At 72.3% G+C, this 56,134-nt stretch carries 55 protein-coding genes and 1 other RNA gene (2 of these 56 cut by a window edge); 16 read left to right on the top strand and 40 right to left on the bottom strand.

Annotated features, from left to right (window positions below; genetic code table 11):
* Positions 1-223 carry the 3' end of a methylated-DNA--[protein]-cysteine S-methyltransferase gene (locus BA062_RS07050; RefSeq protein ID WP_210406785.1) on the top strand. It extends 323 nt beyond the left edge of the window, so 223 of the gene's 546 nt are visible here — the last part of the coding sequence; its start codon lies off the left edge, out of view; the stop codon is at positions 221-223.
* Here the strand turns inward: BA062_RS07050 and BA062_RS07045 are convergent.
* Together BA062_RS07045 and BA062_RS07040 are read right to left on the bottom strand one after the other, a co-directional pair.
* Positions 190-768 carry a DinB family protein gene (locus BA062_RS07045; protein WP_110335245.1) on the bottom strand — a complete coding sequence of 193 codons (579 nt, stop codon included), beginning with the start codon at positions 766-768 and terminating at the stop codon, positions 190-192. The two genes, BA062_RS07050 and BA062_RS07045, sit on opposite strands and share 34 nt — an antisense overlap.
* Positions 769-795: 27 nt before the next feature.
* On the bottom strand, positions 796-1,437 hold the full coding sequence (locus BA062_RS07040) for a DUF998 domain-containing protein (protein ID WP_245959705.1): 642 nt from the start codon (positions 1,435-1,437) through the stop codon (positions 796-798).
* A gap of 237 nt (positions 1,438-1,674) precedes the next feature.
* Here BA062_RS07040 and panB point away from each other — a divergent pair, with 237 nt between their 5' ends.
* On the top strand, positions 1,675-2,547 hold the full coding sequence (panB, locus tag BA062_RS07035; protein ID WP_110335244.1) for a 3-methyl-2-oxobutanoate hydroxymethyltransferase: 873 nt from the start codon (positions 1,675-1,677) through the stop codon (positions 2,545-2,547).
* A 54-nt stretch (positions 2,548-2,601) separates the two neighbouring features.
* Positions 2,602-3,561, top strand: coding sequence for a prolyl aminopeptidase (pip, locus tag BA062_RS07030; protein ID WP_110335243.1), 960 nt, complete (start codon positions 2,602-2,604; stop codon positions 3,559-3,561).
* Here the strand turns inward: pip and BA062_RS07025 are convergent, their stop codons facing one another.
* Positions 3,562-5,010 carry a PucR family transcriptional regulator gene (locus BA062_RS07025; RefSeq protein WP_110335242.1) on the bottom strand — a complete coding sequence of 483 codons (1,449 nt, stop codon included), beginning with the start codon at positions 5,008-5,010 and terminating at the stop codon, positions 3,562-3,564.
* A gap of 75 nt (positions 5,011-5,085) precedes the next feature.
* Between BA062_RS07025 and gabT the strand changes: the two genes are divergently transcribed.
* Complete coding sequence (gene gabT, locus BA062_RS07020) at positions 5,086-6,417, top strand: 4-aminobutyrate--2-oxoglutarate transaminase (protein ID WP_110335241.1); 1,332 nt, start codon at positions 5,086-5,088, stop codon at positions 6,415-6,417.
* A complete protein-coding gene (locus tag BA062_RS07015) occupies positions 6,414-7,841 on the top strand; it encodes an aldehyde dehydrogenase family protein (RefSeq protein ID WP_110335240.1) in 1,428 nt (475 codons plus the stop codon). Before gabT ends, BA062_RS07015 begins: the two co-directional genes overlap by 4 nt.
* Here BA062_RS07015 and BA062_RS07010 read toward each other — a convergent pair.
* Genes BA062_RS07010 through BA062_RS07000 form a run of 3 tightly spaced genes read right to left on the bottom strand, consistent with a single transcriptional unit; the run spans position 7,813 to position 10,359 of the window.
* Positions 7,813-8,583 (bottom strand): helical backbone metal receptor, encoded by a 771-nt coding sequence (locus tag BA062_RS07010; protein WP_110335239.1) that lies wholly within the window; start codon positions 8,581-8,583, stop codon positions 7,813-7,815. The genes BA062_RS07015 and BA062_RS07010 overlap by 29 nt on opposite strands.
* Positions 8,580-8,960, bottom strand: a complete 381-nt coding sequence (locus BA062_RS07005) for a DUF4326 domain-containing protein (protein ID WP_110335238.1) — start codon at positions 8,958-8,960, stop codon at positions 8,580-8,582. The genes BA062_RS07010 and BA062_RS07005 overlap by 4 nt, the downstream gene beginning before the upstream one ends.
* Entirely contained in the window at positions 8,947-10,359 is a 1,413-nt protein-coding gene (locus tag BA062_RS07000; RefSeq protein ID WP_110335237.1) for an RNB domain-containing ribonuclease, read from the bottom strand. Before BA062_RS07000 ends, BA062_RS07005 begins: the two co-directional genes overlap by 14 nt.
* Before the next feature lie 112 nt (positions 10,360-10,471).
* Here BA062_RS07000 and BA062_RS06995 point away from each other — a divergent pair, with 112 nt between their 5' ends.
* Positions 10,472-11,419, top strand: coding sequence for an ATP-binding protein (locus BA062_RS06995; RefSeq protein WP_110335236.1), 948 nt, complete (start codon positions 10,472-10,474; stop codon positions 11,417-11,419).
* 377 nt (positions 11,420-11,796) lie between these two features.
* On the opposite strand, the gene BA062_RS06985 is transcribed toward BA062_RS06995, so the two are convergent.
* The 10 genes from BA062_RS06985 to BA062_RS06940 all read right to left on the bottom strand — a co-directional run bounded on the left by BA062_RS06985 (position 11,797) and on the right by BA062_RS06940 (position 23,575).
* Entirely contained in the window at positions 11,797-12,006 is a 210-nt protein-coding gene (locus BA062_RS06985) for a hypothetical protein (RefSeq protein WP_110335235.1), read from the bottom strand.
* Between the two features lie 38 nt (positions 12,007-12,044).
* Positions 12,045-13,115 (bottom strand): hypothetical protein, encoded by a 1,071-nt coding sequence (locus tag BA062_RS06980; RefSeq protein ID WP_110335234.1) that lies wholly within the window; start codon positions 13,113-13,115, stop codon positions 12,045-12,047.
* 21 nt (positions 13,116-13,136) lie between these two features.
* Entirely contained in the window at positions 13,137-14,129 is a 993-nt protein-coding gene (locus tag BA062_RS06975) for a C40 family peptidase (protein ID WP_110335233.1), read from the bottom strand.
* A gap of 1 nt (position 14,130) precedes the next feature.
* Positions 14,131-14,727 carry a hypothetical protein gene (locus BA062_RS06970; protein WP_110335232.1) on the bottom strand — a complete coding sequence of 199 codons (597 nt, stop codon included), beginning with the start codon at positions 14,725-14,727 and terminating at the stop codon, positions 14,131-14,133.
* Between the two features lie 9 nt (positions 14,728-14,736).
* Positions 14,737-16,806, bottom strand: a complete 2,070-nt coding sequence (locus BA062_RS06965; RefSeq protein ID WP_110335231.1) for a magnesium transporter — start codon at positions 16,804-16,806, stop codon at positions 14,737-14,739.
* Positions 16,803-19,685: an ATP-binding protein gene (locus BA062_RS06960; RefSeq protein WP_110335230.1), complete on the bottom strand. Its 2,883-nt coding sequence runs from the start codon at positions 19,683-19,685 to the stop codon at positions 16,803-16,805. The genes BA062_RS06965 and BA062_RS06960 overlap by 4 nt, the downstream gene beginning before the upstream one ends.
* A gap of 3 nt (positions 19,686-19,688) precedes the next feature.
* Complete coding sequence (locus BA062_RS06955) at positions 19,689-20,216, bottom strand: hypothetical protein (protein WP_110335229.1); 528 nt, start codon at positions 20,214-20,216, stop codon at positions 19,689-19,691.
* A gap of 15 nt (positions 20,217-20,231) precedes the next feature.
* The gene (locus BA062_RS06950; protein ID WP_110335228.1) at positions 20,232-20,495 is read right to left on the bottom strand and encodes a hypothetical protein; all 264 of its coding nucleotides are present in this window, start codon (positions 20,493-20,495) and stop codon (positions 20,232-20,234) included.
* Positions 20,496-20,997: 502 nt separating this feature from the next.
* Entirely contained in the window at positions 20,998-21,867 is an 870-nt protein-coding gene (locus BA062_RS06945; RefSeq protein ID WP_110335227.1) for an SCO6745 family protein, read from the bottom strand.
* Between the two features lie 79 nt (positions 21,868-21,946).
* Positions 21,947-23,575, bottom strand: a complete 1,629-nt coding sequence (locus BA062_RS06940) for a serine/threonine-protein kinase (RefSeq protein WP_245959704.1) — start codon at positions 23,573-23,575, stop codon at positions 21,947-21,949.
* 185 nt (positions 23,576-23,760) lie between these two features.
* Here BA062_RS06940 and BA062_RS06935 point away from each other — a divergent pair, with 185 nt between their 5' ends.
* Complete coding sequence (locus BA062_RS06935; RefSeq protein WP_245959703.1) at positions 23,761-24,135, top strand: hypothetical protein; 375 nt, start codon at positions 23,761-23,763, stop codon at positions 24,133-24,135.
* Between the two features lie 11 nt (positions 24,136-24,146).
* Entirely contained in the window at positions 24,147-24,386 is a 240-nt protein-coding gene (locus tag BA062_RS06930) for a hypothetical protein (RefSeq protein ID WP_110335225.1), read from the top strand.
* A gap of 2 nt (positions 24,387-24,388) precedes the next feature.
* Here the strand turns inward: BA062_RS06930 and rnpB are convergent.
* The 4 genes from rnpB to BA062_RS06910 all read right to left on the bottom strand — a co-directional run bounded on the left by rnpB (position 24,389) and on the right by BA062_RS06910 (position 27,577).
* An RNA gene (rnpB, locus tag BA062_RS06925) (RNase P RNA component class A) lies at positions 24,389-24,780 on the bottom strand.
* A gap of 129 nt (positions 24,781-24,909) precedes the next feature.
* A complete protein-coding gene (locus tag BA062_RS06920) occupies positions 24,910-26,025 on the bottom strand; it encodes a bifunctional RNase H/acid phosphatase (RefSeq protein WP_110335224.1) in 1,116 nt (371 codons plus the stop codon).
* Positions 26,022-26,759, bottom strand: coding sequence for a zinc ribbon domain-containing protein (locus tag BA062_RS06915; RefSeq protein WP_110335223.1), 738 nt, complete (start codon positions 26,757-26,759; stop codon positions 26,022-26,024). Before BA062_RS06915 ends, BA062_RS06920 begins: the two co-directional genes overlap by 4 nt.
* Positions 26,756-27,577: a Nif3-like dinuclear metal center hexameric protein gene (locus BA062_RS06910; protein WP_110335222.1), complete on the bottom strand. Its 822-nt coding sequence runs from the start codon at positions 27,575-27,577 to the stop codon at positions 26,756-26,758. The genes BA062_RS06915 and BA062_RS06910 overlap by 4 nt, the downstream gene beginning before the upstream one ends.
* A 127-nt stretch (positions 27,578-27,704) precedes the next feature.
* Here BA062_RS06910 and BA062_RS06905 point away from each other — a divergent pair, with 127 nt between their 5' ends.
* A complete protein-coding gene (locus BA062_RS06905; protein WP_110335221.1) occupies positions 27,705-28,940 on the top strand; it encodes a cytochrome P450 in 1,236 nt (411 codons plus the stop codon).
* On the opposite strand, the gene BA062_RS06900 is transcribed toward BA062_RS06905, so the two are convergent.
* From BA062_RS06900 to BA062_RS06880, 5 genes are all read right to left on the bottom strand, one after another.
* A complete protein-coding gene (locus tag BA062_RS06900) occupies positions 28,906-30,141 on the bottom strand; it encodes a cytochrome P450 (protein ID WP_110335220.1) in 1,236 nt (411 codons plus the stop codon). The genes BA062_RS06905 and BA062_RS06900 overlap by 35 nt on opposite strands.
* Positions 30,138-30,692 (bottom strand): GTP-binding protein, encoded by a 555-nt coding sequence (locus BA062_RS06895; RefSeq protein WP_210406784.1) that lies wholly within the window; start codon positions 30,690-30,692, stop codon positions 30,138-30,140. The genes BA062_RS06900 and BA062_RS06895 overlap by 4 nt, the downstream gene beginning before the upstream one ends.
* 34 nt (positions 30,693-30,726) lie before the next feature.
* Complete coding sequence (locus BA062_RS06890; RefSeq protein WP_110335218.1) at positions 30,727-31,086, bottom strand: DUF742 domain-containing protein; 360 nt, start codon at positions 31,084-31,086, stop codon at positions 30,727-30,729.
* Positions 31,086-31,502 (bottom strand): roadblock/LC7 domain-containing protein, encoded by a 417-nt coding sequence (locus BA062_RS06885; RefSeq protein WP_110335217.1) that lies wholly within the window; start codon positions 31,500-31,502, stop codon positions 31,086-31,088. The genes BA062_RS06890 and BA062_RS06885 overlap by 1 nt, the downstream gene beginning before the upstream one ends.
* A 69-nt stretch (positions 31,503-31,571) precedes the next feature.
* On the bottom strand, positions 31,572-32,939 hold the full coding sequence (locus tag BA062_RS06880; RefSeq protein ID WP_425452870.1) for a sensor histidine kinase: 1,368 nt from the start codon (positions 32,937-32,939) through the stop codon (positions 31,572-31,574).
* Between the two features lie 222 nt (positions 32,940-33,161).
* On the opposite strand from BA062_RS06880, the gene BA062_RS06875 reads away from it, so the two are divergent.
* The 4 genes from BA062_RS06875 to BA062_RS06860 all read left to right on the top strand — a co-directional run bounded on the left by BA062_RS06875 (position 33,162) and on the right by BA062_RS06860 (position 35,968).
* Positions 33,162-33,620, top strand: coding sequence for a low molecular weight protein-tyrosine-phosphatase (locus tag BA062_RS06875; protein ID WP_110335215.1), 459 nt, complete (start codon positions 33,162-33,164; stop codon positions 33,618-33,620).
* Complete coding sequence (locus BA062_RS06870) at positions 33,617-34,492, top strand: fructosamine kinase family protein (RefSeq protein ID WP_110335214.1); 876 nt, start codon at positions 33,617-33,619, stop codon at positions 34,490-34,492. The genes BA062_RS06875 and BA062_RS06870 overlap by 4 nt, the downstream gene beginning before the upstream one ends.
* A 294-nt stretch (positions 34,493-34,786) precedes the next feature.
* On the top strand, positions 34,787-35,113 hold the full coding sequence (locus tag BA062_RS06865; RefSeq protein WP_110335213.1) for a hypothetical protein: 327 nt from the start codon (positions 34,787-34,789) through the stop codon (positions 35,111-35,113).
* Positions 35,114-35,143: 30 nt separating this feature from the next.
* Entirely contained in the window at positions 35,144-35,968 is an 825-nt protein-coding gene (locus BA062_RS06860; RefSeq protein ID WP_110335212.1) for an SURF1 family cytochrome oxidase biogenesis protein, read from the top strand.
* A gap of 115 nt (positions 35,969-36,083) precedes the next feature.
* On the opposite strand, the gene BA062_RS06855 is transcribed toward BA062_RS06860, so the two are convergent.
* From BA062_RS06855 to BA062_RS06840, 4 genes are read right to left on the bottom strand one after another with little or no spacing between them, the layout of a single operon-like run.
* The gene (locus BA062_RS06855; protein ID WP_110335211.1) at positions 36,084-37,031 is read right to left on the bottom strand and encodes a cobalamin biosynthesis protein CobD/CbiB; all 948 of its coding nucleotides are present in this window, start codon (positions 37,029-37,031) and stop codon (positions 36,084-36,086) included.
* A gap of 49 nt (positions 37,032-37,080) precedes the next feature.
* Positions 37,081-38,082: an NAD(+) diphosphatase gene (gene nudC, locus BA062_RS06850; protein WP_110335210.1), complete on the bottom strand. Its 1,002-nt coding sequence runs from the start codon at positions 38,080-38,082 to the stop codon at positions 37,081-37,083.
* Positions 38,079-39,461: a M16 family metallopeptidase gene (locus BA062_RS06845; RefSeq protein WP_110335209.1), complete on the bottom strand. Its 1,383-nt coding sequence runs from the start codon at positions 39,459-39,461 to the stop codon at positions 38,079-38,081. Before BA062_RS06845 ends, nudC begins: the two co-directional genes overlap by 4 nt.
* Positions 39,458-40,744, bottom strand: coding sequence for a M16 family metallopeptidase (locus BA062_RS06840; protein ID WP_110335208.1), 1,287 nt, complete (start codon positions 40,742-40,744; stop codon positions 39,458-39,460). Before BA062_RS06840 ends, BA062_RS06845 begins: the two co-directional genes overlap by 4 nt.
* A gap of 100 nt (positions 40,745-40,844) precedes the next feature.
* Between BA062_RS06840 and BA062_RS06835 the strand changes: the two genes are divergently transcribed.
* The gene (locus BA062_RS06835) at positions 40,845-41,651 is read left to right on the top strand and encodes an SDR family NAD(P)-dependent oxidoreductase (RefSeq protein ID WP_110335277.1); all 807 of its coding nucleotides are present in this window, start codon (positions 40,845-40,847) and stop codon (positions 41,649-41,651) included.
* Here the strand turns inward: BA062_RS06835 and BA062_RS06830 are convergent.
* Positions 41,644-42,492: an RDD family protein gene (locus tag BA062_RS06830; protein WP_110335207.1), complete on the bottom strand. Its 849-nt coding sequence runs from the start codon at positions 42,490-42,492 to the stop codon at positions 41,644-41,646. The genes BA062_RS06835 and BA062_RS06830 overlap by 8 nt on opposite strands.
* A 52-nt stretch (positions 42,493-42,544) precedes the next feature.
* Between BA062_RS06830 and BA062_RS06825 the strand changes: the two genes are divergently transcribed.
* Positions 42,545-43,552: a stage II sporulation protein M gene (locus BA062_RS06825; protein ID WP_110335206.1), complete on the top strand. Its 1,008-nt coding sequence runs from the start codon at positions 42,545-42,547 to the stop codon at positions 43,550-43,552.
* Positions 43,553-43,603: 51 nt separating this feature from the next.
* Here the strand turns inward: BA062_RS06825 and BA062_RS06820 are convergent, their stop codons facing one another.
* The 6 genes from BA062_RS06820 to BA062_RS06795 all read right to left on the bottom strand — a co-directional run bounded on the left by BA062_RS06820 (position 43,604) and on the right by BA062_RS06795 (position 49,421).
* Entirely contained in the window at positions 43,604-44,329 is a 726-nt protein-coding gene (locus tag BA062_RS06820; protein WP_110335205.1) for a flavodoxin family protein, read from the bottom strand.
* A 185-nt stretch (positions 44,330-44,514) separates the two neighbouring features.
* Entirely contained in the window at positions 44,515-45,810 is a 1,296-nt protein-coding gene (locus tag BA062_RS06815) for a DUF58 domain-containing protein (RefSeq protein WP_110335204.1), read from the bottom strand.
* On the bottom strand, positions 45,810-46,769 hold the full coding sequence (locus tag BA062_RS06810) for an AAA family ATPase (protein WP_110335203.1): 960 nt from the start codon (positions 46,767-46,769) through the stop codon (positions 45,810-45,812). The genes BA062_RS06815 and BA062_RS06810 overlap by 1 nt, the downstream gene beginning before the upstream one ends.
* Entirely contained in the window at positions 46,766-47,845 is a 1,080-nt protein-coding gene (locus tag BA062_RS06805; RefSeq protein ID WP_110335202.1) for a DUF4350 domain-containing protein, read from the bottom strand. The genes BA062_RS06810 and BA062_RS06805 overlap by 4 nt, the downstream gene beginning before the upstream one ends.
* Positions 47,842-48,468 carry a DUF4129 domain-containing protein gene (locus tag BA062_RS06800; RefSeq protein WP_110335201.1) on the bottom strand — a complete coding sequence of 209 codons (627 nt, stop codon included), beginning with the start codon at positions 48,466-48,468 and terminating at the stop codon, positions 47,842-47,844. The genes BA062_RS06805 and BA062_RS06800 overlap by 4 nt, the downstream gene beginning before the upstream one ends.
* Positions 48,465-49,421 carry a DUF7847 domain-containing protein gene (locus BA062_RS06795; protein WP_168213890.1) on the bottom strand — a complete coding sequence of 319 codons (957 nt, stop codon included), beginning with the start codon at positions 49,419-49,421 and terminating at the stop codon, positions 48,465-48,467. The genes BA062_RS06800 and BA062_RS06795 overlap by 4 nt, the downstream gene beginning before the upstream one ends.
* A 129-nt stretch (positions 49,422-49,550) precedes the next feature.
* Here BA062_RS06795 and BA062_RS06790 point away from each other — a divergent pair, with 129 nt between their 5' ends.
* A complete protein-coding gene (locus BA062_RS06790) occupies positions 49,551-50,648 on the top strand; it encodes a neutral zinc metallopeptidase (protein WP_110335199.1) in 1,098 nt (365 codons plus the stop codon).
* A 125-nt stretch (positions 50,649-50,773) separates the two neighbouring features.
* Here the strand turns inward: BA062_RS06790 and BA062_RS06785 are convergent, their stop codons facing one another.
* The 4 genes from BA062_RS06785 to BA062_RS06770 form a co-directional block, all read right to left on the bottom strand.
* Positions 50,774-51,214: a hypothetical protein gene (locus tag BA062_RS06785; RefSeq protein WP_110335198.1), complete on the bottom strand. Its 441-nt coding sequence runs from the start codon at positions 51,212-51,214 to the stop codon at positions 50,774-50,776.
* Positions 51,215-51,321: 107 nt separating this feature from the next.
* The gene (locus tag BA062_RS06780) at positions 51,322-52,374 is read right to left on the bottom strand and encodes a potassium channel family protein (RefSeq protein WP_110335276.1); all 1,053 of its coding nucleotides are present in this window, start codon (positions 52,372-52,374) and stop codon (positions 51,322-51,324) included.
* A 30-nt stretch (positions 52,375-52,404) separates the two neighbouring features.
* Entirely contained in the window at positions 52,405-55,611 is a 3,207-nt protein-coding gene (locus BA062_RS06775; protein ID WP_110335197.1) for an ATP-dependent helicase, read from the bottom strand.
* Positions 55,608-56,134, bottom strand: the 3' portion of a protein-coding gene (locus tag BA062_RS06770; RefSeq protein WP_245959702.1) for an ATP-dependent helicase. The gene runs 2,659 nt beyond the window's last position; only the last 527 of its 3,186 coding nucleotides appear in the window; the start codon falls outside the window, past its right edge; it ends in the stop codon at positions 55,608-55,610. The genes BA062_RS06775 and BA062_RS06770 overlap by 4 nt, the downstream gene beginning before the upstream one ends.

The raw sequence follows: 56,134 nt of genomic DNA, 5'->3' as shown, positions 1-56,134 counted from the left end.
CTACGGCGAGATCGCGACCCGGCTCGGCGATCCCGGTTCCGCCCGCGCGGTGGGCCAGGCACTCGGCAGCAACCCGTTCGCGCCCATCGTGCCGTGCCACCGGATCCTCGCGGCCGGCGGCAAGAAGGGCGGCTTCTCCGCGCACGGCGGCACGAGAACGAAGCTACGGATCCTCGAGATCGAGGGCGTTCACGTCGAAGAGCCCACGTTGTTCGACCTGTAGCGCCACGGCTTCAGAAACGGCGTCTCCGGCCAGCCCTCGGCCGCGGCCATGAGGGGGAACGCGGTGGCCCCGTCGATCGACTCCCGCAGGATGTCGGCGTGGCCCGCGTGGCGCGCCGTCTCCTCGATCACCCGCAACAGCACCCAGCGCACCGACCACGCCCCCACGTCGTGGGGAAACCACGGCACGCCCTCCGGCACGGGCACGGGCCTGCCGAGGTCGTCGATCCCGGCGACGATCTCCTCGGTCTCCGTGGCCACGAGCTCGTACTCGGTGATGATGTCGGCGAGTGTCTCCCCCTGCGCCATCCGGAAGTCGGCGCCGTCGTCGGGCGCGCGGCCGAGCACGGTGCCCAGCCAGCCCCGCTCCGTCGCCGCCACGTGCTTGATCAACCCGCCGACGCTCAACGCGCTGACGGTAGGCGTCGCCCTCGCCTGCTCGTCGGTGAGGCCGTAAGCCGCGAGACACAGCACGTAGCGCTGCTGCGCGAGGTACCCGAGGAGCGCCTCGCGCTCATCGGCGACCGGACCGACCAACCCGGGCATGCCGCCTCCTCCCCGTCCGCACGACGCTCACCCGCGCGAATCCTCCCATCGCGTCCGCACGTGCCGCCCCGTGGTGAGCAGGTACGTTCCACCACACACCAGCACCGCGGCCCCGCCGAGCAGCTGCACGCGCATCACCAGGCCGGCGAACTGCCCGGACGCCGCCAGGCTCAGTGCCACGAGCGCAAGCCACGCCGCCGACTCCACCGCCACGATGATCGACGGCACGATCCGCCAGCGCCCCTCCCACCAGAGCAGCAACGTCACCGGGCCGAGCACGTAGACCACGCTCAGCAGCACCGAGATCACGAAGTTGAGCTGGTGGGACACCGAGTGCGCGGACTGCCGGCACACCGCGTCGATCGACGCCGCGCAGTCGAGGGGGAAGGCGGAACGCAGGATCAGCAGCACGCCGAAGGCCCCAACGGCCACGATCGTCGACCGTGCCCGCCACTGCACCGGCGCCAGGCGGGCGAGCGGCGGGCAGGCCAGGAGGAAGGCGATTCCCGCCGTCAGCTCCAACGCGCGGAACAGCTTCCGGTACGGCTGGCCCCGCGCGCTGAGATCGTTGGGCGCGGTGTGCAGCGGGGAGAGCCCGGTGTCCAGGAAGAACTCGGCCAGCCAGCCCAGCTGCGCGGCGGTACCGATGCCGACCAGTCCGACTCCCACCACGCGAACCGCGGCGAGAGTGTGAATCCGGTTCAAGGTCGGCAGCATGGCGATGTACTTATCACGCTGGGCGATCGAACGGGAACCCAAATGGGTTCACCGGCCTGCCTCCCTCCGGTGTGTGAAGCTGGTCGCACGGACTTGGACGGGACCCCTCGCGGTGCCACGCTCGTGTCATCAGCGATCCACGACCCGGGGACCTCGGACGAGGCCTCGAGGGAAGGACGGTCGACAACGATGTCCATGCCTGACAACGCGGGCGAAGTCTCCGCACCCTACGGTTCCGGCCCCTCGGCGCAGGCCACTCCGCCGCGCAAGAAGGTCCGCATCCACCACCTCCGTGAGCTGAAGGAACGCGGCGAGCCGTGGCCCATGCTCACCGCCTACGACATGTACACGGCCGAGCTGTTCGACGAGGCGGGTATTCCGGTGCTGCTCGTCGGCGACTCCGCCGCCAACAACGTGTTCGGCTACGACACCTCGCTCCCGGTGACGGTCGACGAGCTGCTGCCGCTGGTCCGCGCGGTGACCCGCTCGGTCAAGCGGGCGCTCGTGGTGGCCGACCTGCCGTTCGGCTCCTACCAGCTCTCCCCTGAGCAGGCGCTGGAGACGTCCGTGCGGTTCATGAAGGAGGGCCGCGCGCACGCGGTGAAGCTCGAGGGCGGCCGCCGGTTCGCCGCCCATGTCGAGGCGCTGACCTCGGCAGGCATCCCCGTCATGGGGCACATCGGGTTCACGCCGCAGAGCGAGCACAACCTCGGCGGCTACCGGGTGCAGGGCCGCGGCTCCGCGGCCGACGACCTGCTCGCCGACGCGCTGGCGCTGCAGGAGGCGGGTGCCTTCTCGGTCGTGATGGAGATGGTGCCCGCCGAGGCCGCCAAGCGCGTGACCCACGAGCTGAAGATCCCGACCATCGGCATCGGGGCGGGCCCTGACTGCGACGCGCAGGTTCTGGTGTGGCAGGACATGGCGGGCCTGCGCCGGGGCAAGGCGCCGAGGTTCGTCAAGCGGTACGCCGACGTCGCCGGGGTGCTCTCCGGGGCGGCGCAAGCGTTTGCCGACGAGGTCCGGCGCGGCGAGTTCCCCGCCCCGGAGCACGCCTTCCACTGAAGCGGGTGTTATGAACGTCGCCGAAGACGTTCACGGCGGAAGGCGTTGGGCCACATGGACGAGCTGTACCCGGCACTCTCGCCGCACACCTCGGGAATGCTCGACGTCGGTGACGGCAACTCCCTGTACTGGGAGGTCAGCGGCAACCCTGCCGGAAAGCCCGCCGTGGTGCTCCACGGCGGGCCCGGCAGCGGGAGCGCACCACTGAGCCGTCGCCACTTCGACCCGGCGGCGTACCGGATCGTGCTGTTCGACCAGCGCGGCGCGGGACGCAGCACGCCGCACGTCAGCGATCCCGAGGCCGACCTTTCCGTCAACACCACCTGGCACCTCGTCTCGGATCTGGAGAAGCTGCGCGACCACCTCGGCATCGAGCGCTGGCTGGTGTTCGGCGGCTCGTGGGGCGCCACGCTCGCGCTGGCCTACGCCGAGACCCACCCCGAGCGCGTCAGCGAACTGGTGCTGCGTGGTGTGTTCACCGCACGGCGCAGCGAGCTCGACTGGATCTACAACGGCGGCGCGGCGAACCTCTTCCCCGAGGAGTGGGCCGACTATCTCGCGCCGGTGCCCGCGGACCAGCGCGGCGACCTGGTCGGCGCGTACCGGCGGCTGCTCGACGATCCCGACCGGGCCGTCGCCGGGCGGGCGGCGGTGGCGTGGAGCGCGTGGGAAGGCGCGATCGTCTCGGTGGTGCCGCAGCAGAGCTACCGCACGGGCTACAGCGCGCCCTCGTTCGCGGTGCCGTTCGCGCGCATGGCGCTGCACTACTTCACCAACGACGCGTGGCTCGAGGACGGGCAGCTCATCCGCGACGCGGGCAAGCTGGCCGGTATCCCCGGCGTGCTGGTGCAGGGCCGCTATGACGCGGTGTGCCCGCCGACCACGGCGTACGAGCTGCACCGCGCGTGGCCCGATTCGGAGCTGGTGCTGCTCGAAGGCGCCGGGCACGCCATCACCGATCCCGGGATGCTCGCCGCACTGCGCCGGGCGCTGGACTCCTTCGCCCGAACCTGATCACACCTGCAGCGCGAGCCACAGCTCCGCCCGCACGCCTGGCGAGCCGAGGTCGCGGCCGCTCAGCTCGGCGACCTTCGCCATGCGGTTGCGCAGTGTGTGCCGGTGCACGCCAAGCCGGGCCGCGGCCGCGTCCCAGTGCCCGTTGTGCTCCAGCCAGCAGCGCAGCGACTCCAGCAGCTCACTCCGGCCCGTCGCGTCGTGCTCGCGCAACGGACCCAGCAGCTCACGCGCGAACGCCCGGGCCGCGGCCGGATCGATGAGCGCGAGCAACCCTTCCGCGGCGTGGTCTGCGGAGCGCACCGACGACCTGCCCGCCGACCGCGCCGCCTCGGCGGCCTGCTCGGCCTGCCGCCGAGCCAGCTCGACGTCCACTGTCGACGATGAGACTCCGGCGTGCAGCCCGGCGATCCGCTCCGGCAGCTCCAGTACCGCGGGCTCCTCCCCCAGCACCACCACGGTGTCGCCGTGCTCGGCGAAGAACGCGCGCTCGTGCTCGCTCTCCAGGATCTCCAGTGCCGCGGCCCTCGCCCGCGCCGTGCCGACGAGCACCACCACGGGCCCCGGCAGGGCGGGCGCCTCACCGAACACCGTGCGCGCGGTGCCGAGCGCCAGCTCCGTGCTGCCGTCGAGCAACAACCGCAGCAACCCGGCGCGCAGACCCCGGAACATCGCGCCCCGCGCCCGGTCCCGCTCCTGCGCGAGCGACAGCAGCGCCGTCGCCGTGGTGACGATGTGCTGGCCCGCCGCGTCGAGGCGAGCGGGCCCACCCACCGCGAGAAAGCCTCGCGTGCGCGTGCCCAGTGCCTGGATCACCACCTCCTCGCCCGCCACGGTCGCCAGCCGGGAACCGGTGCGCACGCGGTCCAGCTCGGCCCGCAGCGGCCGCGCGAACGACCGGGCCGACGCCGGTGCGGCTTCCCGCACCGAGCCGGCACCGTCGAGCAGCAGCACCCAGCCGTCGACGAGCTGCGCGAGCCTGCGCACCAGCGCACCGGGCCCACTGCGCCGCAGCGCGGTCCTGGTCAGCTCCTGCTGGCCGCGGCCCGTGCGCACGAGCGACTCGTACTGCTCGGCCGCCAGCGCCGCCGACACCGCCTTGGTGATCGCGATGAACGGCGTGGGCACGGGCACCTCCAGCAGCGGCAGCCCCGCCCGCTCGGCCGCCCCCACGAGCTCGGCGGGCACCTCGGCGTGGCTGAGCCCGACCCCGAAGCCGAGGCCGGTCACGTCCGCGCCCACGAGCCTCGCGACGTAGTCGCCTGCCTGCCCGGACCCGAAGGTCAGTCCCGTGGTGAGCAGCAGTTCGCCGCCGTCGAGGTACGGCGAAGGGTCGCCCAGCTCCGTCGGATGCACCCACGTGATCTCGCGGTCCAGCCCGGCCCGTCCTGCGAGCACGCGCAGGCCGAGCGGGCGCTGGGCCACGAGCGCACGCGGAGTGAGTGCCATAGTGGCCAATTCTAGGCGCGAAATTGGACAACCCGGCAGGCTGACGCGGCCAGGACCCGGACTCATCCTGGGGGCATGACCGCCACGACACACCGCCGCTTGCGCACCGAGATCCCCGGCCCCGCCTCGCGGGCACTGCAGGAACGCCGCGCGGCCGCCGTCGCGCACGGGGTCAGCTCGGTACTGCCGGTCTACGTCACCTCCGCCGACGGCGGCCTGCTCACCGACGCCGACGGCAACACCCTCATCGACCTCGGCTCCGGCATCGCGGTGACCAACGTCGGCCACGGCGTGCCCGCCGTGGTGGACCGGATCCGCGAGCAGGCGTCGGCCTTCACGCACACGTGCTTCATGGCCACGCCGTACGAGGGCTACATCGAGGTGTGCGAGGCCCTCGCTGAGCTGACGCCCGGCTCGCACGAGAAGCGTTCAGCGCTGTTCAGCACCGGCGCCGAGGCTGTGGAGAACACCGTGAAGATCGCGCGGGTCGCCACCGGCAGGCAGGCCGTCGTGGTGTTCGACCACGCCTACCACGGACGCACCAACCTGACGATGGCGCTGACGGCGAAATCGATGCCGTACAAACACGGCTTCGGCCCGTTCGCGCCCGAGGTCTACCGGGTGCACGGCTCCTACCCGTTCCGCGATGCGCCGGGACTCACCGGCGAGCAGGCCGCCGCTGCCGCCATCGACCGGATCGAGAAGCAACTCGGCGCCGATTCGGTGGCCGCCGTGGTGATCGAGCCGATCCAGGGCGAGGGCGGGTTCATCGCCCCCGCACCCGGGTTCCTGCCCGCGCTCTCGCGCTGGTGCACCGCGAACGGCGTCGTGTTCGTGGCCGACGAGGTACAGACCGGGTTCTGCCGCACCGGCGACTGGTTCGCATGCGACGACGAGGGCGTGGTGCCCGACCTGGTGGCGACAGCGAAGGGCATCGCGGGCGGGATGCCGCTCGCCGCCGTCACCGGCCGCGCCGAACTGCTCGACGCCGTGCACTACGGCGGTCTCGGCGGCACCTACGGCGGCAACCCGGTCGCCTGCGCGGCCGCGCTCGGCGCGATCGAGACGATGCGCACGCGGAACCTCGCCGCGGCGGCGCGCAAGATCGGCGACGCCGCGCTGCCCCGCCTGCGCGCGCTGGCCGCCGAGACCGGCGTGATCGGCGACGTCCGGGGCCGGGGCGCCATGCTCGCCGCCGAGTTCTGCAAGCCGGGCACCACCGAACCCGACCCGGAGGCGACCAAGCGGGTCGTCGCGGCGTGCCACGCCGAGGGCGTGGTGGTGCTGACCTGCGGCACGTACGGCAACGTGGTGCGCCTGCTGCCCCCGCTGACGCTGCCGGAAGAGCTGCTCGACGAGGGCCTGAGCGTGTTGGAGCGGGCCGTCCGCGAGGAGGCCGCCCGGTGACCGCGCCGTTCTGGGTCGCGGGCAAGCCGGTGAGCGGCGCCGAGACCGTCGTGATCCGCAGCCCCTACGACGGCGCGGAGGCAGGCCTCCACGCCGTACCGTCCACAGCGGACATCGAGAGGGCCGTGGCCGCCGCCGACGCCGTGCGGCACGAGGCCGCGGCGCTGCCCGCACACGTACGGGCCGGTGCACTGGACCACGTCTCGCGCGTGCTCGCGGAGCGAGCCGAGGAGTTCGCGGCCCTCATCACCGCGGAGTCGGGTAAGCCCCTCAAGTGGGCTCGCGCCGAGGCCGGGCGCGCGGCGTCGACGTTCCGCTGGGCGGCCGAAGAAGCGCGCCGCTTCTCGGGTGAGCTGCAACGGCTCGACACCGACCCCGGCGCGACCGGGCGGATCGCGCTCGTGCGCCGCGTGCCGAGGGGGCCGGTGCTCGGCATCACGCCGTTCAACTTCCCGCTGAACCTGGTGGCGCACAAGGTGGCACCCGCCCTCGCGGTCGGCGCGCCGATCGTGCTCAAGCCAGCGCCCGCGACGCCGCTCACCGCGCTGGCGCTCGGTGAGGTGCTCTCCGAGACCGACCTCCCCGAGGGCATGTGGTCGGTACTGCCCGTCGGCAACGACCAGTCGGCCGCGCTGGTGGCCGATCCCCGGCTGCCGGTGGTGTCGTTCACGGGCAGCGTGCCGGTGGGCTGGGGCATCCGCGACGCGGCACCCCGCAAGCACGTCACCCTGGAGCTGGGCGGCAACGCGGCGGTCATCGTCTGTCCCGATTGGACCGACCTCGGCTACGCGGCCGACCGCATCGCCACGTTCGCGATGTACCAGGCCGGTCAGTCGTGCGTGTCCGTGCAGCGCGTCTACGCACACCGTGATGTCGCCGAGCCGCTGACGGAGCGCGTGATCGAGAAGGTCCGCGCGCTCGGCACCGGCGACCCGCGCTCCGCGGGCACCGACGTGGGCCCGCTCATCAACACGGCCGCGGCGGAGCGCGTCGAGTCGTGGGTCTCGGGCGCGGTCGAGGCGGGTGCCCGCTGCCCCGTCGGCGGGCGACGCGACGGCGCCACCGTGGCGCCGACCGTGCTCACCGACGTGCCCGAGGACGCGCGGGTGATGGCCGACGAGGTGTTCGGCCCCGTCGTGGCGATCAACACCGTCGACTCCGTCGAGGAGGCGTTCCGGCACGTCAACGCGTCGCGATTCGGGCTCCAGGCCGGGGTGTTCACGCGCGACCTGCCCACCGCGTTCGCGGCGTCGGCACAGCTGGAGGTCGGCGGCGTCGTGATCGGCGACGTGCCGAGCTTCCGCGCCGACCAGATGCCCTACGGCGGGGTGAAGGACTCCGGCGTCGGCAGGGAGGGCCCCGCCGCCGCGATGGCCGACCTCACCGAGGAGCGGATCACCGTGCTGACCGGAGTGCCGCTGTGAGTTCGCGGTGGGCGTCCACGAGCGACGGCCCGTACCAGGTGAGATAACGGCCCGACACCAGCACGTACGGCACGCCCGGGAACGCCTCGGGGCCGTCGCCCGCGGTGAACTCGTACGGCTCGTCGGGCAGCACGAGCAGATCGGCGTCACCCGCGTCGAACCAGCCGCGCAGCTCGTCGAGCTTCGGGCGCGGGTAGCGGTCGGTGTGGTCGCCGTAGACGGTCGCGACACCGAGGCGATGCAGCACGTCGCCGCCGAAGGTGTCGCGGCCGAGCACCACCCACGGCTTGCGCCACACGGGGACCACGGCGCGCGCTCGTAGCGGCGCGGTCTCGCCCCACAACCCCTCGGACTCGGTCAGCCACCCCGGAGCATCCACGCCGAACCCCTGCGTGAGCAGCGTCCGCAGCGACGCGAGCGCGGCCGGGACGGTCGCGGGCGCCGCCATGACCCACACCGGCACGCCCTCGGCGCGCAGCCGTTCGACATCCTCGGGCCGGTTCTCCTCGGAGTTGGCGAGCACCAGGTCCGGCCGCAGGTCCAACACGCGATCGACCTTCGGGTACTTCGACCCGCCGACGCGCGGCACGGCCAGCTCCGGCGGGTGCGTGCAGTAGTCGGTGGCTCCGGCGAGCACGCCGGGCACCGCGGCCTCGACCGCCTCCGTCAGCGCGGGCACGAGCGACACCACGCGGCCCGGCGTTGCGCGCAGGGGGACGTCGGCTCCGAGGTCGTCCTTCATCGGCAGTACTCCAGCAACACGTCGGCGTGACAGGGCTCGGGCGCGCACCAGCAGCCCAGCGCGCGCCCGGAGAGCTCCCCGTCGCGCAGCCGCTGGATCAGTTCCGGCCTGCCCTTCAGCCACTCACGGTAGTGCCTGACCATCGCCTTCCTGTCGGTCCTGGCCTCCTTGACGAAGGGGTTGGCGAAGTCGGACTGCGGCCACGAGTGACGATTGCCGGAGTGTCCGATGTAGACGATCAGGTCGTGGTCGACGAGCCACGGCACGAGATGCTTGTGTGGTCCGGACTTCCGCACGTTCACCGCGACGCTGCGCCCCGCGAGCACCTCGTCGCGCAGCTTCTCCTCCGCCTCCGTCCACTCGTCACGCGCGCTCAAAGGACACCTTCCGCTTCTCGACGTCCACCGAGGTCAGCCGCACCGCGATCCGGCCGCTGTCCGGGAAGCCGGTGCCGCTGCACTTGCCCAGCACGGGCGGGTTCTCCAGGAACACCTCCGCCTTGTTCTCCTCCGCCCGCAGCACCACCGCGTCGAACGTGCGCCCGACGTGCTCGGCGAGGATCCACGCCTCCACCTGGTCGAGGCAGGCCCGCTCGACCCTGGCCGCGCGGTTGTCCGAGGCGTTCATCAACTCGGGCAGCTCCCCCAGTGCCTCGCGGACCCACTCCGGCACGGGCCTGCCGTGGGTGACGGCGAGGCAGACCTCCGTCGCGAACCGGTCGACCAGCCGCCGGATCGGCGCCGTCACGTGGGCGTAGGGGCCGCCGATCCCGGCGTGGGCCGCGGCCGAAGGCCTGCCGCCGTCGAACGAGGTGTACCCGGCGCCGCGCAGCAGCCGCGTGGTGCCCGCGTAGAGCGCGAGCGACGCCGGGTTGCGGGGATCGAGCCCCGCCAGCAGCTCGGAGACGGTCGCGTCCCGCGGCCAGTCGATGCCCAGCGCGTGAGCGGAACGGCGCAGCCAGTTGACCGTCTCGGCGTCGGCCTCGGGCAGCGTACGCAACACCCCCACCCCGGCCTCGAGCATGATCGACGCCGCGACCATGCCGGTGAGCAGGGAGATCTCGGCATTCCACGCCTCGACGTCCGGACGCGGACGGCGGGTGAGGATCCACCCGCCGTCCGGTCCGGCGACGATCTCCTGCTCGGGCAGTTGCAGCTCGACCGCGCCCCGGTGCACGGCCAGCTCACGACGAAGCCTGCCGAGCACGGGCAACGCCGCGATCGAGGGATGCGCGGTGCCCGCGGCGAGCGCGGCGGCCACCGTCTCGTAGTCGAACCGCTCCGTCGAGCGCACGAGCGCGCGGCGGACATGCACGGACACGGGCTCGCCGCCGGCATCGGTGTCGATCGTCCACAGCACCGAGGGCCGCACCATGCCGGGCAGGAGACTCGCGGCGCCCTCGCTCAGCTCGGGCGGGTGCAGCGGGACGTTGCCGTCGGGCAGGTACAGCGTCTGCCCGCGCCTGCGAGCCTCGCGGTCGACGGGCCCGCCCGGCGGCACGAACGCGGCGATGTCGGCGATGGCGTACTGCACCCGGAAACCGCCCCTAGCCAGCGGTTCGATGAGCACAGCCTGGTCGAGATCCTTCGAACCGGGCGGGTCGACGGTCACGAACGGCAGGTCCGTCGCATCCTCCCTGGACCCGTTCCCCGTGGGGTCGCCGGCGACGGACTCGGCCTCGGCCAGCACGTCCGCGGGGAAGTATTCCGGCAGCTCGAACTCGGCGCGCAGCGAGGCGAAGTCGCCGGCGCCCGGCGTGTGGACCGCGAGAGCCACCCTTGAACCCTAACGCCGTCCCGCCGTGGACATGACCTGATCGGGTCCGCACCTCGCGGGTGTACCTTGCCACCCAGCTAATGAAAACCGGTCTCACTTTCAGGAGTTGCTCGTGAAGGTCGCCTTCGTCGGCAAGGGCGGCAGTGGCAAGACCACGCTGGCCTCGCTGTTCACCTCCTCCCTCGCCGATGCCGGGCTCCCCGTGCTGGCCATCGACGCGGACATCAACCAGCACCTCGCCGTGGCGCTCGGCGCGAGCCAGGAGCAGGCCGACGCGCTGCCGACCCTCGGCGACAACCTGCCGATGATCAAGGAGTACCTGCGCGGCGACAACCCCCGGATCGCGAGCGCGGACGCGATGATCAAGACGACGCCGCCGGGGCGCGGGTCGCGGCTGATGACGCCGAGGGAGCACAACCCGATCACCGACGCCTGCTTCCGCGACGTGGCCGGCGTGCGGCTGGCCGTCACCGGCCGGTTCGCCGAGGACGACCTTGGTGTCGCCTGCTACCACTCGAAGACCGGCGCGGCGGAGCTCCTGCTCAACCACCTCGTCGACGGCCAGGGCGAATACGTGGTGGTGGACATGACCGCGGGCGCCGACGCGTTCGCCTCGGGTCTCTTCACGCGCTTCGACGTGACCTTTCTCGTGTGCGAGCCGACCGTGCGCAGCGTCGGCGTCTACAGGCAGTACACGGAGTACGCGCGGGACTTCGGCGTCCGGCTCGCCGTGGTGGGCAACAAGGTGACCGACGAGGACGACGTGGACTTCCTGCGCGAGTCGGTGGGCGCCGATCTGCTCGGCTGGGTCGGCACGTCGAAGCACGTGCGCGCCGCCGAGCGCGGGCAGGCGCGGCCGATCGGCGAGCTGGAGCCGCACAACCTCGGCACCCTGCGCACCATGCTGTCCACAGTGGATGCGACCGAGCGCGACTGGGAGAGGTACCAGGCGCAGGCGGTGGAGTTCCACCTGCGCAACGCGCGTTCGTGGGCGGGTGCGGACCTGGCCGACCAGGTGGACCCCGATTTCGTCCCGGGCCCCCTGGCGACAGTGGACTGACCCGCGCGAGTCGTGCGCTCCTGCACGCGAGTCGTGCGCTCCTGCACGCGAGTCGTGCACTCCCGCACGCGAGTCGTGCGCTCCCGCACGCGAGTCGTGCACTCCCGCACGCGAGTCGTGCACTCCCGCACGCGAGTCGTGCACTCCCGCACGCGAGTCGTGCACTCCCGCACGCGAGTCGTGCACTCCCGCACGCGAGTCGTGCACTCCCGCACGCGAGTCGTGCGTTCGGGGCGCGCGGCGCGGCGGCCCGAGTGCACGACTCGCGATCCGGAGTGCACGACTCGCGGTCCGGAACGCACGACTCGCGATCCGGAACGTACGACTCGCGGTCTGGAGTGCACGACTCGCTATCGGAACGTACGACTCGCGGGTGGTCAGTCCTCGCTGTCCCAGTCGGCGTCGGCTCGGTCGGCTGCCCTGGTCCGCTCGCGGGCGATCTCGAGTGCACGGCGAGCGGTCGCCTCGTCCGGGTACGGCCCCAGCCGGTCGATCGAACGCGACAGCTCGCCGTGCTCGACCTCACCGGTCCGCGTGTTGTACCACCAGCCTGCGGCCGGGTTCGGGTCCTTGCTCATCGGTGCCATGCTCCGAGCCTGACACGTGGCCGCCCCGGCGGCCACCGTCAGCGGCGGTACCGATACGGGATCTCCGTGGGTTCGTCACCGGTCGGCCCGAACTCGCCGCCCTGGCCCGACGGCTCCGCGCGGCTGGGTTCCGCGCGGACAGGCTCCTCACCGCTTCGCTCCCCCGGCATCTCGTCGAACCAGCCCCGATCCGACCGGGGTTGTGCGGCAGGCGGCTGCGGTGCGCCCACCGCCTTCGGGGAGGGCTCCGCGGGCTGCTGAACGGCGATGCCCCGCGGCGGAGTGTCCACGTCGGCGTCCTCGGCAACGTCCTCGGCGAGCGGCGCCGACGGCGGTTCGGGCACCACGGCGGGTTCCTCCACCGCGGCAGTCGCGGGCGCCACCGCCGCGGGCGGTTCCGGCGCCGGCTCCCCAACCGGTTCGGCTTCCACGGGCGGCACCGGGGTCTGCTCCACCGACTCCACCGGCTCCCTCGGCTGCGGCGAGGACACCGAAGGCGCCGTCGGCGGGGGCGGCAACGGCGGCGCGGACGGCGGCGAGGCCGACGTCGTCCGCCACACCGGCTGCGGGCCGATGTTCATCGGCGCCGGCCTGCCCTGCGCGGGCGCGGGCGCCTGCCGCACGGTCTGCTGAGCGCCCCGCACGATCGGGTCGAGGCACGACACGAGCACCGTCGTGTGCTCGGGGTCCTCCACCTTCCGGCCGCTGCGCTCGCGGTAGACCATCTCGCCATCGGAATCGATCTCCACCAGGTAACCGGCCTCGGCGAGCTGTTCCTCGTCGAGGTCCACGAGCCGCTCCGGCCGGGACGGCACCACCCGGTACGTCGGCCACGCCAGCCGGGCGTGGGTGTCGTGGAACTGGGCGAGCAGCGCGGCCATCTGCTGCTGCCACGGCAGCGGCATCGACTCCGCGATCGAGCGCGGCAGCACGACGTACCCCGCGTCGACCCCCGGCCAGCCCCGGCGCAGGTGGTCGGCGAGCGGCGTGCTGGACGCGGGCGGAGCGTTTCTCGGCGCCTGCGGGAAACCGAACATGTTCCGAGGGTCGGCGTCGAGTCCGGCGGACTGGCCGCCCTGCTTTCCGCGCTTACCCCACTTCTTGGCCACGACACTCACTCCACGTAGTACTCACACGCCAGGCCTGACCGCCTGCGGAACGAGCTCGGCCTCGTCCCACGACACTTCCCTCGTGTGCACCGGCACACCACTCTGCTGCGCTTCCACCATCTTCCCGTCACCGAGATACATCGCCACGTGGTGGATGGTGCTCGGGTTCGACGGGTCGTACGCCCAGAACAGCAGGTCGCCTGGCTGGGCCTGCTCCACCGGCAGCATCGCGCCCGCCTTGTACTGGTCCCTGGACACGCGCGGCAGCGTGATCCCAGCGGCCTCGTACGCCCGGAGCATGAGCCCCGAGCAGTCGTAGGAGCTGGGCCCCGTCGCGCCCCAGACGTACGGCTTGCCCTGCTCCCCCAGCGCGAACTGGATGGCCTGTCCCGCCACCTGGTTCGGCGGCAGCACCGGGCCGACGCTCTCGCCGCAGCCCGACGCGTTCTCGACCTGGCCCATGTTCTCGACGAGGTGGACCGCCATCGGCTCCCAGTTGTGGTAGCGGTCGGGGAACGCGGAGCGCTCGACGGCCTGCGCGACGTCGCCGGGTCGCATCTCCTCCCAGCCGTCGACCTCTTCCAGCACGTCGTAGAACTTGTTGACCTGGTACGGCGGGTTGGTGACCTGCTCGACGGTGCCCCAGCCCATCGACGGCCGCATCTGGAAGATGCCAAGAGAGTCCCGATCGCCGTAGTTGAGGTTGCGCAGCCGTGACTCGGTCATCCCGGCCTGGATGGCGATCTGCCACGCCCGTGGGGAGAGCTCGCGTTCCTTGCCGATCGAGATGATGAGCGAGACGATGCTCCGCTGCTCCTCGTCCAGCTCGCTCGCGTCGGCCTCGCCCTTGCTCGCCAGGCCGGGCTGAGTGGGCCCGATCGCCGCGTCGCAGCTCAGCGGCGTCACGCCCTGGGCCTGTTGCCGCTGGCTGTCGATGATGGTGACCATCCCGACGGCCAGCAGCACGGTGATGACGGCCGCGGTGACACACCCGACCAGTAGCCCCGCCCGCACGTTAACCCGCCTGGTTGTAGTCGGCGACGCGCCAGCCGGCGTTCGTGCTGACCACGGTGATGCTCAGGGTCGGGCCGTCCGTGGGCACCTGGACCTCGACGGAACTGGTGAAGGAGGAGGTGGCGCGCGGCTCGCCGGTGACCTTGGTGGCCGGGATGTTCGCCGGGTTCACGCTCCGCATCACCGGCAGGTACTCCTCCGTGGTGTACGGGCGCAGGCCCTCGAGCCACTGCTCGTTGGTGACGCCCTGCGGATGGTTCACCCAGGCCGACGCCCAGTTGGCCGCGACCCGCAGCGCGGCGGGCGCGGGCGGTGCGGTGGTGGGCTTCGCGAGCGGCTCGGAGAGCCGCGTCGGCAACGGACTGGTGGTGGTCAGCCGGTCGTCGGTGGGCGAGCCGGAGGCACCCTGCGACTGGCCCGCGGGCGGGGTGGCCCCCGCGCCGGAGTCGCCGACCAGCCTCGGCACCACGATCCCCGCCGCGACGAGCACGGCCACGACCACGATGAACGTGCCGATCAGGTGCGTCGGCGAGCGCAGCGGCCAGCCCCACAGGCGGCGGTACACGGCCGCCCTGCCACGGTTGGTACGAATAGGCATCGCGACCCCCTACCGCACCACGTGGTCGGTGTCGCGGGGCTCGTCACCCCGAACCTCGAGTCCCCTGGACGGCCGGTACAGCACGAACACCGGCTTGCCCGCGACCAGTTCGGGTTCGACCCGGCGCGGTTGTGGCGGCACGGCCGCCGGTGGTGGCGGTCCCTGCACCGTCTCGCGGGGCGAGTCGGACGACGCCGACCCGACGCCCACGGACGCCATGCGCGAGGGCACGACCACCGGATCGTCGTCGCCGCGGTCCCAGCCGCGGTCGGTCACGGGCGCGGTGTCCACCCGCCTGCTCGACGCGGGCACCGTGCGCGGCTGGGTGTAGTCGCCCGGTGAGCGGCCCGGCACGTAGTTCGCGAAGGCACCGGCGGGCGCGCCACCACCCGCGGGCAGCGCGGCCCGCCCATCGGCACCGGCCACCGGGGCCGGCCAGTTCGTCGAGGGATGAGCCGCCGCCCCACTGCCGTTGTCGAGGCGCTGGGCGCTGGCGAACACGGTGGCCTCGGGCCGGAACCGGCCGCCGCTGGTCGCACCTGCGTGGCCCCGGGTCGCCGCACCGCCCGCGGCCTCGTCGTCGTCGCGCACGCTGCGCCAGAACTCGTCCTGCGGCGTCGGCTCGTCGCTCTTCTTGCGGAACCGCGAGAAGAGACCGCCTCTCGGGGTCGGAACGGCGGAACCGACCATGCTCACCGACATCTCGACCATCTGCCAGAGCCGCCTCGCCGGCCTGCCGACCAGGAACAGCAGGATCGTCACCAGCCCCGCGAGCACGATCTGCGTCAGCATCGACAGCGAGTTGCCCGCCGCGAAGATCGCCTGCAGCAGCAGCGCGTGCACACCGGCGAGCACCGAGAGCACGATCAGGTTGAACGCCACCGACCCGACGACCTTGCCGACGCGCCGCAGGATGTCGTGGTGCAGGATCGCGACGAGGCCGATCAGCGGTGCGGTGAGCGTGAACAGGCGCACGAGGATCTGCGCCAGCAGCACCGCGGCCTTGGCGAACAGCTGGAACAGGGCATAGACCAAGCTCTGGAGCATGGCGAGGAATCCCGCACCCGTCCGGCTTCCATCCTCGCCGGTGAAGTAGCCGGCGGCCGGACCGAGCTGGGTCGAGATGTCCTTGAACGCCTGCTTCTTCTGGTCGATGATCGCTTGGTTGGCATCGTCGCCGTTGCTGATCTGCTGCACGGTGAACGCCTGAGCGTCCAGCAGCGGCCTGCCGAACTGCTCGGCTTGCGGTGCGTCCGGAGCCCCGAACGTGCCCCGCAGCCAGCTGTCGTAGACAACGTGGGTGTGGAGCTGGGTCGGCAAAATATCGTCGACGTTGCGGGCTGCCGCGTTGTCGACGAATCCCGCCTGGATGTCCGTCGTGGTCTGAACGATCGTGCGGTCGATCTCGTCGTAGTAGCGCAACAGCGCCAACGACGAGGCCGCTAGCCAAACCCCGCCCAAGGCGAACAACGCCCGCTTGCTCACGGTCGCGAGGTCACCGCGCCAGATGTTTCGGAACATGAAGATGGCGAGCAACAGCGCCACGATCCCGAACAACTGGGCGTAGATGTTGCTGTAGACGGCTTCGGCGCCCTTGGAGACGGCGTTGTAGATCGGGTTGAGCAGCCCGCCTTCGAGCACCGTGTAGTGCAGCGAGTTGGTGGCCCCGACGATGTTCTTGCCGATGTTGAAGAGCTGGTTGCCCGCCCACGTGTCGACGGTCGTGTTGGGGTCGGTGAGCCCCAGCGCGCCGCTGTCGCAGTCGTAAACGTTCCAGACCATGCCCGCGTAGCTGTAGTCGCGGTAGGCGCTGTGCTCTTCTCCACGAACGTCAGGCGGGTCGATCGCGCCGACCATGCCCGAGCCGGGGCGTTCCGGGTTGGGGGCCTCACAGCCCTGTGCGTGGGCGGGGGGTGCCGTGACGACGGCCTGCAGGCCGAGGATCGCGATGGTCGCGACCAGTGCCGCGTATCTCTTGCGGCCCCGTGCGGGGCCTTCACCTCGTCGTCGCCTCGTGCGTGCGTCGTGCCAGGCCCAGGCGCACAGGAAAACGACGAGCAGCGTCAGCACGGTGTTCATGCGGCGTCCCGGCCGGTGCCGTTCTTGCCTGCCCTCGCCGGTTGCTTCTCCTCGCCCGGCCGATCCGGCGCACGGTCGGGGTCGGCCTCCTCCAGCACCTGCTCCTCGGTGAGCCCGACCTCCAGCTCGGCCGCCCTCTCGAGGTCCTCCTCGAACTCGTCTTCCGGCAGCGGGGGCTCGGGCACGCGATACTCGGGCTGACTCGGCCGCTCCGCGCCGGGCCTGGCCGGCGTCCGGTCCTGTGTGGAGCCGGGCGTGGTGTCGAGCGAGTTGCGCAGGTGCTCAAGGTGCGGGCCGGAGAAGTCGACGCGGATCCGTTCGACGCCGCCCGCACCGTCGGCGAAGATGAACTGCCTCGGGTCCCGGTCGCGCTCGACCTCGCGCTGCGAACCGGGCCGCCTGCCCAGCGCCGCCACGACCTGCTCGTAGCCGACGCCCACGGGCACCTTCAGCAGGCGCAGCGCGTCGGACTGCGTCTCGTCGTCGTCGAGCCTGCCGACGAACACCGAGTCGAGCAGCGCCACGAACCCCTGGATCTTCAGGAAGTCGGCGGGAATCTGCGACGACAGCAGCACGCGGACGTTCCATTTCCGCGAGTCACGCGCGAAGCGGTTCATCAGCACGCGACCCGTCGGCACCTCGGACAGGAAGAACGCCTCGTCGATCCAGACGCCCTTGCGCTGGTCCTTCGGCTTCTCGTAGACCGAGCGCTGGGTGAGCCACGCGGCGAGGTTCAGCATCTCCACGCCGAGCGCCTCGGCGTCGGTCCAGTGCTCCCGCCCGACGCCCTCCTTCGGCAGTGTCAGCCCGGCCATCGTGAGCACGGTGAGCCGGTCGTCGCGGGTGTCGGAGTACGGGTCGGCTCCGGCCTCCGGGATGAGCAGCGACATGCGTTCGCGCAGCTCGTCGAGGAAGTCGGCGACCACGACGGCGTGCTCGTGGTGCTCGCTGGAGTCGCGCCGCAGCGCGTCGATGACCTGGCCGGGGTCGGCGTCGTAGCGGCCACCGACCGTCCGCACCGCGCGCAGGAGCACGATCCGCGTCTGCGGCATTCTGGCGACGTCGTAGGGCAGCACGCCCGTGAGCACGTCGAGGACGAGACGGCGCCGGGTGGCGCCGGCGAGTGCCCGTTCGCGCCGCCACGCGCGTTCCGGGTCCTCCTCGTCCAGGAAGTGGTCGAGCTGCGGTTCGGCGACCACCCGGTACGGGTTGAGGATGCCGGGCTGGGCGTTGAGCAGGTTGATCGGCCGCGCGTACGGGCGCAGCTCGGGCAGGTCGCACAGCCGCGACAGTGGTCCGGACGGGTCGAGGATCGTCCAGTGCGCCCCCGCCCGCAGTGTCTTGTAGACGATGCCGCCGCCAAGGAAGGACTTACCGCCACCGAGTCCGGCGACCATCGCGGTGAGGCCGGAGCCGTCGCGGATCTCCTGCGCCATCCACGGGTCCCAGGCGACGGGACGCCGGGTGGCAGTGCAGGTCTCGCCGAGCAGGATGCCGCGCCGGTCGCCGACCTCGGCCGTCGCCGTGGGCACCGCCGAGGCGGCCCAGACCACCGAGCCGCGCCGCAGGTAGGCGCCGTTCGACAGCGGCTCGCCGGGGATGAACTCCCTGGCCATCGCGTACTGCGCCTCGGGGTGCTCGATGGCGACCTTGGGCTTGTAGAGGTCCAGCAGCTGCTGGGCCAGTCGCAGTGCCTCACGCTCGGTGGGCCCTGACACCGCGAGCCGCCACCACGACCGCACGCGCGTGGCCAGCGCGGTGAAGCCCGACGTCATCTCGTCGTCGATCTCCAGCACCCGCGACGCCTGCCGCGCCAGCGACTGCGGCGGCTCCAGCTCGTGCTCGTCGGTGTAGTGCTTGACCTGCGAGCGCACCTTGTTCATCTGGCGCTGGAGTTCGCCTGCCACTTCTTCGGGCCTGCGCACGTAGATGCGGGCGGACCACTCGACTGAGGCGGGCAGGCGGTCGGCGTGCTGCACCCACGGGTCGTCGACCTCGGGGATCTGCAGGCCGTGCATCTGCCCCACGGTGAGCACGGCGACGTGGCGCTTGACGCCCGCGTTGGAACCGGTCCGGCCGCGCACCGTGACCGTCGGCGCGTAGGGGTCGCTGTGGAAGTCGGCCGCGTCGGTGAAGCTCGCGAGGTCCTCTGGCTCCCACGCCGCACCGGGCACGGCGGGCAGGTTACGGGGCGCGGGCAGGCCCAGCGAGCACGAGCGGTGCATCAGCCAGGAGATCTCCTCGGCGTGCACCGGCCTGCCCTCGAGCCCGCTCGACCCGATCACCTGGTCGAGGTGCTCCACCTCGGAGTCCAGCGCCGTGAGCTCGGCGTCGACGGCCTCGGGCAGGATCTTGCGCAGCAGCGGCGCGGCCCGCTCGACGGCACGGTCGACGACCCTGCGGGTCTGGACCTGCACGCCGAGGTAGACCTCCTTCTCCGCCATGGAGCGGCCCATCAGCTGCTGCTGCTCGCCCACGAGGTAGTCGTCGAAGGAGAGCGAGCCTGGCACGTCGGCGGGCCGGTCGTGTGCGTTGTGGACGTGCGCCTCGGCCCACATCCGGATCGGGTACGGCCGGGCGGTCACGCGCAGGTGCATCCAGCGGCCCTGCAGCTCCGCGTACTGGCCGGCGATGGCGGCGATCAGGTCCCTGCGCTGGGAGTCCGAGCGGAAGGACCAGCGTTGCGGCGCGAGCCGATACCAGGCGTAGACCTCGTGCCCGGTACGCAGCAGGTGCCCGTCGATCGAGCGCGCCGCGATGGACGGCGTGTAGGTGGGTATGGCCTGCTCACCGGGCAGCCGCCTGCCTTGGCGGCCGCCTTCGGCCTGCTTCGACTGTGCCGGCTGCTGTGCCTTCCGGCTGCGGTCGCGACCGAACAAGGACTACCTCCCCACCGGCGCCGAGGTACGGCGACGGCGTGCTCGTGCTGTGCTTTCTCGGGACGGGTACCGGACTGGGCTCGCTGTGCTCACCGCTCTTCCTGGAACGGGCGGATGGTGGTCGTAGCGCGGGGCGGGGCGCCGCGCCCTGCCCCGCGCGCGCTTCGGCCTCGGCCGTTCGGTGCGCACCTTGATCTTGCTGGCGCTCGCCGCCCCGCCGGTGCCGCTGGTCTTCTCGCGCGGGGCCTGCAGCTCCCTCATCCACATGGCGAACACCGCGCTGAGCGGGCGTTCGTGGCTGATCTTCGCGGTGATCAGCCTGGTGAGGGCGATCGTGATGACGAAGGCCCACGCCGTGGTGAAGAAGCCGAAACCGAAGCCGAGCTGCCGCTCGACGCCGAGTGTGACGAGGAAAAGCGGGATCCCGACGCCCCACGCCACATAGCGGGCGCGCCACGGGAACGTGGCCTTCGGCGGGCCGAGCCAAACCGCGTCGACCCGGTAGACCTCGTCATCGGTTCGAATGCGCACTGCGGCGGCCCCGGATCAGCCTGTGAACAGGCCGGCGATCCATTCGCCGACGTTGACTCCGAGACCGCTGACCGCAAGCCCGATGATCGCCAACGCGATCACCACGCCGGCGAGCCTGCGCATCACGCCGGCGTTGTCGCCCTTGCCGCCGCCCAGCCAGAGCAGCAGCAGTGCGACCGCGAGCAGTACCAGCGGGACAATGTTGTCGAGGAGCCATTGCCGGACGTTGCCGGTGCCGAGCTCACCTTGCGCCAGTGCCGCAAGCGTCATCGTGGTCATCGCGTACTCCCGAGTGCCCGGAGTGTGGTGCGCGACACACTGGTGTGTGCCACACAGAGGTTCCAGCACTTGCCGTGTTCAAACAACATCATGGCGTTACGACACATAGTGGTCAAAGGGCTGCGGGCCATAGTGGACCCCTGCGCCCGGTGGTCTTCGCCATTGCGCTCACTGAAACTCGTCTGCCCTCCATCATCGCCGCAACGGCGTCCAGGATTAACCCTGTCCACCCGGATTTCCTAGTGTGCGCATGGACTCACTCACACGCGTAGATCCTTCTCACTGTGAGTACGGGGTTCCACCGGTTGATGATGGCGAGAACAGTGAACCATGCCCCGATCGGCCGCAGCAGCGGGCTCCGGTCCGTGACTGGGCTTGCGGGCACCGTCGTCGCCGAGCACCAACCGAAAGAGCGAAGGGCACTACGGCGTGCACAGTTCGGCCCCCTGTTTTCGGCACTCTCCGTGACGCTTAGCCCGTTGTGGGGGTTTTCGGCAGGGGCTCACTTACGCCCAGCGAAGATGCCTGGTGGGAACGCGCCCTCGGCGACGGCCTTGCGGCTCAGCTCACGCCCGAGTGCGTGGATGCGCTCCGCCTTGTCCGCACCGACCCACCGGAACGGCGCGACCGCGGCGGCATTGGTCTGCTCCTCGATCCGCTGCCGCATCTCGGTGCCGGGCTCGGTCAGCCGCCCTTCCGCGTCGAGCAGTCCGCGCTCGCGCAGCTCGCCGGAGGCCTCGGCCCACTGTTCCTCCGACCAGCCGCGCATCCTCCTGGCGAAGTCCTCGACGAAGCCCTTGCCCGTCGCGGTGTGCGTGATCAGCGCGGGCAACCCGGCGAGGCCCTCGCTGACGAGCACGGCGATGTGGCCGTCACCCCGGTACTCGCGCAGCAGCGAGGCACCGTGCCACAGGACGAGCACGGGGTCGTCCGGCCAGTCGAGCCCGGCGTGCGCCGCGTAGAGGACACGGCCTTCGGCCACACAGCCCTCGGCCGCCTCGCGCACGAGCGCGGCGAGCTCCGTGAGGGTGTCCGACCCGGCGAGCTCGGAGCCGAGCAGCCTGCGCAGCGCGGCGCCCGCCGCCTCGAATCGGGCGCCGACGATCGTCTCGGGGCTCGCGATCGTCCACGCACGCGGGATGTGCCGGGCGACGAGCTCGGGGTTGAAGTTGTAGAACGTCGCGGCGACCACCTCGGGCCCGACGGGGCCGAGCGGGGCGCCCCTGCCGGCGAAGTACCGCAGCCTGCCCTGGGGCAGGCCGATGGCCGCATACGCCTCGTCGGCTTCGGGCGCGAAATAGACCATCGAGTGCAGGGGTTCGAGAGCACGGTGACAGCGGGCCGCGGCGGCGCGGGCTTCGGCGTGATCCATGAGGGCGAGCGTAGCGGCGCGAGGTGGGTGCGGAACGGGTCGGAATCGGACGGAATGGTCGGCCGGGTGCGTCTCCGGCTCAGTCGCCGCCACCGTCGTGGCCGTTCTTTTCTTCCTCGCCCTTCTTGTCCTCCTCGCCCTTCTTGTCCTCCTCACCCTTGCGGTCCTCGTCCACTTTGTCGTCGTCACCGCGGTTGTCCTCGGCCGGTGGCGGTGGCGGTGTGGGTGCCGTGGTCTGGCTGTGCAGGATGGTGTCGGTGACGAGCCTCGGCGCGCCGTCGATGTCGGCGACGCCGAACTGGTGGAACTCGGTCACCGTTGTGCCGTCGATCCTGGTCAGCGTGACGCCGGTGTGGACTGTGTCCTTGCCGGTGGCGCGGGGTGCCGAGATGATCTCGACGGTCTCGACTCCCGCCCAGTAGGCGTCGAACCGGTCCTTGCCCTGCGCGCGGAGTGCGGGCGCGAGGTGGACCCAGGCGCGGTCGGGGTGCTCGGGCAGCGCGGCGTAGAAGGCAGAGACGACCTTCTGCAGGTCCGCCGCGGTGAGTGCGCGCGTGGTGGGCGCTGGTGGTCCGGTCGTGGTTCCGGTGGCGGCGTCGTTGTCGCCGGCCCAGTTCGCGAGGGCGAGCCCGGCCAGCACGAGCGCGACGAACGCGCCTGCCGCGGCGAGCCACCACCGGCGGCGGGGACGGGGAGGTGGCGCCGGGGTGGCGGGCTGTTCGGGCGTCAGGTCGTCCAACGGCCGCAGGTCCAGCCGGGTGCCGGAGCCGCCGGGCGCCGGCCGCACGGTCATCGTGGGCGCGTTCGTGCCCGCCATCGGATCGGTGGCGGCGTCCGGCGCTCCCGCACCGACGAGCGCAGGCCCTACGGGCGCGGGCACGACTTCCACACCCCCCGCCACGGCGCGCAACGCCTGAGCGGCCTCGGCGCCGGTGGGTCGCGCGGCGGGATCCGTGGCGAGCACGGCGGTCAGCACCGGCGCGAGCGGACCGGCATACCGCGGCGGCGGCAACACCCCGGCGGCGACCCGGTGCAGGACCGCGATCGGGTTGTCCTCGTCCTGACCGAAGGGCAGGACATCCTCCACCGCCGCGTACAACGTGGTGCCGAGGGAGAACACGTCCGAGGCGGCCGTGGCCGGTTTGCCCTGGGCGATCTCGGGCGCGAGGTAGGCGGGCGTGCCGGCCAGGATTCCGGTCTGGGTCACGGTGATGTCGCCGGTGGCGCGGGAGATCCCGAAGTCGGCGATCTTCACGGCGCCGTCGTCGCCGATGAGGATGTTGCCCGGTTTGACGTCGCGATGCACGATCCCGGCCTCGTGCGCCGCGGCCAGTGCCGAGGCGGCCTGCGCGCCGATGTCGGCCACCTCGATCGGGGTCAACGGCCCGTCGGCGAGGACATCGGCGAGGCTGCGACCGGGGAAGTACTCCATGACCAGCAGCGGCGAACCACCGTGCTCGTCGATGTCGTGCACGGCGATCACATGGGGATGCCGGAGCTTGGCGGCGATCCGCGCCTCACGCATGGCCCGCTGCCGCGCCTCCTCGGCCTGCTCGGTGTCGGCGCCGGCCTGGCGGAGCAACTGCTTCACCGCGACCGGGCGGCCGAGCCGCTCGTCAACGGCCTTCCACACCACGCCCATCGCGCCGCTGCCCAGCCGACGCCGCAGCCGGTAGCGGCCGGCGAGCAACTGCCCGACCTCGCTCACACCATGCCTCGTCTGCCGTTCACCCGGACAGGGTAGAACGCGTGAAGCGCAGAATTGCTCCCCTACCCTCTGAAGAATTGTGAAAAGCGTTCGTTTCCGCAGGTTATGACGCCTGACCGAGAGATGGTGGTCCATATCTCAAAGGGGGTTGTTATTCACGAACCGCGTTGTCAGAATCCGCGGCCATGACTTACGACCCCTACCACGGTTCCGACCCGTACCGCGGCGACCCGCGTGCAGCCGGGTACGCCGACCGCGCCCCCGGGACCGAGCGGCGCCGCGACGACGGTGCCAATACCGTTATCGCGCTGGTTCGGGCCGTTGTCAGTGTGGTCGTCGCCGTGTTCGTCCTCCACATCCTGTTCGTGGTGCTGGACGCCAACCAGGGCAACGGGTTCGTCGCGACCATCTACACCGTCGCCAAGGCGCTCGTACTCGGCCTGGGCGACGTCTTCACCCCAGAGGACGCGGTCCTGGGCGTGGTCATGAACTACGGCCTGGCGGCCCTGCTCTACCTCGTCCTCGGCCAGTTCGTGATCAAGGCCCTGCGCCGGCCCTGACCCAACACACCATGAGCAGACATCGGTTCGACGACGACGAGAACCCACACCGCTGGGGAGGGCCCGCACTCACCTCGGCGCCGAGCAAGGCGCCCGGCCACCACGACGCGGACGAAGACACCGAGCCGCTGCCCACGGGCGCGGACCTCGCCACCGACCACACCACGACTCCGTCGCACGACGGGGAACCGACCACGCGAGAACGCCCGTCTCCAGGCCATCACTTTCCGGCGGAGAACGGGGAGGCGTGAGGTGGACGAGTTGGCATGTAAGCCGGATTCTGTTCCCGCGCGAACGCGGGCGGCGGCCATCCATCTCGGCCTGCCGTTGCCGGCAGGCTCCAGCGGCCTACCCGCAGGCATCGGGCGGGCTACCCTCGAACGCCTGCGCAGGAGCGTGAGCTCCCTCTTGGCCTTGCTCCGGGTGGGGTTTACCGAGCCGTCCCGGTCACCCGGGACGCTGGTGGTCTCTTACACCACCGTTTCACCCTTACCCCGCGTTGCCGCGGGGCGGTCTGTTTTCTGTGGCACTGTCCCGCGGGTCACCCCGGGTTGCCGTTAGCAACCACCCTGCCCTACGGAGTCCGGACTTTCCTCGGCCCGGCGCCCTCGCGGGCACCGAGGTCGCGGCCGCCCTGCCAACTCGTCCACTGGACGAGGGTACGCCCGCCCTCCCGGCCCGTGCTCCAAAGGGGTGATCTCATGCGGGAGCAAGGGAGCTTTGCTCCCGCCAAACGGGAGTAAAGCTCCCTTGCTCCCTTCCGGGGGGCCCGGCTCAGCGGAGGTGGGAGATGTCGTTGACCAGGCGGACGGAGGCGTTGCCGTCCGGGTAGAAGTCGGCGATCGAGAGGGACGCCGGGTCGAGGTGCAGGCGGAACAGCAACGACGGGCCCGCTTCCAGCGCCACGCGCAGCAGCGACTTGATCGGCGTCACGTGGCTGACGACGACGACCGTCTTGCCCGGGTACGTCGCGAACAGCTCGTCGAGCGCTGCCCGTACCCGCTTGTGCACCTGGTCGAAGCTCTCACCGCCCGGGGCGGCCACCGAGGTGTCGCTCATCCACCGCCGGTGCACCTCGGGGTCGCGGCGCGTGGCCTCCGCGAACGTCAGGCCCTCCCATTCCCCGAAGTCCGTTTCCACCAGCCCCGGCAGCGTGCTCACCCGCCCGCCGACGGCGTCGGCCACCGCCTGCGCCGTCTGCATCGTCCTCGTCAGTGGCGACGCCACGATCGGCAGCGGCTCGTCGCCGACGCCCTCCATGCCAGCGAGCCGCTTCGCCGCGGCCTGGGCCTGCCACCTGCCCTGCTCGGTCAGGCCGACGTCGCCGCGTCCGGAGTACCTGCGCTCCACGGACATCTCCGTCTGCCCGTGCCGCAGCAGGAGCAGCCGCGTGGGCGTGCCCGTCGCGCCCGTCCAGCCCGTCGGGCTGACCCGGTCAGGCCCCTTGTCGTCCTCGGCGGGCTCCTTTGAGGCCGACCCGGATTCCTGCGTGTCCATCGCCTCGTTGGCGAGCCGGTCGGCATGGGAGTTGAGGGCCCGCGGGATCCACTCGTACCGCACGCGCGTGAACCGGCCCGCCAGTTCACGTGCCCGCGTAGCCAACGGTTGCAGGGCGGCGTTCTTGATCTTCCACCGCCCGGACATCTGCTCCACCACGAGCTTCGAGTCCATGCGTACGTCCACAGTGGACGCACCGGCCTCTTCGGCCGCCTCCAGGCCCGCGATCAGGCCCCGGTACTCGGCCACGTTGTTGGTCGCCACACCGAGCCCCTGCTTGCGCTCGGCGAGCACCTGCCCGCTGTCGACGGCCTTGACCACCGCGCCGTAGCCCGCCGGGCCGGGGTTGCCCCTCGACCCGCCGTCGGCCTCGACGACGACGTGCTCGGTCACAGACCCGACTCCAGGGTGCGCACCATGATCGCCCCGCAGTTGTCGCACCGCACGACCTCGTCCTCGGCCGCCGCCTTGATCTCCGAGATCGCCGAGCGGTCGAGCTCCAGCTGGCAGGCGCCGCACCTGCGGGAGCGCAGCAGCGCGGCCCCGATGCCCTTCTGCTCCCGCACGCGCTCGTACAGCGCGAGCAGGTCGGCGGGGAACCTCGGCACCAGCGCGGCGCGGTCCTCGTCGCGGCGGGCCTGGGTCGCGTCAAGGTCGGCGAACGCCTCGTCGCGCCGCTTGCCCGCGTCGGCGAGCTGCTGCTCGGCGCTGCTCACCTCGGCACTCGTGCGCTGGACGTCCAGCTCGACGGCCTCGCGCCGCTCCATCAGCTCCAGCAGGTCGTCCTCGAGCGCGGACTGCCGCCGGTCGAGCGTCGCCAGCTCGTGTTCCAGATCGGTGAGCTGCTTGGCCGAGACCGAGCCCGACTCCATGAGCTTGCGGTCGCGGTCGGCACGGGCCCGCACCGACTCCACCTCGCGCTCTTGCCGCTGCACCTCGCGGTCGAGGTCCGACGCCGTCGTCTGCACGGCGACCAGCGCGTCCCTGCGCTCCCGCAGCGTCTTCTCCGCCTCGCCGATCTCGGTCAGCTCGGGCAGGGTGCGGCGCCGGTGCGCCACCCGGGAGAGCTCGGCGTCCACCTTGGCGAGGTCGAGCAGCTGCCGCTGCACGGCGGGGTCTGCCTTCACTTCGTACTCCCGTTCGCTCGGACGTTCCACGGGTCGGTACACCGCGTGGAGACGTGAACCTCGACGTTACCCGCAGCCCGGATCACCTCGGCGGCTTGCCCGCACCACGGCCACTCGCTCGCCCAGTGGGTGACGCCGACCAGCGCGGGCGCCGGGCCGCGCTGCTCGAGGTGCTCGCCCGCCGGGTGGTGCCGGAGGTCGGCGGTGACGTAGGCGTCGACGCCGGCCTCGGTGGCTGCGGCCAGATAGCCGTCGCCCGCTCCGCCCGACACGGCGACCGTCCTAATGGGACGATCTGGGTCGCCCGCCCCGTACACGCCGGGCGCCGTGGACGGCAGTGCCGCGCCGACGCGCTCGACGAACCGGGCGAACGGTTCCGGCTCGGGCAGCTCGCCGATGCGGCCGATGCCGGTGGCAGCGTCGCCGGCGTGCGGCGCGAGCGGGCGCAGCACGGTCAGCCCGAGTGCGGCGGCGAGCGCGTCGGAGACGCCGGGATTGGCCGAGTCGGCGTTGGTGTGGGCGCAGAACAGCGCGATGCCCTCGCGGATCATGCGGTGCACGAGCGAGCCCTTGGCAGAGTCGGCCGCGACGCCGTGCACGCCGCGCAGCAGCAGCGGGTGATGCGCGACGATCAGCCGCGCCCCCCGCTCGACCGCCTCGTCCACGGTCGCGGCGACGGGGTCGACGCACACCAGCACGCGGTCGGCGGGCTCGGCGGGATCACCGCACACGAGGCCCACCGCGTCCCACGATTCGGCCAGCTCACGGGGGTACGCCGCGTCCAGTGCGGCGATCACGTCGGCAACGCTCACGGACATGCGCACGATCCTCGCACGAGCATCACCCGCTTAGGCCAACCGTCTGAACTTGGCGCGGGACGCCCCAGCGCGACCATGATCATCGCTAGCCTCGTACGGTCATTTTCCCGGCTGACCGAGGAGCGCAATGACCGCGGCTCGCGAAGTACCCGACATCCTGTCCGCCGAATTCGCCGAGGATCCCTACTCCGCCTACCGGATCATGCTCGAGGACTCCCCGCTGATCTGGCACGAGCCCATGCAGAGCTACATCGTCTCCCGCTACGAGGACGTGGCCAGGGCGTTCAAGGAGCCCGCGTTCACCACCGACAACTACGACTGGCAGCTCGAACCCGTGCACGGCAAGACGATCCTGCAGATGAGCGGGCGCGAGCACGCGGTGCGCCGTGCCCTCGTGGCCCCCGCGTTCCGGGGCCAGGAACTGCAGGCGAAGTTCCTGCCGGTGATCGAGCGCAACTCCGCCGAGCTGATCGACGCCTTCCGCGAGCGGGGCACCGCCGACATCGTCAACGACTACGCGCGGCACTTCCCGATCAACGTCATCGTGGACATGCTCGGCCTCGACCGCGCCGAGCACGCGCGCTTCCAGCGCTGGTACACCTCGATCATCGCGTTCCTCGGTAACCTCAGCCAGGACGAGCAGGTCGCGGCCGACGGCCTGCGCACCCGCGACGAGCTGGCCGAGTACATGATCCCGATCATCCGCGAGCGGCGGCGGAGCCTCGGCGACGACCTGCTCTCCACGCTGTGCGCCGCCGAGGTCGACGGCCACAGCATGAGCGACGAGGACATCAAGGCGTTCGTGAGCCTGCTACTGGCCGCGGGCGGCGAGACCACCGACAAGGCGATCGCCAGCATCATCAAGAACCTGCTGGAGCACCCGGAGCAGCTGCGGGCGGTGCGCGAGGACCACGGCCTCATCCCGAGGGCGTTCGCGGAGACCCTCCGCTACACGCCGCCGGTGCACATGATCATGCGGCAGCCCGCGGAGGACGTGGAGCTCGGCGGAGGCACCGTACCGGCGGGCAGCACCGTGACGTGCCTGATCGGGGCCGCGAACCGCGACCCCAGCCGCTTCGCCAACCCCGACACGTTCGACATCTTCCGCGACGATCTGCCCACCGACACCGCGTTCTCGGCGGCGGCCCAGCACCTGTCCTTCGCGCTGGGCAGGCACTTCTGCGTCGGCGCGCTGCTCGCCAAGAGCGAGGTCGAGGTCGGGGTGGGTCAGCTGCTCGACGCCCTGCCGGACCTGGAGCTCGCCGAGGGCGCGGCCCCGGTCGAGCAGGGCGTGTTCACGAGGGGCCCGGCTTCGCTGCCGGTCCGCTTCACCCCAACCCCGCGGGCGCGTACGTCGGCGTGAACCGCACCGGCAGGCTCGCCAGACCTCGCATCCACACGGACGGATGCCACTCCAGCGCGTCCGGCGGCACCGCGAGTGCGAGGTCCGGCAGCCGGTCGAGCAGCACCTCGACCGTGGTCCGCGCCATCACCTCGGCCACCTCGGGGGCCGGGTAGGGGCAGCCGTGTTCGCCGTGCCCGAAGGACATGTGGGCGTGGTTGCCGACCGAGTCCGGCGACTCCAACCGCACCTTCGGGTCGGCGTTCGCGGCGGCCAGGCCCAGCACGAGCATGTCACCGGTCCTGATGCGCATGCCGGCGAGTTGCGTGTCGCGCGTGGCGAAGCGGCCGATGAAGTTCTGCGTGGGCGTGTCGTGCCAGAGGACCTCGTTGAGAGCCTGGCCGACACTCTCGCGCCCGCCCGCGAGCGTCAGCGCGAACCGCTCGTCGGTGAGCATCAGCCGGATCGTGTTGCCGATCCAGTTGGCCGTGGGCTGCTGCGCCGCGGCGGTCACCACCAGCAGGTCCTGCACGATCTCGTCGTCGGTGAGGTTCGCGTCGTGCTCGAGCAGGTACGACGGGATGTCCGGGCCCGGCATGGCCCGCTTGGCGGCGAGCAGCTTACTCATCGTCTTCTGCACGCGCAGGTAGGCGTCGGCCGCGCCGGGCCCGGTGTCGAGCGACTCGGCGATGTCGCGCACCAGTTCCGGCGTCTCCGACTCCGGCATGCCGAACATCTGCGCGATCACGTTGAGCGGAATGCGCAGCGCGTACTGCGCCATCAGGTCGGCCTCGCCCCTGCCCGCGAAGGCGTCGATGAGCGTGTCGGCGACCCGCTCCGAGTGCTGCGCGAGCTCGAACTGGTCGAAGGCGCCGAGCGCGTCGCCGATCGCGCCCGCCCTGCGCTGGTGCTCGGCGCCCTCGGTGAACATCACCGACGGGTTGTGGGCCACGTACGGCAGCAGCGGCCAGTCGGCGGGCACCTGCTCCCACATGTTCCACCTGCGGGTGTCGCGGGCGAACAGCTGCGAGTCGCTGGTGACCTGGTGCACCTCGCGGTAGCCACACACGAACCACGCGGGCACGTCGCCGTCGAGCAGCACCGGCGCGACGGGCCCGTAGGTGTTCCTGATCTCGGCGTACAACGCCGCCGGGTCCTGCTGGAACCGCGGCCCGTAGAGCCGGACGGGGCCGTGCTGCCGGGCGTGCTGCGGGTCGGTCATGAGGCGGTCTCCCTGGCCGATGAGAGCGCGTAGAGGTGGTTGACGAGGGTGATCAGGACGTGCTTGGCGGAGTCGCGTTCTCGCGCGTCGCACTCGATGAGCGGCACGTCCGGGGACAACGTGAGCGCGTCGCGGACGTCGTCGAGGCCGTGCTGGGGGCCCGGGAAGTTGTTGCGTGCCACGATGAACGGCGTCCCGTGGTGCTCCAGCCGGTCGATCGCGTACCAGGAGTCCTCGAGCCTGCGCGTGTCCACGAGCACCACCGCGCCGAGCGTGCCGGAGAACAGGCGGTCCCACAGGAACCAGAACCGCTCCTGGCCCGGCGCGCCGAACAGGTAGAGCACGAGCTGTTCGCTCAGGCTGATGCGGCCGAAGTCGAACGCGACCGTGGTGGTGGTCTTGTCGGCGACGCCGCCGTTGTCGTCGATCCCGAGACCGGCCTGCGTCATGGTCTCCTCGGTGTTCAGCGGGCGGATCTCGCTGACCGAGCGGACCATCGTCGTCTTGCCGACCCCGAAGCCGCCGACAACCACGATCTTCAGGCCCTCCATGGCCGTACTGGGCAGCGGCGTTCTTTCGATGGGATCAGAGATTGTGGAGTCCAACGAGCACCTTCTTGAGGAATGCGGGATCCGGCAGTTCGGCGCTGGCACGGGGCGAGGTGGGGTGCCGCGCTGAGACCTGGCCCGCGTCGAGCAGATCGGACACCAGGATCTTCACGACGCTCACGGGCAGGGCGAGCTCGGAGGAGAGCTCGACGACCGCGGTCGGGAACCGGCAGGTCCGCAGGATCTTGACGTGTTCGGACTGCATGCCCGGAGTGGGGTCGGCCTCGCTCACGATCAACGTGACGAGATCGAGGTCCCTGGCCTCCGCCCGGCTGCGGCCCCCGGTGAGGGTGTAGAGCCGGTCGGGGTCCTCGCTGTCGACTGCGCCTCGGACCATCATGCCGGCTGGCTGTGCCGGGGGTGACGTGGCGGCGAGGTGAGGAACGCGCCGATCTGCTCGACCAACTCGTCCATCTTGTGCCCGATGAGGCCGACGTCGGACTCCTCGGACGCGAGCACGGCGAGGTGCGCGCCCTCCCCCGCTTCGACGATGAACAGGAACCCACCGTGGAATTCCGTCATGGACTGACGGACCCCGCCGGTGCCGTCGCCGAATTCCACCGACGCGCTCTGCGACAGCGCCTGCACCCCGGCGGCGATGGCCGCAAGCTGGTCGGCCCTGTCGACGCCGAGCGCGCGGGTGTGGCACAGCTTGAGGCCGTCCCTGGACAGCACCAGTGCGTGCGTGGCACCCGGCGTGGAGTCGACCAGGTTCTCCAGCAACCATTCGAGGTTCGGATTCGTCGTGCTCATCGGGTATCCGGGGCGCCTCGTGCCGGGCTGGGCACCGGGCACGGCTTCGCCCCTCACTCCAATCTGTTGCTAGCGGTCCTGGTTGGCCGAGGGCGAATCGGGGTTCTGCCCGCGCGAGGTGCTCTGCCGGAAGGCGCCGAACTTCGCCCCCGCGTCGGTGCGGGGCTTCGGCGGATGCTGGGTCCTCGGCGACGGAGAGGGCTGCGGCGAGTTCGCGAGCGTCTGGCCCCGGCGCCGCTTCGGCAGGCTGCGCAACTGCTGAGGCTGCTCGGGCTGCTCTCCGTCGAGCACGGCCGTCATCGTCTCGCCGGACGGCGTCCGCGTCCCGCCGGCCGAGGCCGTCCGCACCGAACCGGTCGCCGTGACGGCGGGCTGCGGCGCGGTGGGCGCCGGGAACTCCGGCCGCGGCTGGGTCACCAGCTGGTTCGGAATTCGCAGCACCACACCGGTTCCGCCGCGCGAGGACGGCCGGAAGAACACGTGCAGGTCGTGCTTGCGCGCGAGGCAGCCGACCACGGCGAGGCCGAGCCGGGTGCCCGACAGCTTGGTCAGGTCCAGTGACTCAGTGGTCGAGACCGCGGTCTTGGCGCGCTCCAGAGCCTGCGGCTTCATGCCGAGCCCACCGTCCTCGATGGTCACCACCACGCCGGTGTGCAGTTCCTCGACGTAGACGTGGACCTCCTCCGACGGCGCGGAGAACTTGGTGGCGTTGTCCATCAGCTCGGCCAGCGCGTGCATCACGTCCTCGGCGGCGTAGCCGACGATCGCAGCGGTGCTGGCGGAGTGGATGCGCACGCGCTGGTAGGCCCTGATCCGGCCCATCGCCCCGCGCAGGATGCTCTCCATCACGATCGGTTTGGTCCAGCGCCTTCCGGACCGGGCGCCGGTGAGCACCGCGATGCTGTCGGCGAGACGGCCCGCCTGCGCCGTGCTGTGGTCGAGCTTGAGCAGATCGCCCAGCACCTCTTCGGAATGCCGGTTCTCCATGTCGCGCAGATCGGCGAGCATGCTCGTCGCGAGTGCCTGCACACGCCCGGCGGCGTTGGCGCACGCGGCCATCGCGGCGGCGCGCTGCCGGTGCCCGACGCTGATCTCCTTGGTCAGCGTGCGCAGGATGCGCTCGTGGGTTTCGTTGTCCGGCAAGGGAATCTCGGTGAAGACCGTGTTGGCCGACGCACCCTCGCGCAGCCTGCGCGCGGCGGCGGGCAACGTGTCGTCGGCGAGGCGGTCGAGTTCGCCCTGCAGCCCGTTGACCTCCTCACGCGCGGCGCGCACCTGCTGATCGCGCAGTGTCGCGAAGAACACGGCGGCGCAGAGCAGCGCGGCGGTGACCCCGCCCGCGACGGCGACCGGGATGCGGTCGGCGGCGGAGGTCTGGAGGGTGATCCACACCCAGGCTCCACCGGTGACGATCAGTGTGACGAGAAGGACGAGCAGGGCCCGGTTCTGCGGCGAGCGCTCGACGTTGGCGCGGTTCGCGGTGGACAGGGAAATGGGAGCCCCCAATGACCTGTGGTGTCTGCTTGCTCCCGCCAACGAAGGCGAGACTCGGGCCGTTGACGAGATCGGGAGCTTAGTACGTTCGCCGCATCGGGGGCTAGGTCTTGCGGCAGGTGTGTCCCCGTCGAACGCGAAAATCCGGCTTGCGACACTGGGGGCATGCACGTCTGTTTCGTGTGCTCGGGAAACATCTGCCGCTCGCCGATGGCGGCGATCGTCTTCCGCGAGCACCTCCGCGAAGCGGGGCTCGCCGGCGAGGTCCACGTCAGCAGCGCGGGCACGGGTCCGTGGCACGTGGGCGAGCCCGCGGATCCGCGCGCCCGCGCGACGCTGGAGGCGAACGGCTACGACGTCGAACACGTGGCCGCGCAGATCGGCGAGCCGCACCGCGACGCCGACCTGTTCCTGGTGGCGGACAAGGGTCATCTGCGGGACGTCTGCGCGCTCGTCGACGATCCCGGGAAAGTGGTGCTGCTGCGCGATTTCGATCCCACCGCGCCGCCGCACTCCGAGGTTCCCGATCCCTACTACGGTGACGGCGACGGCTTCACCGACGTGCTCGGCATGATCGAGCGCGCGATGCCGGGACTGCTCGACTGGGTGCGGGAACGGCGATGACCGCCGAGGAGGCCAGGGCGGCGGTGCGGCGGCATGTCGGCGTCGAGCCGGGGCGGACCTACTCGCTCGGCGGCGCCGTGGTGGTGAGCCTGTCCGGCGGCGGCCAGGTGGTCGCCAAGCGGGGCGCGGGCGTGAACGCGACGCTCGCCGAGGCGGCCGGGCTGCGCTGGCTCGGCGAGTCCGGCGACGTGCCGGTGCCCGGCGTGCACGGGGCCGACGGCGAGTGGATCGTGCTCGACTTCGTCGCGCCGGGAGCGCCGAGCGTCGAGGCGGCAGAGGAGTTCGGGCGCGGGCTCGCGGCACTGCACCTGCGCGGGGCGCCCGCGTTCGGGTCACCGCCGCCCGGTGGCCCGGCCGACGCGTGGATCGGCCTCGCGCCCATGCGCGCCGAGCCGCGCGCGGACTGGGCGGAGTTCTACGCGCGCGACCGGATCGAGCCGTATGTGCGCGACGCCGTCCGCCAGGGCCTGTTCACCACCGGGCAGGCCGCGGTGTTCGACGACGTCTGCGCGCGCCTTCCCGAGCTCGCCGCGGCACCCGAGCCGCCTGCCCGGCTGCACGGCGACGCCTGGAGCGGCAACGTCCACTGGGCCGCCGACGGCAGGGCGTGGCTCATTGACCCAGCCGCGCACGGCGGGCACCGCGAGACGGATCTCGCCATGCTCCGCCTCTTCGGCACACCCCTGCTCGACCACATCCTCGGCGCCTACGTCGAAGCCGCCCGCGACGCGGGCTCCCCGCTCTCCGACGGCTGGACCGATCGCGTACCCCTGCACCAGCTGTTCCCCCTGCTCGTGCACACCGTGCTGTTCGGCGGCGGCTACGCCCGGCAGGCGCTCACCGCCGCCGACGCCGCCCTCCGCGCACGCTGACCACAATCGGTCAATTCGTTGATCATTCTTCGCGCCGCTTCCTGATCTGCCAGGTGGTCACGGGCGAGGAGGCGGCCAATCGGCAGGCGGGTCACGCGCAGGGCGATGTTGCGCGGTGCGGGCGGGCTGGCCGCGACACCCTTGCTCGCCAGGGTCCTCGCCGCCGAGGCCGCGGCGACGACCCTGCCGTGACCGTCAACCCGGCGTTCGAGCTGTCGTACTCGCGCTTCGGGCTGCGGGTGGCGCAGGCCTGGCGGGAACGGCTGGGCCTCGCGCGCGAGTCCGGCTGGGACCGTGCTCGCCGGGCTCGCCGAGCTGCCCGTGCAGGACGGCGTGTACGTGGAGACGATGCGGGCCAGGGCGCGCAAGGTGTGCGAGGCATGGCCGCTCGGCGACCGGGAACGGGCCGTCGGGTTCCTGCTGCACGAGGCGTACCCCTTCACCGCGACCGGCCTGCCCGCGCGCACCAGGGACGAGCTGCCGTCGCCGTACTGCCCCGCCGCGGGTGGCCTGCTCTACGCCGTGGCGATGCTGGCGGCGGGCTGGGACGGTGCCCCGGAGGGTGACGCACCGAGATTCCCCGACGACGGGAGCTGGGAGGGACTGTCCCCCGCGCTGTGAGTGGTCCGCGCCACGGCATACCGTTGAGGGGTGCGGTGGAAGTTCCTGCTCAAGCCCGGCTGGCTGGCGTTGACGGCGGTCGTGTTCATCTTCGCCGTCTGCTGCTTCACGCTGCTGGCGCCGTGGCAGTTCCAGCGCCACGAGGAGCGCGCTGCCCAGAACGCGGCCGTGTCGGCGTCGTTCAGCGCGACGCCGAAGCCGATCTCCGAGGTGGGGCCGCAGGACCGGGAGTGGGAGCGCGTGCTGATCGAGGGCACGTACCTGCCGGATGCCGAGGTGATCGCGCGGCTACGGACCGTGCAGGGTGAGCCCGCGTTCGAGGTGCTGACGCCGCTGCGCACCACGGATGGTCAGGTGGTGCTCGTCGACCGGGGCTACGTGCGGCCGGACGACCGGACCCGGGTGCCCGCCTACGCGCCGCCGCCCGAGGGCGTGGTGCGGGTCGAGGCGCGGATCCGCAACGACGAGCGCGACCCCGACAACCGGGACGCCTTCGCCAACGCGTCCACCGGCGGTCGCCTGCACGCATACTCGGTGAACTCGCAGGTCGTCGCCAGGGCGACCGACCTGGACATCCGGCCCGGCTACTTCCAGCTGAGCGCCGACCAGCCGGGCGTGCTGGGGGCGCTGCCGCTGCCGCAGCTGCAGGCGGGGCCGTACTTCTCGTACGCGCTGCAGTGGATCGCCTTCGGCACGATGGTGCTGCTGGCCTGGCTGTACTTCACCATCCGCGAGATCAAGCCGGGCGGGGCGCTGGCGGAGGAGCGCACCGGCCAGGAGCGGACCCGCCGCAAGTCGGTGGCCCAGATCCTCGCGGAAGACGAGGAACGCGAGCGAGCCGACTCCACCAGCTGAGCAAGCGGCACCCCGGCGCCAACGGAGTCCTCCCGGCCCTCGTAACCGCCCCCAAGGCCACCTTTGTTGCGTTGAGCGCACCTAAGGTGGCCTTGGGGGACAGCGGCTCAGCAGGTCAGCGGCGGCGCAGGAGGCCGAGGGTCAGCGCGAGAGCGGCTGAGGTGACGCCCGCGAGCCAGCCGACCACGCGGGACAGTTCGACGGCGCGGGTGACGTGGCCCGCGTCGGGGTTGCGGCCGTTGCCGAGCACGGGCAGCTCCTCCACACCGTGCGGGTAGACCGTGCGGCCGCCGAGCCGGATCTCCAGCGCCCCCGCGAACGCCGCCTCGACGCGCCCCTCGTTGGGGCTCGGGTGCACCACCGTGTCGCGCCGCCACGCCTCCCAGGCGCGGCCCGCCGAGCCGCCGACCACCGGCGCGCCGGTGACCGTCAGCAGTGCCGCGACGCGCGTCGGCAAGAGGCTCACCAGCTCGTCCAGGCGCGCGGCGACCCAGCCGAACCGGCGGTACCTCGGCACCTTCGGCGCGACGAGCCCGGCGAGCACCGTCACCGCGCGCGAGCCGAGCAACCCGGGCACCCCGGCGACCGCGCCCCACACGAGCGGGCCGACCACCGCGTCCGACGTGCTCTCCGCGAGCGTCTCCACCGACGCCCTCGACAGCGCCGGGACGTCGAGGTCCTCGGTGCACCGGGTGTCCAGTGTGGACAGCGTTTCCCGCGCGGAGCCGAGGTCGCCGGTCTCGAGGTCCCGCGCCAGCTCCGTGCCCTCGGCCACCAGGCGCGCCCCTCCGACCACGGCCCACGTCGCCGCGGCGGTACCCGCCACCTGCACCAGGGGGCGCCCGCGCCCGGCCCGTTCGGCCAGCGCACCGAGCGCGACGGCTCCGCCGGCGAGCCCACCCGCGAAGAGGGCGCCGCGCACGGGGTGGTCGGCGTAGACGCGCTCGCGGACGGCGGACGCGGCCTGCGCGAAACCGGTGATCGGGCGCCCACGCCTCGGGTCACCGATCGCCCCGTCGGCGATGACACCCAACAGCAGTCCGATGGCCCGTGCCGCGCTCACCCGGAAACTCCCCCGCTCCTCCGCCCGAATGCGGCGAGACTACTGGACGTCAGGCCTCCGCCCGCGCCCACGCCCTGAGCATCACGTGCGCGATGGAGGAGTTGCCCGGCAGCAGCAGGTCCTCGTTCTCGCCCCGGAACGCCGCCCTGACCTCCGCCCTGGACACCCAGCGCGCGTCCTCGATCTCCCCGTCGGCGGGGAACAGCGCGGCACCGGCGTCGGCGCGCGCCGCGAAGCCGAGCATGATCGAACGCGGGAACGGCCACGGCTGGCTGCCGAGGTAGCGGATGTCGCGCACCTCGACGCCCGCCTCCTCGCGGATCTCCCGCTCGACACAGCCCTCGAGCGACTCGCCCGCCTCGACGAACCCGGCGAGCACCGAGTACCGCTTCGGCGGCCAGACGGGCTGACGGGCCAGCAGCACGTGTTCGCCGTTGACGCCCACGTCGTCGTGGACGAGGCAGATCACGGCGGGGTCGGTGCGCGGGTACTCCTCACGCTCGCACGAGGAGCACTGCGTGGCCCAGCCGAACTGCCGCCGCTCGGTGGTTCCACCGCAGCGGGCGCAGTACCGGCCTCGCCAGTGCCAGTTCCGCAGCGCCTCGGCGGTGGTCAGCAGCCCGGCGGAGGTGTCGTCGAGCAGCGAGCCGTGCCCGCGCAGCTCGACCCACGCCTCACCCTCGGCCGAGGGAGCCTGCTGGCGCACGCCCCACGCGCCCTCGATCTCGATCACCTCGGCGTCCTCGGGCGGGGCACCCGGCACGACCCAGTAGTCCGTGTCCTGCCACTGCCCGAGGAACGACGCCGTCTCCGGCGGCTCCTCGCCGAAGCTCAGCGCCTTGCGCGTCGCGAGCGGGATGCCGCCGGCAGGCACCTCCTGCACGGCTCCCAGGGGCACCGGGGCACGGCCGTACCGGTCGACCACCACCACCCGTGCGTCCGGCCACCGCGAGCGCAGCCGTTCGGGGTCGGTCCGCAGTGTCTCCTGACGATCCACAGTGGACCGGGCCAGCGCAGGCAACGCCCCCAGCTGGAAGGGCGCACTGGTCATGAGCCGGTGCTCTCCACGGTCACGCCGCCGAGCGCGGTCAGCTGCGGGGCCAGCGTCTCCGCGTCGCCCACCACCACGCCGGTGAACCGGCTCGGCGCGAAGAAGTCCAGCGCCGCCTGCGCGACCTCCTCGGTGGTCACCGCGGCGACCCGGCCAGGGTGCCCGTTCAGCCACTCGACGCCGAGGCCGACGGCCGCGAGGCCGAGCAGCTGGCTCGCGAGGCCCGCCTGCGACGAGGCGCCGATGAGCAGCGAGCCGATGGCGTACTGCCGCACCGACTCCACGTCGGCGTCGGTCGGCGGCACCAGGCCGAGCCTGCCCAACTCGTAGCGGGTCTCCAGCAGCGCGGCGGCGGTCACCTCGTTCGCGGTGTCGGCCTCCACCTGCACGGTCGCGTTCTGCCCGGTGAACTCGAAGCCGGAGTGCGCGCTGTAGGTGTAGCCCTTGTCCTCGCGGATGTTCTCCACCAGGCGCGACGAGAAGTAGCCGCCGAACGCGAGGTTCGCCAGCTGCAGCGCCGGATAGCGCGGGTCGGTCCTCGGCAGCGACTGCGCCGAGAGCCGCAGCTGCGACTGCACCGCACCGGCCCTCGGCACGAGCAGCAGCTCGCCGCCCCGCAGCACGGGCAGCGCCGGCAGCTCGCGGGCCGCCTTCTCCGAGGCCCACGCCGACAGCGCGCGCTCGAGGTCGCCGATCACGGCGTCCGGATCGAGGTCGCCGACGAGCACGAGCACGGAACCCCTCGGCAGCACCGCGGAGGCGTGCAGCGCGCGCACCGCCTCGGGCGTCACCTGCGCGACGTCCTCGGGCTTCGGCACCTCGCGCGTGTACGGGTGGTCGCCGTAGCGGTGCCGCTGCAGCGCCTCGCGCGCGATCACGCGCGGCTGCGTGCGCGCGACGGCGAGCCGTTCGACGATGCGGTCGCTCTCCCTGCGCACCTCGTTGTCCACATAGGACGCCTCCGTGAGCACGTCGGCGAGCACGTCGAGCAGTGTGGGCAGCCCGCTCGCGAGCGAGCTGGCCGACACCGAGAGGTGCTCCGGGTCCACGGCGGTGCCGAGGTCGCCGCCGATGAGCGCGAGCTCGGTGTCGATGGCCACCCGGTCGCGGCGGCGGGTGCCGGTCGCGATGGTCTCCGCGAGGACCTCGGCCGTCGCCGGGTGCGCCGGGTCGTCACCCGCGAACGGGATCGCCATGCGCAGCTCGACCATCGGCACGTTGGGCTTGCGCACGGCCAGCACGCGCAGGCCGTTGCCGAGCACGGTGTCGGTGTGGGCGAGGTCGGCCGCCGCGCGCTGCTCGCCGAGCGGCGGCAGCTCCCTCGGCCCGGTCGCCGTGCGGCCGATCTCCTCCGCGCTGCGGTGCGTCGCTGAGGTCACTGGGCGTCCCCCTCCTGAGGCTTGACGACGAGCACGGCGCGCGAGTCGGGGCGCAGGCCCTTGGCGGCCTCGGCGACCTGCTCCGGGTTGACGGCCGCGATGCGGTCGGCGACGTCGTAGGCGAGCGCCGCGTCGCCGTAGAGCAGCTCGAACGCGCCGAGCGCGAGCGTGCGCGAGACGAGGCGATCGTGCTCGGAGTGCAGGTTGGCGCTCCACCGCGCGGTCACCTTCGCGAGCTCCTGCTCGCCGGGCGGCGTGCTGGCGAGCGCGTCGAGCTCCTCGTCGAGCGCGCCCAGCACGCGGTCGGCGGTGACGTCGGGCGCGTGGATGGCCGTCACCGAGAACGTGTCGGGATCGCGCGCCTCGAACGGCCCGAACAGGCCCGCGCCCGCGTTGATGTCGGTGACCAGCGGCTCGCGGTGCACCAGCCGCTGCTGCAGCCGCGAGCCGTCGCCGTCGGCGAGCACTCCGGCCAGCACGAGATGGGCGAGGTAGCCGTCGAGCTCGTTGACCGGATCCGGCATCCGGTAGCCGACCGCCAGCGCGGGCAGCGGCGCGTGCGGGTCCGTGTGGGTGTCCCGCAGCTCCGTGGTGGGCCTCGGCTCGGCGAACGAGGGCCGGTGCGGCCTGGGCCTGGCGGGCACGTCACCGAAGTGCTTGTCGATCAGCTCGCGGGCACGGTCCAGCTCGAAGTCGCCCGCGACCGTCAGCACCGCGTTGGCAGGCGCGTAGTAGGTGTCGAAGAAGGCCGCGCAGTCGTCGAGCGAGGCCTGCTCGAGGTCGGTGAAGTCGCCGTACCCGTTGTGGGCGTTGGGGAAGGTCGAGTAGAGCACTGGGGGCAGGAGGATCCACGGGAACCCGCCGTAGGGCCGGTTCAGCACGTTGAGGCGGATCTCCTCCTTGACCACGTCGATCTGGTTGGCCAGGTTCTCCCGCGTCAGTTTCGGCGCCCGCATGCGGTCGGCCTCGAGGAAGAGGGCCCGCTCCAGCGCGGCGGAGGGCAGCACCTCGAAGTAGTCCGTGTAGTCCGGGTGGGTGGAGCCGTTGAACGTTCCGCCGCTGCCCTGGATGTGCCGGAAGTGCGCGAGCTTCTCGAGGCTCTCGCTGCCCTGGAACATCAGGTGCTCGAAGAGGTGCGCGAACCCGGTCCGCCCCTCCGGCTCGGAACGAAAGCCCACGTCGTAGTGCACGCTGACACCGACGACCGGCGCGGTCCGGTCGGGCGCGAGCACGACCCGCAGGCCGTTGTCGAGGGTCAGTCTGTGTAGCTCGGGTGCGGCCATGTGCACACCCTACGGGAGCGGCGCCACTCGGCGGTCCGGCCCGGACTCGGTAGTGTCGAGTCATTGTGGCGACAGTCACTCCAGTCCGATGGGCGAGCACATGAGACCACTCAGCGAACAGACCATCCTCATCACCGGCGCCACCGACGGACTCGGCCGCCACCTGGCCGCCGACCTGGCCGGACGGGGTGCCCGCGTGATCGCACACGGCCGCGACCCCGGCAAGCTGCGCGAGCTCCGCGAGGAGCTGGGCACCGAGACCGCGAGGGCCGACCTCGCCGAGCTGCGCCAGGTCGAGCGGCTCGCCGAGGAGCTGACCCAGCGGTACGACCGCATCGACGTGCTGGTGAACAACGCCGGCGTCGGCTTCGGCCCCGACCCGGCGCGGCGCGAGGAGAGCGCCGACGGCATCGAGCTGCGGTTCGCCGTCAACTACCTCGCCGGCTACCACCTCACACACAAGCTGCTGCCGCTGCTCTACGCGCCGGCGCGGATCGTCAACGTGGCCTCGGCGGGCCAGCAGGAGATCGACTTCGCCGACCCGCTGCTGCACGAGCACTACGACGGCGTCCGCGCCTACCGGCAGAGCAAGCTCGCGCAGATCATGTTCACGATCGACCTCGCGGAGGAGCTGCGCGGCACCGGGATCACCGTGAACGCGCTGCACCCCGCGACGTTCATGGACACCACGATGGTCCGCGAGAGCGGCACCACGCCGCACAGCCGCATCGAGGAGGGCGCGGCCGCGACGCTGCGGCTCATCACCGCAGCGGAGCTGGGCGGGGTGAGCGGGCACTACTTCGACGGTCTGCGGCCCGCCGACCCGCACCGGCAGGCCGAGGACCCGAAGGCACGCGAGAGCCTGCGCCTGCTCAGCGACGAGCTGATCGCCGCCGCACTCAGCTAGGCGGCGCGAACGGCGACTCCCCCGGCGAGTCCGAAGTGGACGGCCGTGGGGGTTCGGCGGGCGGCTCCTGCTGCCGGGGCGCGGCCGAGAGCCGGGCGTAGTCGCGGGCCTGTCGCTCGGCGAGCACGGCGGAGAGATAGGCCCAGGCGGGCGTGTAGGGCGGCACCTCGGCCCCGATGTGCTGCGCGATCTCGGCCGCCAGTTCGGCGCCGATGCGGTCGCGGGCGCCCTGGTTCAGCTCGTGGTAGCGGCCGAGGTACTGGCGTGCCTGCAGGGCCAGCGCGTCGGGCAGGCGCGTGAGGTCCAGCTGGGCCGCCCAGTGCGCGAGCGCGGGCGGCATGACGAGCCCCGCGCCGCGCGGCTCGGGCACCCTGTCCCTGATCACCACCGTGCCCGCGAGGTAGTCGCCCACCCTCTTGCCCTTCGCCGAGGCCAGCGAGGTCAGGAACCCGACGACGCTCCAGGCGCCGAACGGCCCGAAGTCCACGAACGCGCCCGCGAGCGCGCGGACGAGCGCGTGCCGGAAGCGGATGGGGCCGCCGTCGTCGCGGACCACGCGCAGGCCGAGCGCCGCCTTGCCGAGCGTGCGGCCCCTCGTGAGGGTCTCGCACATCGCGGGGTAGCCGACGAGCACGAGCACCTGCACGGCGGTGACGATCGCGACCACGAGCGCGGTGTCCTCTGGCACGGACGTGAGCGCGAAGACCAGGAGCACGAGCAGCAGCGACGCCACCTGCACGAGGAGGTCGAGGCCGTAGCTCAGCGCGCGGCTGGCGGAGCGCGCCAGCCGCAGGTCGAGCACCACGGCGTCGCCGGTGACGAGATCGGGTTCGCGCTGCACACGACCAGTATCGTTGGCGCACAGGGGCCAACGGATCGGCAGGGGTGTTCGCGTGGATCTGGATGTGTTCGTCGCCGCGCACAACGCCGAATGGGACCGGCTGGCCGAACTCGTCTCCCGCGGTGCCCGGCTGCGGGGCGCCGAGGCCGACGAGATCGTGCGGCTCTACCAGCGCACCGCCACCCACCTGTCGATCCTGCGCTCGACCGCCCCCGACCCCGCGCTGCTCGCGCGGCTGTCGGCGCTGGTGGCGAAGGCCCGCGCCGCGGTAACGGGCACGCACAACCCCGCGTGGCGCGAGGTCGGGTCGTTCTTCTCCCGCCGCTTCCCCGCCGCGCTGTACTCCAGCCGCGCGTGGTGGGGCGCCACGGCGGCGGTGTTCGTGCTGGTCACCGGCGTGCTCTCGGCGTGGGTCGCCGGTGACGAGCGGGTGCGGGCCACCATCGCCGCGCCAGGGGAGATCCGCGCGATGACGCAGCCGGGCGGCGCCTACGAGAGCTACTACTCCAGCGGGCCCGCCAGTTCGTTCGCGGCGCAGGTGTGGACCAACAACGCGCAGGTGGCCGCGGCGTGCCTGCTGCTCGGCGTGCTGCTGTGCGTTCCGGTGGTGCTGATCCTGTGGCTGAACGCGCTCAACCTCGGCGTCGGCATCGGGCTCATGGCGTCAGCGGGTCGTGGGGAGTTCTTCCTCGGCCTGCTCGCCCCGCACGGGCTGCTGGAGCTGACGGCGGTGTTCGTCGCCGCGGGCGCTGGGCTGCGGCTCGGGTGGACGGTGATCGACCCCGGCGGCAGGCCCCGCTCGGTGGCGCTCGCCGAGGCCGGGCGTGCCGTGGGCGCGATCGCGCTCGGCCTGGTGTGCGTGCTGCTGATCTCCGGCGTGATCGAGGCGTTCGTGACGCCGTCGGGCCTGCCGACGTGGGCGAGGGTGGGCATCGGCTGCCTCGCTGAGGCGGCGTTCCTCGCCTACGTGTTCGTGCTCGGCAGGCGCGCGGCGGCCGAGGGCGAGACGGGCGACGTGGACGCCAGGCACGCCGGGGACACCCTGCCCTCGACGGGGTAGCGGTGCGCGGTGCTCGTTGCGAACGGTCCGCCGGTCGGCCGTCGTCCCGTCCTAGCGGTGTTCGGGATTCTCGAAGTCGAACCGGCACCCCGCCTCCCATTCACTGCGCTGGTTGCCGTGCACGGGGATGCCGCCCCTGTCCTTGAGCATGCGCGCGACGTGCAGCAGGTTCCAGGTCATGAACGTGGTATTGCGGTTGGTGAAGTCGTTTTCGGGGCCGCCCGAGCCGGGGTCCAGATAGGACGGTCCGGGGCCGGCCTCCCCGATCCAGCCCGAGTCCGCCTGCGGCGGGATGGTGTAGCCGAGGTGCTGCAGGCTGTAGAGGATGTTCATGGCGCAGTGCTTGACGCCGTCCTCGTTGCCGGTGACGAGGCAGCCGCCGACCCGGCCGTAGTAGGCGTACTGCCCGGCGTCGTTGAGCAGATGTGAGCACCCGTAGAGCCGCTCGATGACGCGTTTGGTGACGGAGGAGTTGTCGCCGAGCCAGATCGGGCCCGCCAGCACGAGGATGTCGGCGGCGAGCACCTTCTCGTAGATCGCGGGCCACTCGTCGCTCTCCCAGCCGTGCTCGGTCATGTCCGGCCACACGCCGGTGGCGATGTCGTGGTCGACCGCGCGCAGGTGCTCCACCCGCACGCCGTGCTTCTCCATGATCTGCGCGCTCAGGTCGATCAGGCCCTGGGTGTTGCTGCGTTCGGGCGAGCGCTTGAGGGTGCAGTTGACGAACAGCGCGCGGAGGTCGGCGTAGGCGGGTGCGGCGTGGTTCGGGGTGACCATGATGGCTGCCTCCCTGGGGGCCGACTCGTGTGCTTGTTCAGTCCCCGGGGGCCACGCCGCGTTACGGCGATTGAAAAGCGCATGGCGTGGCGGCCACCCTCCCTTATCCGCAGTGAAGGCCACCTTCACTGCGTTGAACGCAGTGAAGGTGGCCTTCACTGCGGTTGGGCCAGGCCGTCTGCCCGCTACAGGCGCCCGGCTGCTTTGAGGTCGAGGTAGCGGTCGGCGAGGGCGGGAGGCAGGCGCTCCGGGACGGCGTCCACCACCTCGGCGCCGTGGCGGGTGAGCAGGGCGGTGACGTGTGCGCGCTCGGCGAGCGTGCGTTCCGCCGCGGCGGCTCCGTACACGGCGTCGGCGTCACCCCGCCCGCGCGCCAGCTCGGCGACCGCCGGGTCGGCGACCGCGGCGACCAGCAGCCGGTGCCGCGCGGTGAGCGACGGCAGCACCGGCAGCAGCCCCTCCTCCAGCGGCGCCGGGTCGAGCCCGGTCAGCAGCACCACGAGCGAACGGCGCCGCGTTCGCCGCAACACCTCGCCGACGAGCCCGCGCGCGTCGGACTCCACGAGCTCAGGCTCCAGCGGCGCCATCGCCGTCACCAGCGACGGCAGCAACTGCGCGGGAGCGACGCCCTGCACGCTCGCCCGCACCCGGCGGTCGTAGGCGAGCAGGTCCACGTGATCGCCCGCACGCGAGGCCAGCGCGGCGAGCAGCAACGCGGCGTCCATCGCGGCGTCGAGCCGGGTGCCGTCGCCGATCCGGCCCGCCGCCGTGCGCCCGGTGTCGAGCACGAGCAGCACGTGCCGGTCGCGCTCGGGCCGCCACGTGCGCACCATGACGTCCGCGGCCCTGGCGGTGGCCCGCCAGTCGATGGAGCGCACGTCGTCGCCGAGGACGTACTCACGCAGCGAGTCGAACTCGGTGCCCTGCCCACGCACGTGCGCGGCGCTGCGGCCGTCGAGCCTGCGCAGCCGGTCGAGCCTGCCTGGCAGGTGCCGTCTGCTGTGGAACGGCGGCAGTGCCCGCACCGACCACGGCACCTCGTGCGAGCCCTGCCGCGCGGCGAGCCCGAGCGGGCCGACGGCGCGCACGGTGACCCGGTGTGCGAGGCGGTCGCCGCGCCGGACGGGCCGCAGGACGGTCGTCACCGTGCGGGCCTGTCCCGGCGGCACGGCGATCCGGTGCCGGTCGGCCTCGGCGCCCGCGCTCGGCTGCCACGCGTCGCGCAGCACGCCGCGCACGGTGCGCCTGCCGGGGTTGGCCACGCGCAGGCGCACCTCCGCCCGCTCGCCGAGCCGCACGGACGTCGCACCGTCCCGCGAGAGCGTCAGCGCCCGCACGCTGCCCGCCACAGCCAGGTCCACGACCACGCCCGCGAGCACCACCGCGCACACCACGAGCACCCCGGCGAGCGTCGGGGTGAGCAGCGCCACGACGAGCGCGCCCGCGAGTGCCAGCAGCGGGGTGCGCGCGGTGAGCGCCATCAGCGGGGCACCGGGACGGTCGCGAGGAGGCGGTCGAGCAGGCCGTCGGCGGTCGCGCCCTCCAACTCGGCCTCCGGCCGCAGTTCGAGGCGGTGCCGCAACGCGGGACGGGCCAGCGTCTTGACGTCGTCGGGGGTCACGTACGCGCGACCGGAGAGCCACGCCCACGCCCTCGCGACCGACAGCAGCGCGGTGGCCCCCCTCGGCGAGACGCCCAGCCGCACCGCGGGCGCCTCACGGGTGGCGCGGCACAGGTCGACGACGTAGCCGGTCACCTCGGGGCCGACGGTCACCTCGCGCACGGCCGCCCGCGCGGCGGACAGCTCGGCGGGCCCGGCGACGGGCCGCACCCCGGCCGCGGTGAGGTCACGCGGGTCGAAGCCCTCGGCGTGCCTGGTCAGCACGGCGATCTCGTCCTCTCTGGACGGTGCGGGCATCGTGAGCTTGAGCAGGAACCGGTCGAGCTGCGCCTCCGGCAGCGGGTAGGTGCCCTCGTACTCGACGGGATTCTGCGTGGCGATCACCACGAACACCTCCGGCAGCTTCCTCGGCTCGCCGTCGACGGAGACCTGCCGCTCCTCCATCGCCTCCAGCAGCGCCGACTGGGTCTTCGGCGGTGTCCGGTTGATCTCGTCGGCGAGCAGGAGGTTGGTGAACACCGGGCCCTCGCGGAAGGAGAACTCGGCGGTGTGCGGGTCGTAGACCAGCGAGCCCGTCACGTCGCCGGGCATGAGGTCGGGGGTGAACTGCACGCGCGTGGTGCGCAGGTCCAGCGCCGCCGCGAGCGTCCGCACCAGCAGTGTCTTCGCGACGCCGGGAACGCCTTCGAGCAGCACGTGCCCCCGGCACAGCAGCGCGAGGATCAGCCCGGTGACGGCGGCGTCGTTGCCGATGATCGCCTTGGCGACCTCGGAGCGCAGCGCGATGAGCGACTGGCGGGCGTCGTGCGATGCGGTCACAGGCGAACCTCGTTCTCGAGTGCGTCCAGTTCGTCGGCGAGCCGCACGAGCGCGGCGTCGTCGGCAGGGGGCGGACCGTACAGCAGTGCTCCGGCGTCGCGGCCGGTCCGTGCCGCGATCGCCGCCACGACGGCGGCCGGTTCGGCGTCGCCGGGCAGGCCCAGTGCGGGCAGCAGCCGCTCGACGCTCGCGCGGCGCAGTGCGTCCGCGGCGTGGTCGGCGGCTCCGGCCCTGCGGTAGAGGCGTGCCCTGCCCTCAACGGTCTCGGCCGCCCGCACCACCACCGGCAACGGCTCGGTGACGACGGGGCCGAGCCTGCGGGCCCGCCACAGCGCGAGCAGCACCGCCGCGACCCCGACCTGCACGGCGCCGAACACCCAGGCGTCCGGCAGCAGGTCCGTGAGCGCCTCCTCGCCGCGCAGGGCGGGGTCGCCGGGCGAGGGCAGGTACCAGACGAGGCGCTCGTGCCCGCCGAGCACGCGCAGGGTCAGCGCGGCGTTGCCCTCCTCGTCGAGCCGGGCGTTGGTGAGCGGGGCCTGCCCGCCGAGGACGGTCACCGCCCCATCGGTCGCGAGCGCACCGTCGTAGCAGGTGAGCACCGCGGCGTAGTCGGTGCCGCCGAGCGTCACGGCCCCGGCCGCGACGGCGGCGGGCAGCGCGCAGCCGGGCCGCCGGACCTCCTCGGCGAGCGGTCCGAGCTCGGTGATCCCCGGTGCGACGGCGTCGAGCGTGTCCTGGGAGGGCGCGAGCAGCACCACCGAGGCCGCCTCGCGGGTGAGCGTCCGCAGCGCGCCGGGCTCGACGAGTTCGGGACGGGCCACGAACAGCGTCGCGCCCCGGACGTCGAGGCCCTCGCTGGAGTGACGGGTCTCCACGGTCACGCCCTGCGCGCCGAGCAGCCTGGCCACGGCACGGCTGCCGTCCTCGCTCGCCGACTCCGGGTCCAGCGCGCCGCCGTCGCCGCCGCGCGACAGGCTCAGCACCACGGCCGTCGCGAGCACCGCGAAGACGATCACGAGCGGTGCCCTCGCGGCCCGCCACACACGCGCGGCGTCGGGCGAGACCGAGGTGCTCACGTGGCCACCGCCCTGCTCTCGCGCACGGCGGCGTCGAGCGCGGCGAGCCGTTCGACGCCCTCGGCCGTGGCCGCCCTTCCGCCGTAGTGCACGTCGTCGAACAACACGGCAGCAGCCCGGAGCTCGGCGGCCGAGCCGGGCAGCAGTGCGCCCGCCTCCGCGGCGAGCTCGTCGGCGGTGCGGCCGGAGCGCTCGTCGAGCACCCCGCGTTCCTCCAGCTCACGTGCGATGGCGCGGAACCATTCGCGCACGGCCTCGGCGTACTCACCGCCCGCCCGCGCCCGTTCGGCGGCGAGCCGGTGGGCCGCGGCCTTTCTCGCCGGGCCGGTGAACACCTCGGCCCTGCGCACACGCCGCCGTCGCACGACCTTGCCGGTCCGCAGCCTGACCACCACGACGAGGACGACGAGCAGCACCAGGAACAACACCAGGCCCGCCGCGCCGCCCGGTGCCCCGTCGATGACGCCGAAGAAGTCGGCGAGCCGGTCGGCAAGCCAGTCGACGACGCGCTCGACCAGGCCGGGCTGTGCCTCCTGGTACACCCGGTCGGCCAGCTCCTCGCGCGCGGCCCGCTGGGCCTCGTCGCGTCCGACGTCGACCGGGACGTCGGCGAGTCCGATCATTCGCCGCCGGCCGCGCGCGCCAGCTCCCTGTCGAGTCCCTCGCGGCGCATGCGCTGGTCGATGTAGAGCAGCGCGGTGACACCGGCCGCGAACGGCACCGTGATGGTCTGCGCGACGGCCCTGCCCAGCTCACCGATCAGCAGGCTGCCCGTGGAGGCGCCCTGACCGATGTCGGCGCCGCCGGCGAACCCGAACGGGATCTGGATGATCAGGCTGATCACGAACGTGATGATCAGCGCGACGAGCAGGATGCCGAACACGCGCCACCACGAGCCGCGCACCAGCGCCGTGGACCGGCCGAGCGACTTGCCGACCTTGCCCCGCTCCAGCACCAGCGCGGGGGTGGCCAGGCTCAGGAACACGTAGGCGGCGATGCCGGGGACGAGGAAGAGCACCGTGCCGACGGCGACGATCAGCGCGACCAGCAGGGTGAGCCCGAGCAGCGGCAGCACGCGCGGCCGCAGCTCCTCCCACGCCTCGGCGAACGTGATCGGCTGCCCCAGCACGGCCTTGCCGACCACGACCATCAGCAGACCGGTGAGGAACGTCTGCGTCACCATCGTCACGATCAGGATCACGGCGTTGACCGGCAGCGTCTGGCGCAGGGCCTCCCACACCGCGTCGAGCTGCTCCTCCTGCGTCGCGTTCGGGTCGAGCAGCACCGGCTCGACCGAGCCGAGCAGCAACCGGTCGGCCAGCAGGAAGAGCACCGCGCTGATCAGTGCGACGACGGCCGAGGAACCGAACACGATGCCGGCGTACTTGCGCATCGTGCTCATGGCGCCGTCCAGGATCTCGCCGAGCGCGAGCGGCCGGAGCGGGATCACGCCCGGCTGTCCCTGCGAGCCGCGTCCCGCGCCCGGGTACTGCGGATACTGGGGGTGCTGGGGATGCTGCGCGCGGCGGGGCTCGTCACCGGAGTCCGGTGACGACCAGCCACTGGGATCAGTCATTGAGCAATCCTCGCATTTCGTAGGAACCACGCACGTCGTCGGTGCCGCCAGATTAGGCAAGCCGCACCCCGCGGGCTCACCCGCTCGTTATGCTGAGCCGGAAATCGATCTAGGCGTCGGGACGAGTACATGACACAACCGCCGCAGGGCCCCTACGGTCCCCAGTGGCCGCATGGACCACAGGGGCCGCAGCAGCCCCCGGCTCCGCACCCGTACGGGCAGCCCGGGTACGCATACCCGGGTTACCCGCCGCCGCGGAAGCCACGCGGTCCTCTCATCGTGGCGTCCATCGGCGGTGCCACGCTGCTCGTGCTGAGCCTGATCGTGGTTTTCACCCTCACGAACGGCGGGGACGACGAACCGTCGGCCGACGGCGGCTACACCAACAACGCTGCCACGAGCACGGTGGAGTCCACCACCACGACGGAGTCGAGCACCACCACGACCACCACCGAGAGCAGCGAGACGTCCACCGAGACCAGCACCTCGGAGGTCGAGCAGGGCCCGCAGAAGATCCTCGCGCTCGCCGACCACCCGATCCTCCAGGATCCGGACGCGGGCCTGCAAAACCTCGCCTGCAACCTGCCCGCGTGGGAGAGCAACCCGGCGGCCGCGGAGGCGTTCTTCACCGCGGCGGCGGGCTGCCTCGACGCGGCGTGGGGGCCGTTCCTCGAGTACTACAACCTGCCGTTCGTGTCGCCGACGCTGCACTTCCCGTCGGGCGGCAGCTTCGACACCCCCTGCGGCACGATCGAGGTGGGCATCGCCACGGCCGCCTACTACTGCGAGAACAACCTGTACGTGCCCTTCGCGGGGTTGCAGACCGAGCAGTACGGCAACAACCCCGGCGTGTACCTGGCGCTGTTCGCGCATGAGTACGGCCATCACGTGCAGGAGGTGGCGGGGATCATGGACGCCGCGTGGGAGGAGATCTACGCGGTGGGCCAGAACAGCCCGGCGGGGCTGGAGATGTCGCGGCGCAAGGAGCTGCAGGCCCAGTGCTTCTCGGGCATGTTCATGGGCGCGCACGTCGACCGCGGCGGCACGATCACCAGGGACATGTACGACAAGGCGTGGTACGACCAGGAGACCCGCGGCGACGACACGTCGGGCACGCAGGACCACGGCAGCAACCAGAACTACGCGGCGTGGTGGCGAGCCGGCGCCTACGACAACCGCATCGTCGACTGCAACACCTTCGCGGCCAGCAGCGCCGACGTCGCCTGACCCGCCTGACCCGCCTGACTGCAGTGAAGGCCACCTTCACTGCGTTGAACGCAGTGAAGGTGGCCTTCACTGCGGTCGGGCAGAAGGGGCAAAGCGGGCGGAAGGGGCTCCCGCTCTCGCCCGCGTCAGAGGATCGCGGCGGTGCGGCGGGGGCCTCGGGCGAGGAGGAACGCGTAGGTGCCGCCGCCCGCGCAGCTCAGCACCAGCAGCGCGAGCCCGACGGGGCGCCGCAGGTCACTGCTGCCCACCGCGGCGTTGGCGAGCTGCACGTCGATCAGCCCCTCGGCCGCCGCGTGGGGCACCGAGATCTCGATCCGCTCGTCCTGGTCGTGCCCGCAGCCGCTGAGGGTGCCGTTGCGGGTGGTGCCGTCCAGCTCGAAACGCACGGTCTCCTCGGCGTTCGGCCTGGTGCAGTCGGCGGGCAGCGTGACGGTGGCCTCGACGGTGCGCGTCTCGGCGGCCTCGGCGGAGCCGAACAGCGAGGGGCCCGCCCACCAGGCCGCGAGGACGATGAGGATGCCGGTGGCGGCGGAGACGCCGAGGACCTTCCACGTCAGCGGCGGCATCGGCCGCCCGGATCCATTCGCTCGCTGCCACACGGCGTCAATCGTTCCAGATCATCACGACGAAGCACAGAAAACGACGTGCTCCCAACATCACACGACCGGGCACCTCAGCGCGCCGCGTCCTTCGCGGGTGTGACCTTGCGGACGTACAGCAGCCGGTCGCCCGGCTCGATGGCGTCGACCTCGGGCGCGTCCACGCGGTAGAGGTTCCCGTCCCGCACCACGCCGAGCACGATGTCCGGCAGATGCCGCGGCGAGCCGCCCTCCTCCGACGGCTCCACCGGCCGCTCCGCGATCGCCAGCCCCGTCTCGGGGGTGAGCAGGTCCTCGACCATGTCGACCACGAGCGGCGTGCGCGTGGCGATGCCCAGCAGCCTGCCCGCCGTCTCGCTCGACACCACCACCTGGTCGGCGCCGGACTGCTTCAGCAGGTGAACGTTCTCCGCCTCCCGCACCGACGCCAGGATGCTGGCCTTCGGGGCGAGCTCCCGCGCCGTGAGCGTCACGAGCACGGCCGTGTCGTCGCGGTTCGGGGCGATCACGATCGCGCGCGCCCGCTGCGCACCGGCCACCCGGAGCACGTCGGAGCGGGTCGCCGACCCGTGCACGGTGATGAGCCCGAGCGCGCTGGCCGCGTCGAGCGCCTGCTGGTCGGTGTCCACCACCACGATCTGGCTCGGTTCGGCGCCTTCCTCGGCGAGCAGGGAGTTGACCGCCGAACGGCCCTTGGTGCCGAAGCCCACGACCACCACATGGTCCCGCACCCTGTTCCTCCACTTCTGGATCCTCAGCGCCTGCCGGGAACGCTCGGTCAGCACCTCCAGTGTGGTACCGACCAGCACGATCAGGAACATCACCCGCAGCGGGGTGATCACCACGATGTTGATCAGCCGGGCCAGGTCCGTCTCCGGCGTGATGTCACCGTACCCGGTGGTCGACAGCGAGACGGTCGCGTAGTAGAAGCAGTCCAGGAACGACAGCCCGTCTTCGTTGGCGTCGCGGTAGCCGTCGCGCCCGATGTACACGATCAGCACGGCCGCGAACAGGAACAGCAAGGCCCCGATGATGCGCCGCCCGATCGAACGCAGCGGACTGACCTTCGTCTCCGGCATCCGGATGACGCCGACGAGCGCGTGACCGGGCTGGTCGGTCAGCGGCATCCGGATGAAGCGCTTGATCACGCGCGAACCTTAACCGCTTCCCGGGACCCCGCGCAGTAGCTCCCGCAACCCGTCCGCGTCGAGCAGATCCACCGGCCGCACCGTCCGGTCGGGGCGCACGTAGTGGAAGGCCGCCCGCACCTTCTCCAGCGGGGCGCCCGACAGGCCCGCCCACGCCAGCCGGTACGCCGCGAGCTGCACCGACAGGGCCGGCAGCTTGCCGTCCTCGGGCACGGCGCCGGTCTTCCAGTCGACGACGGTCCAGCCGCCGTCGTCGTCGGCGAACACGGCGTCCATCCGGCCGCGCACGGTGACCCCGTCGATGTCGGTGGAAAACGGCACCTCCACCTCGTGGGGTGTGCGGTGTGCCCACGCGCTGCGCTCGAACGCCTCCTGCAACGCCTCCAGCTCGGCGTCGCTCGCCTCGCCGAAGTCGGCGGCGCCGGGCAGGTCCTCCAGCTCCAGCAGGCGTTCCCCGGCGAACCGCCGCTCCAGCCAGCCGTGGAACGCGGTGCCCCTGCGAGCGAAGGCGTTGGGCGGGAACGGCAGCGGCCTGCGCAGCCTTCGGGCGAGCGCCTCGGGCTCCCCGGCGAGTTCCACCAGCTGGCTCACCGAGAGCTGGCCCGGCAGGGTCACCTGGTCACCGTCGCCCGAGGCGCGCTCGCGCTCCGCCAGCAGCACGTCGGTGTCGGCGATCCACCCGTCCGGATCGTCGTCCGCGATGGGCAGGTCGAGCTCGTCCAGCGCCGCGAGCACCAGGTCGGCGCCCTCGCGCACGGCCGCGCGCCGCTCGCCCAGCGGATCCACCGGCCAGCTCGCCGAGCGCGACGCGGTGACCAGCGGGTTGTCCTCGTCCTCGCCGGGCGGCTCCGCCCAGTGGGCGACCGTGCCGACGCCCTCCTCTTCCCGCAGCACGTCGGCGATCTCGGTGAGGAACTCCGAGGGCCCCTTCGGCCGCGCGCTGCTCTCGTTCCACCAGTGCCCCGAGGCGAGCAGGCAGTGCTCGGCCCTGGTCAGCGCCACGTAGCAGAGCCGCCGCTCCTCCTCGGCGTGCCGCGCGGCGAACCGTTCCTCGTGGTCGGCGCAGGCGTCGAGCACCTCCTTGCGGTTCTCGTCGCCGTGCAGCCGCAGCTCGGGCAGGTCCTGTGCGTCGCCGCGCAGCGCGGCGGGCAGCTCCGGCACGGTCCGCAGCCACGACGACGAGCGCCGTTTGCCGGGGAAGGTGTCCTGCACCAGGTGCGGCACGGCCACGACCCGCCATTCCAGGCCCTTCGCGGAGTGCGCGGTGAGCACCTGCACGCGGTCGGCCACCACCTCGACCTCGCCAGGCGGCAGGCCGTCCTCGGCGTGCTCCGCCGTCGCGAGGTAGTCCACAAAGGACAGGAGGGTGCCGGTGGGCGCGTGCTCGGCGTATTCGGTGACCACGTCGGCGAAGGCGTCCAGGTGCGCGCGCCCCGCGCTGCCCGGCCTCGCGAGCGCCTCGACGTCGAGCAGCATCGTGCGCTCGACGTCGGCCACCAGCTCCGGCAGCGGCTGGTCGAGCCTGCGCCGCAGCGCCCACAGTTCCCTGCTGAGCCTGCGGATCCGGGCGTAGCCCTCCTCGGAGTAGCGGGCCGGGTCGCCGGGGTCGTCGATCGCGTCCACGAGGCCGGCCTGTTCGGCGCGCTCGGCCACGAGCACGTCGGCGTCGGCCGACAGCTCCCCCGCCCGCCGCCACAGCGCGCCGAGGTCGGCCGCGGCGAGCCGCCAGCGCGCTCCGGTGAGCAGCCGGGCCGCGGCCGTGCCCGACAGCGGCTCGGCGAGCACCCGCAACGTGGCGACGAGGTCGGCCACCTCTGGCTCGTCGAGCAGTCCGCCGAGGCCGACGACCTCCACGGGCAGTCCCCGCGCCCGCAGGGCCGCGGCGACCGGGGCCATGTCGGCCCGCCTGCGCACGAGTACGGCGGCCGTGGGCGGGGTGCCCGTCTCGTCGCGTTCGGCGAACCACACCGCGGCCAGCTCGTCGGCGAGCCAGTCGCGCTCGGCCCGCACGTCGGGCAGTAGCGCGCACCGCACGTCGGCGGGGCCGGCACCGTCGCGGGCCCGCAGCCGCTGCACGCCGAGGCCCTGCGCGCGCAACGGTTCGGCCACGGCGTTGGCGAGCGTGAGCACCTCGGGCGGGTTGCGGAAGCTCGTGAGCATCCCGTACTCGCGCGCGGGCAGCAGGCCTTCCTTGCCGCGCCGGGGAAAGTCCGTGGTGAAGCGGGGCAGATTGGCCGCGCTCGCCCCGCGCCAGCCGTAGATCGCCTGCGCGGGGTCGCCGACGGCCGTCACCGGCATCGGCTCCGTCCCGCCGAAGAGCGAGCGCAGCAGCACACGCTGGGCGTGCCCGGTGTCCTGGTACTCGTCGAGCAGCACGGCGCCGTAGCGGTCACGCTCGCCCGCGACGACCTCGGGCTGCGACTCGGCGAGCGTGGCCGCAAGTGACATCTGGTCGGCGAAGTCGAGCGCGCCGTCGGCGCGTTTGCGCTGCTCGTACGCCTCGATCAGCGGCAGCAGGTCGAGCCGGAACCGCTGGGCGACGAGAATGTCGTTGAGTGCCACGGGCAACGCCTCCCGCTGTCCCTTCGCCCTCGGCGCGTTCTCCACGATGCGGCAGAACCACGCCGTGTAGGCCCGCAGCTTCTCGGGATCGACCAGGTGCTCGCCCAGTTCCCCAGCGAGGCCGAGCAGCTGCGCGGTGACCGACGGGGGCACGCGGTCGGTGTCCAAATCCTTGTCCCATGTGGACACCACGCGGTGCGCGAGCTGCCACGACGCCGTCTCCGACAGCATCCGCACGCCGGGCTGCACGGGCAGCCGCAGCCCGTGTTCACCCAGCAGCCGCCCGGCGTAGGCGTGGTAGGTGAGCACGGTGGGCTCGCCGGTCATGACCGCCATCCGCCGCTCGCCGCCGGGGTCGATCCGGTCGAGCAGGCCGGAGCCCGCGAGGCGGCGTAGCCGGGCCCGCACGCGGTCGGCGAGCTGACGAGCGGCCTTGCGCGTGAACGTCAGGCCCAGCACGCGTTCCGGCGTCACGAGTCCGTTGGCGACGAGCCACACGACGCGCGCGGCCATCGTCTCCGTCTTGCCCGCACCGGCGCCCGCCACCACGAGCGCGGGCTCGGCGGGCGACGCGATCACGGCGGCCTGCTCGGGCGTGGGCGGATGCAGGCCGAGTGCGTGGGCGATCTCGGCGGGATCGACGAGGTCGCTCACGGCCCGGTCACCTGCCTGCCCTCCGGCCGCAGCGGGCACGACGAACGGCCGGGGCAGCGGTCGCAGTCCGCGTTCTCCTGCGCCGCGTACTCGGGGCCGGCCGTGGCCGCGGCGGCCTGCCGGACCAGCTCGAGCCACTGCTTGCCGCCGTCCTCGTCGAGCGGCGGCTGCGAACGCTGGGAGGAGCCGGTCTTGTTGTGCGCCTTGGCGACGTAGACGAGTTTCGCGCCGCCGGTGGTGCCACCGTGCTCGGCGAACGCGCCGAGCAGCAGCGCGAGCTGGTAGGCCGCGAGCTGCGGGTGCTTCTCCGCGTCGGCGGCGCTCACCGGCGTCTTGCTGGTCTTGACGTCGATGATCACGGGCCTGCCCTGGTTGTCGACCTCCAGCCGGTCGACGCGGCCCAGAAGTTTCACGCGGGGCTCGCCGTCCTCCGCGGGCAGCTCCACCTCCATCTCCTGCTCCACCGCGAGCTGGGTCAGCTCCCCCCGGCTGTTGCGAAGCCAGGCGAGGAAGTTCTGCACCA

The sequence above is a fragment of the Prauserella flavalba genome, from assembly GCF_003202235.1.
In the GTDB taxonomy this organism is placed as follows: Bacteria; Actinomycetota; Actinomycetes; order Mycobacteriales; family Pseudonocardiaceae; genus Prauserella_A; species Prauserella_A flavalba.
The sequence above is the reverse complement of the archived record's forward strand: the minus strand, read 5'-3'. Positions and strand labels throughout refer to the sequence as shown.

What these genes read in the sequence shown, in the direction of transcription:
- BA062_RS06815 (WP_110335204.1), bottom strand. Translation starts at nt 45,810, where the DNA reads ATGGCGCTCACCGCGCGCACCCCGCTGCTGGCACTCGCGGGCGCGCTC.
- BA062_RS06945 (WP_110335227.1), bottom strand. Translation starts at nt 21,867, where the DNA reads ATGGATCACGCCGAAGCCCGCGCCGCCGCGGCCCGCTGTCACCGTGCT.
- BA062_RS06885 (WP_110335217.1), bottom strand. Translation starts at nt 31,502, where the DNA reads ATGAGCACGACGAATCCGAACCTCGAATGGTTGCTGGAGAACCTGGTC.
- BA062_RS06895 (WP_210406784.1), bottom strand. Translation starts at nt 30,692, where the DNA reads ATGGAGGGCCTGAAGATCGTGGTTGTCGGCGGCTTCGGGGTCGGCAAG.
- BA062_RS06910 (WP_110335222.1), bottom strand. Translation starts at nt 27,577, where the DNA reads ATGTCCGTGAGCGTTGCCGACGTGATCGCCGCACTGGACGCGGCGTAC.
- BA062_RS06835 (WP_110335277.1), top strand. Translation starts at nt 40,845, where the DNA reads ATGAGACCACTCAGCGAACAGACCATCCTCATCACCGGCGCCACCGAC.
- BA062_RS07045 (WP_110335245.1), bottom strand. Translation starts at nt 768, where the DNA reads ATGCCCGGGTTGGTCGGTCCGGTCGCCGATGAGCGCGAGGCGCTCCTC.
- nudC (WP_110335210.1), bottom strand. Translation starts at nt 38,082, where the DNA reads ATGACCAGTGCGCCCTTCCAGCTGGGGGCGTTGCCTGCGCTGGCCCGG.
- BA062_RS06965 (WP_110335231.1), bottom strand. Translation starts at nt 16,806, where the DNA reads ATGAACACCGTGCTGACGCTGCTCGTCGTTTTCCTGTGCGCCTGGGCC.
- BA062_RS06820 (WP_110335205.1), bottom strand. Translation starts at nt 44,329, where the DNA reads ATGGTCACCCCGAACCACGCCGCACCCGCCTACGCCGACCTCCGCGCG.
- panB (WP_110335244.1), top strand. Translation starts at nt 1,675, where the DNA reads ATGTCCATGCCTGACAACGCGGGCGAAGTCTCCGCACCCTACGGTTCC.
- BA062_RS06985 (WP_110335235.1), bottom strand. Translation starts at nt 12,006, where the DNA reads ATGGCACCGATGAGCAAGGACCCGAACCCGGCCGCAGGCTGGTGGTAC.
- BA062_RS06930 (WP_110335225.1), top strand. Translation starts at nt 24,147, where the DNA reads ATGAGCAGACATCGGTTCGACGACGACGAGAACCCACACCGCTGGGGA.
- BA062_RS06950 (WP_110335228.1), bottom strand. Translation starts at nt 20,495, where the DNA reads ATGACCACGATGACGCTTGCGGCACTGGCGCAAGGTGAGCTCGGCACC.
- BA062_RS06970 (WP_110335232.1), bottom strand. Translation starts at nt 14,727, where the DNA reads ATGCCTATTCGTACCAACCGTGGCAGGGCGGCCGTGTACCGCCGCCTG.
- gabT (WP_110335241.1), top strand. Translation starts at nt 5,086, where the DNA reads ATGACCGCCACGACACACCGCCGCTTGCGCACCGAGATCCCCGGCCCC.
- BA062_RS06900 (WP_110335220.1), bottom strand. Translation starts at nt 30,141, where the DNA reads ATGACCGACCCGCAGCACGCCCGGCAGCACGGCCCCGTCCGGCTCTAC.
- BA062_RS06785 (WP_110335198.1), bottom strand. Translation starts at nt 51,214, where the DNA reads ATGCCGCCGCTGACGTGGAAGGTCCTCGGCGTCTCCGCCGCCACCGGC.
- BA062_RS06905 (WP_110335221.1), top strand. Translation starts at nt 27,705, where the DNA reads ATGACCGCGGCTCGCGAAGTACCCGACATCCTGTCCGCCGAATTCGCC.
- BA062_RS06870 (WP_110335214.1), top strand. Translation starts at nt 33,617, where the DNA reads ATGACCGCCGAGGAGGCCAGGGCGGCGGTGCGGCGGCATGTCGGCGTC.
- BA062_RS06800 (WP_110335201.1), bottom strand. Translation starts at nt 48,468, where the DNA reads ATGATCGGACTCGCCGACGTCCCGGTCGACGTCGGACGCGACGAGGCC.
- BA062_RS07025 (WP_110335242.1), bottom strand. Translation starts at nt 5,010, where the DNA reads ATGGCACTCACTCCGCGTGCGCTCGTGGCCCAGCGCCCGCTCGGCCTG.
- BA062_RS06935 (WP_245959703.1), top strand. Translation starts at nt 23,761, where the DNA reads ATGACTTACGACCCCTACCACGGTTCCGACCCGTACCGCGGCGACCCG.
- BA062_RS06795 (WP_168213890.1), bottom strand. Translation starts at nt 49,421, where the DNA reads ATGACTGATCCCAGTGGCTGGTCGTCACCGGACTCCGGTGACGAGCCC.
- BA062_RS06780 (WP_110335276.1), bottom strand. Translation starts at nt 52,374, where the DNA reads ATGCCGCTGACCGACCAGCCCGGTCACGCGCTCGTCGGCGTCATCCGG.
- BA062_RS07010 (WP_110335239.1), bottom strand. Translation starts at nt 8,583, where the DNA reads ATGAAGGACGACCTCGGAGCCGACGTCCCCCTGCGCGCAACGCCGGGC.
- BA062_RS06790 (WP_110335199.1), top strand. Translation starts at nt 49,551, where the DNA reads ATGACACAACCGCCGCAGGGCCCCTACGGTCCCCAGTGGCCGCATGGA.
- BA062_RS06840 (WP_110335208.1), bottom strand. Translation starts at nt 40,744, where the DNA reads ATGGCCGCACCCGAGCTACACAGACTGACCCTCGACAACGGCCTGCGG.
- pip (WP_110335243.1), top strand. Translation starts at nt 2,602, where the DNA reads ATGGACGAGCTGTACCCGGCACTCTCGCCGCACACCTCGGGAATGCTC.
- BA062_RS06890 (WP_110335218.1), bottom strand. Translation starts at nt 31,086, where the DNA reads ATGGTCCGAGGCGCAGTCGACAGCGAGGACCCCGACCGGCTCTACACC.
- BA062_RS06875 (WP_110335215.1), top strand. Translation starts at nt 33,162, where the DNA reads ATGCACGTCTGTTTCGTGTGCTCGGGAAACATCTGCCGCTCGCCGATG.